The organism is Agromyces aerolatus (assembly GCF_031432255.1).
In the GTDB taxonomy this organism is placed as follows: Bacteria; Actinomycetota; Actinomycetes; order Actinomycetales; family Microbacteriaceae; genus Agromyces.
In genome coordinates this window covers 1-56,383 of the sequence record NZ_JAVKGQ010000008.1, presented here as the reverse complement: position 1 = coordinate 56,383, position 56,383 = coordinate 1, and the positions used below count along the sequence as shown (strand labels likewise).

General features: G+C 70.5%; 53 protein-coding genes (1 of these 53 cut by a window edge). 36 read left to right on the top strand and 17 right to left on the bottom strand.

The features are described from left to right. The 3 genes in view from RH864_RS11550 to manD are tightly spaced (at most 3 nt apart) and all read left to right on the top strand, a layout consistent with a single transcriptional unit that may run on beyond the window. On the top strand, nt 1–755 hold the 3' portion of the coding sequence (locus tag RH864_RS11550; RefSeq protein ID WP_310517708.1) for a carbohydrate ABC transporter permease. Its footprint begins 175 nt before the window's first position; only the last 755 of its 930 coding nucleotides appear in the window; its start codon lies off the left edge, out of view; its stop codon occupies nt 753–755. Then, nucleotides 748–1,596: a carbohydrate ABC transporter permease gene (locus RH864_RS11545; protein WP_310517707.1), complete on the top strand. Its 849-nt coding sequence runs from the start codon at nt 748–750 to the stop codon at nt 1,594–1,596. The genes RH864_RS11550 and RH864_RS11545 overlap by 8 nt, the downstream gene beginning before the upstream one ends. Before the next feature lie 3 nt (nt 1,597–1,599). Further along, a complete protein-coding gene (gene manD / locus RH864_RS11540; RefSeq protein WP_310517706.1) occupies nt 1,600–2,838 on the top strand; it encodes a D-mannonate dehydratase ManD in 1,239 nt (412 codons plus the stop codon). Between the two features lie 13 nt (nt 2,839–2,851). Here manD and RH864_RS11535 read toward each other — a convergent pair whose 3' ends face one another. Next, the gene (locus tag RH864_RS11535) at nt 2,852–4,492 is read right to left on the bottom strand and encodes a GMC family oxidoreductase N-terminal domain-containing protein (protein ID WP_310517705.1); all 1,641 of its coding nucleotides are present in this window, start codon (nt 4,490–4,492) and stop codon (nt 2,852–2,854) included. Beyond that, on the bottom strand, nt 4,489–5,139 hold the full coding sequence (gene mftR, locus RH864_RS11530; protein ID WP_310517704.1) for a mycofactocin system transcriptional regulator: 651 nt from the start codon (nt 5,137–5,139) through the stop codon (nt 4,489–4,491). Before mftR ends, RH864_RS11535 begins: the two co-directional genes overlap by 4 nt. Before the next feature lie 95 nt (nt 5,140–5,234). On the opposite strand from mftR, the gene mftA reads away from it, so the two are divergent. The 12 genes from mftA (at nt 5,235) to mftF (ending at nt 16,130) form a co-directional block, all read left to right on the top strand. After that, nucleotides 5,235–5,345 carry a mycofactocin precursor MftA gene (gene mftA, locus RH864_RS11525; protein WP_310517703.1) on the top strand — a complete coding sequence of 37 codons (111 nt, stop codon included), beginning with the start codon at nt 5,235–5,237 and terminating at the stop codon, nt 5,343–5,345. 14 nt (nt 5,346–5,359) lie between these two features. Beyond that, nucleotides 5,360–5,635, top strand: a complete 276-nt coding sequence (gene mftB / locus RH864_RS11520; protein WP_310517702.1) for a mycofactocin biosynthesis chaperone MftB — start codon at nt 5,360–5,362, stop codon at nt 5,633–5,635. Beyond that, on the top strand, nt 5,632–7,095 hold the full coding sequence (gene mftC, locus RH864_RS11515; RefSeq protein ID WP_310517701.1) for a mycofactocin radical SAM maturase: 1,464 nt from the start codon (nt 5,632–5,634) through the stop codon (nt 7,093–7,095). Before mftB ends, mftC begins: the two co-directional genes overlap by 4 nt. A gap of 99 nt (nt 7,096–7,194) precedes the next feature. Then, a complete protein-coding gene (locus RH864_RS11510) occupies nt 7,195–8,055 on the top strand; it encodes a mycofactocin-coupled SDR family oxidoreductase (protein WP_310517700.1) in 861 nt (286 codons plus the stop codon). Between the two features lie 45 nt (nt 8,056–8,100). Further along, entirely contained in the window at nt 8,101–8,916 is an 816-nt protein-coding gene (locus RH864_RS11505; RefSeq protein ID WP_310517699.1) for a mycofactocin-coupled SDR family oxidoreductase, read from the top strand. Nucleotides 8,917–8,955: 39 nt separating this feature from the next. After that, nucleotides 8,956–9,765 (top strand): mycofactocin-coupled SDR family oxidoreductase, encoded by an 810-nt coding sequence (locus tag RH864_RS11500; RefSeq protein WP_310517698.1) that lies wholly within the window; start codon nt 8,956–8,958, stop codon nt 9,763–9,765. Nucleotides 9,766–9,811: 46 nt separating this feature from the next. Then, nucleotides 9,812–10,642: a mycofactocin-coupled SDR family oxidoreductase gene (locus RH864_RS11495; RefSeq protein ID WP_310517697.1), complete on the top strand. Its 831-nt coding sequence runs from the start codon at nt 9,812–9,814 to the stop codon at nt 10,640–10,642. 10 nt (nt 10,643–10,652) lie between these two features. Continuing rightward, a complete protein-coding gene (locus RH864_RS11490; protein ID WP_310517696.1) occupies nt 10,653–11,588 on the top strand; it encodes an AAA family ATPase in 936 nt (311 codons plus the stop codon). A 6-nt stretch (nt 11,589–11,594) separates the two neighbouring features. Further along, a complete protein-coding gene (locus RH864_RS11485; RefSeq protein ID WP_310517695.1) occupies nt 11,595–12,575 on the top strand; it encodes a vWA domain-containing protein in 981 nt (326 codons plus the stop codon). Nucleotides 12,576–12,591: 16 nt separating this feature from the next. Further along, nucleotides 12,592–13,899: a pre-mycofactocin synthase MftD gene (gene mftD / locus RH864_RS11480; RefSeq protein WP_310517694.1), complete on the top strand. Its 1,308-nt coding sequence runs from the start codon at nt 12,592–12,594 to the stop codon at nt 13,897–13,899. A gap of 9 nt (nt 13,900–13,908) precedes the next feature. Beyond that, nucleotides 13,909–14,736 carry a mycofactocin biosynthesis peptidyl-dipeptidase MftE gene (gene mftE, locus RH864_RS11475; RefSeq protein ID WP_310517693.1) on the top strand — a complete coding sequence of 276 codons (828 nt, stop codon included), beginning with the start codon at nt 13,909–13,911 and terminating at the stop codon, nt 14,734–14,736. Then, nucleotides 14,643–16,130: a mycofactocin biosynthesis glycosyltransferase MftF gene (mftF, locus tag RH864_RS11470; RefSeq protein WP_310517692.1), complete on the top strand. Its 1,488-nt coding sequence runs from the start codon at nt 14,643–14,645 to the stop codon at nt 16,128–16,130. The genes mftE and mftF overlap by 94 nt, the downstream gene beginning before the upstream one ends. Nucleotides 16,131–16,132: 2 nt before the next feature. Here mftF and RH864_RS11465 read toward each other — a convergent pair whose 3' ends face one another. Beyond that, the gene (locus RH864_RS11465; RefSeq protein ID WP_310517691.1) at nt 16,133–17,929 is read right to left on the bottom strand and encodes a helix-turn-helix domain-containing protein; all 1,797 of its coding nucleotides are present in this window, start codon (nt 17,927–17,929) and stop codon (nt 16,133–16,135) included. A 122-nt stretch (nt 17,930–18,051) separates the two neighbouring features. Here RH864_RS11465 and RH864_RS11460 point away from each other — a divergent pair, with 122 nt between their 5' ends. The 6 genes from RH864_RS11460 to solA all read left to right on the top strand — a co-directional run bounded on the left by RH864_RS11460 (nt 18,052) and on the right by solA (nt 26,025). Beyond that, nucleotides 18,052–19,440: an FAD-binding oxidoreductase gene (locus RH864_RS11460; protein WP_310517690.1), complete on the top strand. Its 1,389-nt coding sequence runs from the start codon at nt 18,052–18,054 to the stop codon at nt 19,438–19,440. A gap of 120 nt (nt 19,441–19,560) precedes the next feature. Then, nucleotides 19,561–21,165, top strand: coding sequence for an ABC transporter substrate-binding protein (locus tag RH864_RS11455; protein ID WP_310517689.1), 1,605 nt, complete (start codon nt 19,561–19,563; stop codon nt 21,163–21,165). A 13-nt stretch (nt 21,166–21,178) separates the two neighbouring features. Next, nucleotides 21,179–22,174 carry an ABC transporter permease gene (locus RH864_RS11450; RefSeq protein WP_310517688.1) on the top strand — a complete coding sequence of 332 codons (996 nt, stop codon included), beginning with the start codon at nt 21,179–21,181 and terminating at the stop codon, nt 22,172–22,174. Between the two features lie 2 nt (nt 22,175–22,176). Next, the gene (locus RH864_RS11445; RefSeq protein ID WP_310517687.1) at nt 22,177–23,997 is read left to right on the top strand and encodes a dipeptide/oligopeptide/nickel ABC transporter permease/ATP-binding protein; all 1,821 of its coding nucleotides are present in this window, start codon (nt 22,177–22,179) and stop codon (nt 23,995–23,997) included. Next, a complete protein-coding gene (locus tag RH864_RS11440; protein WP_310517686.1) occupies nt 23,994–24,806 on the top strand; it encodes an ABC transporter ATP-binding protein in 813 nt (270 codons plus the stop codon). The genes RH864_RS11445 and RH864_RS11440 overlap by 4 nt, the downstream gene beginning before the upstream one ends. A 34-nt stretch (nt 24,807–24,840) precedes the next feature. Then, a complete protein-coding gene (gene solA, locus RH864_RS11435; protein WP_310517685.1) occupies nt 24,841–26,025 on the top strand; it encodes an N-methyl-L-tryptophan oxidase in 1,185 nt (394 codons plus the stop codon). On the opposite strand, the gene RH864_RS11430 is transcribed toward solA, so the two are convergent. Then, nucleotides 26,009–26,575 carry a TetR/AcrR family transcriptional regulator gene (locus tag RH864_RS11430; RefSeq protein WP_310517684.1) on the bottom strand — a complete coding sequence of 189 codons (567 nt, stop codon included), beginning with the start codon at nt 26,573–26,575 and terminating at the stop codon, nt 26,009–26,011. The two genes, solA and RH864_RS11430, sit on opposite strands and share 17 nt — an antisense overlap. Nucleotides 26,576–26,671: 96 nt before the next feature. Between RH864_RS11430 and RH864_RS11425 the strand changes: the two genes are divergently transcribed. Beyond that, nucleotides 26,672–27,898, top strand: a complete 1,227-nt coding sequence (locus RH864_RS11425; RefSeq protein ID WP_310517683.1) for a metal-dependent hydrolase family protein — start codon at nt 26,672–26,674, stop codon at nt 27,896–27,898. Then, nucleotides 27,895–28,764, top strand: a complete 870-nt coding sequence (locus tag RH864_RS11420) for an alpha/beta hydrolase (protein ID WP_310517682.1) — start codon at nt 27,895–27,897, stop codon at nt 28,762–28,764. Before RH864_RS11425 ends, RH864_RS11420 begins: the two co-directional genes overlap by 4 nt. A gap of 100 nt (nt 28,765–28,864) precedes the next feature. Here the strand turns inward: RH864_RS11420 and RH864_RS11415 are convergent, their stop codons facing one another. The 11 genes from RH864_RS11415 to RH864_RS11365 form a co-directional block, all read right to left on the bottom strand. Then, entirely contained in the window at nt 28,865–30,136 is a 1,272-nt protein-coding gene (locus tag RH864_RS11415; protein ID WP_310517681.1) for an RNA polymerase sigma factor, read from the bottom strand. Then, nucleotides 30,133–30,501, bottom strand: a complete 369-nt coding sequence (locus RH864_RS11410) for a YciI family protein (protein WP_310517680.1) — start codon at nt 30,499–30,501, stop codon at nt 30,133–30,135. Before RH864_RS11410 ends, RH864_RS11415 begins: the two co-directional genes overlap by 4 nt. A 128-nt stretch (nt 30,502–30,629) precedes the next feature. Further along, entirely contained in the window at nt 30,630–31,370 is a 741-nt protein-coding gene (locus RH864_RS11405; RefSeq protein ID WP_310517679.1) for an ABC transporter permease, read from the bottom strand. Between the two features lies 1 nt (nt 31,371). Further along, a complete protein-coding gene (locus tag RH864_RS11400; protein WP_310517678.1) occupies nt 31,372–32,283 on the bottom strand; it encodes an ABC transporter ATP-binding protein in 912 nt (303 codons plus the stop codon). Between the two features lie 100 nt (nt 32,284–32,383). Further along, nucleotides 32,384–33,244, bottom strand: a complete 861-nt coding sequence (locus RH864_RS11395; protein ID WP_310517677.1) for a carbohydrate ABC transporter permease — start codon at nt 33,242–33,244, stop codon at nt 32,384–32,386. Between the two features lie 12 nt (nt 33,245–33,256). Continuing rightward, a complete protein-coding gene (locus RH864_RS11390; protein ID WP_310517676.1) occupies nt 33,257–34,222 on the bottom strand; it encodes a carbohydrate ABC transporter permease in 966 nt (321 codons plus the stop codon). After that, nucleotides 34,219–35,163 carry a ribokinase gene (locus tag RH864_RS11385; protein ID WP_310517675.1) on the bottom strand — a complete coding sequence of 315 codons (945 nt, stop codon included), beginning with the start codon at nt 35,161–35,163 and terminating at the stop codon, nt 34,219–34,221. The genes RH864_RS11390 and RH864_RS11385 overlap by 4 nt, the downstream gene beginning before the upstream one ends. A gap of 37 nt (nt 35,164–35,200) precedes the next feature. Further along, entirely contained in the window at nt 35,201–36,433 is a 1,233-nt protein-coding gene (locus tag RH864_RS11380; protein WP_310517674.1) for an MFS transporter, read from the bottom strand. Nucleotides 36,434–36,507: 74 nt separating this feature from the next. Further along, a complete protein-coding gene (locus RH864_RS11375) occupies nt 36,508–37,839 on the bottom strand; it encodes an ABC transporter substrate-binding protein (RefSeq protein WP_310517673.1) in 1,332 nt (443 codons plus the stop codon). Nucleotides 37,840–37,897: 58 nt separating this feature from the next. Beyond that, nucleotides 37,898–38,851: a nucleoside hydrolase gene (locus RH864_RS11370; RefSeq protein ID WP_310517672.1), complete on the bottom strand. Its 954-nt coding sequence runs from the start codon at nt 38,849–38,851 to the stop codon at nt 37,898–37,900. Nucleotides 38,852–38,927: 76 nt separating this feature from the next. Continuing rightward, nucleotides 38,928–39,974 carry a LacI family DNA-binding transcriptional regulator gene (locus RH864_RS11365; protein WP_310517671.1) on the bottom strand — a complete coding sequence of 349 codons (1,047 nt, stop codon included), beginning with the start codon at nt 39,972–39,974 and terminating at the stop codon, nt 38,928–38,930. A 147-nt stretch (nt 39,975–40,121) separates the two neighbouring features. On the opposite strand from RH864_RS11365, the gene RH864_RS11360 reads away from it, so the two are divergent. The 4 genes from RH864_RS11360 (at nt 40,122) to RH864_RS11345 (ending at nt 43,962) form a co-directional block, all read left to right on the top strand. Then, entirely contained in the window at nt 40,122–41,081 is a 960-nt protein-coding gene (locus tag RH864_RS11360; RefSeq protein WP_310517670.1) for a nucleoside hydrolase, read from the top strand. Nucleotides 41,082–41,133: 52 nt separating this feature from the next. Then, entirely contained in the window at nt 41,134–41,835 is a 702-nt protein-coding gene (locus RH864_RS11355) for a response regulator transcription factor (protein ID WP_310517669.1), read from the top strand. Beyond that, a complete protein-coding gene (locus tag RH864_RS11350) occupies nt 41,828–43,279 on the top strand; it encodes a sensor histidine kinase (RefSeq protein ID WP_310517668.1) in 1,452 nt (483 codons plus the stop codon). Before RH864_RS11355 ends, RH864_RS11350 begins: the two co-directional genes overlap by 8 nt. Nucleotides 43,280–43,362: 83 nt before the next feature. Continuing rightward, nucleotides 43,363–43,962, top strand: coding sequence for a PepSY domain-containing protein (locus RH864_RS11345; RefSeq protein WP_310517667.1), 600 nt, complete (start codon nt 43,363–43,365; stop codon nt 43,960–43,962). Nucleotides 43,963–44,041: 79 nt separating this feature from the next. Here RH864_RS11345 and RH864_RS11340 read toward each other — a convergent pair whose 3' ends face one another. Then, nucleotides 44,042–44,515: an iron chaperone gene (locus RH864_RS11340; protein ID WP_310517666.1), complete on the bottom strand. Its 474-nt coding sequence runs from the start codon at nt 44,513–44,515 to the stop codon at nt 44,042–44,044. A 308-nt stretch (nt 44,516–44,823) separates the two neighbouring features. On the opposite strand from RH864_RS11340, the gene RH864_RS11335 reads away from it, so the two are divergent. The 9 genes from RH864_RS11335 (at nt 44,824) to RH864_RS11295 (ending at nt 55,681) form a co-directional block, all read left to right on the top strand. Further along, nucleotides 44,824–46,305 (top strand): APC family permease, encoded by a 1,482-nt coding sequence (locus tag RH864_RS11335; protein ID WP_310517665.1) that lies wholly within the window; start codon nt 44,824–44,826, stop codon nt 46,303–46,305. Next, complete coding sequence (locus RH864_RS11330) at nt 46,302–47,066, top strand: gamma-glutamyl-gamma-aminobutyrate hydrolase family protein (RefSeq protein WP_310517664.1); 765 nt, start codon at nt 46,302–46,304, stop codon at nt 47,064–47,066. Before RH864_RS11335 ends, RH864_RS11330 begins: the two co-directional genes overlap by 4 nt. Next, nucleotides 47,063–47,827, top strand: a complete 765-nt coding sequence (locus tag RH864_RS11325; RefSeq protein ID WP_310517663.1) for an SDR family NAD(P)-dependent oxidoreductase — start codon at nt 47,063–47,065, stop codon at nt 47,825–47,827. Before RH864_RS11330 ends, RH864_RS11325 begins: the two co-directional genes overlap by 4 nt. Next, nucleotides 47,824–49,197: a glutamine synthetase family protein gene (locus tag RH864_RS11320; protein WP_310517662.1), complete on the top strand. Its 1,374-nt coding sequence runs from the start codon at nt 47,824–47,826 to the stop codon at nt 49,195–49,197. The genes RH864_RS11325 and RH864_RS11320 overlap by 4 nt, the downstream gene beginning before the upstream one ends. 1 nt (nt 49,198) lies before the next feature. Further along, a complete protein-coding gene (locus RH864_RS11315) occupies nt 49,199–50,644 on the top strand; it encodes an aldehyde dehydrogenase family protein (protein WP_310517661.1) in 1,446 nt (481 codons plus the stop codon). Nucleotides 50,645–50,665: 21 nt separating this feature from the next. Beyond that, nucleotides 50,666–51,388, top strand: coding sequence for a FadR/GntR family transcriptional regulator (locus RH864_RS11310; RefSeq protein WP_310517660.1), 723 nt, complete (start codon nt 50,666–50,668; stop codon nt 51,386–51,388). Nucleotides 51,389–51,552: 164 nt separating this feature from the next. Next, nucleotides 51,553–52,890, top strand: a complete 1,338-nt coding sequence (locus RH864_RS11305) for a hemolysin family protein (protein WP_310517659.1) — start codon at nt 51,553–51,555, stop codon at nt 52,888–52,890. After that, nucleotides 52,880–53,929, top strand: a complete 1,050-nt coding sequence (locus tag RH864_RS11300) for a hemolysin family protein (RefSeq protein WP_310517658.1) — start codon at nt 52,880–52,882, stop codon at nt 53,927–53,929. The genes RH864_RS11305 and RH864_RS11300 overlap by 11 nt, the downstream gene beginning before the upstream one ends. Before the next feature lie 168 nt (nt 53,930–54,097). Continuing rightward, nucleotides 54,098–55,681 carry an MFS transporter gene (locus RH864_RS11295; protein WP_310517657.1) on the top strand — a complete coding sequence of 528 codons (1,584 nt, stop codon included), beginning with the start codon at nt 54,098–54,100 and terminating at the stop codon, nt 55,679–55,681. Nucleotides 55,682–55,942: 261 nt separating this feature from the next. Here RH864_RS11295 and RH864_RS11290 read toward each other — a convergent pair whose 3' ends face one another. Further along, on the bottom strand, nt 55,943–56,230 hold the full coding sequence (locus tag RH864_RS11290; RefSeq protein WP_310517656.1) for a hypothetical protein: 288 nt from the start codon (nt 56,228–56,230) through the stop codon (nt 55,943–55,945). Nucleotides 56,231–56,383: the final 153 nt, after the last annotated feature.

Genomic DNA, 56,383 nt, shown 5'->3' with positions numbered 1-56,383 from the left:
TCTTCGGCGGATCGACCTGGATCGGGCTCGAGAACTACGAGACTCTCCTCGGTGACCCCGCCGTCCTGCGCTCGATCCTCAACACCTTCGGCTTCACCGCGCTCGTCCTCTTGGGCGTGCCGATCGCCGTCGTGATGGCTAGCCTCATCAACCGTCCGGGACTGCGGTTCGCTCAGCTCTACCGCGTGCTCTTCTTCATGCCCTATGTGGCGATGCCGGTGGCAGTGGCCATCGTGTGGCGGCTGATGTTCAACGGCGACTTCGGCATCCTCAACGCGGCTCTGGCCGTCGTTGGGATCGATGGCCCCCACTGGACGTCCACTCCAGGTGTCGCCCTGGTCGCCCTCGGAATCGTGGGCCTCTGGGCCTCGATCGGCTTCAACATGATCATCCTGAGCGCGGGCCTCTCCGCGATCCCCCATGAGGTCTACGAGGCGGCCCAGATCGACGGGGCCAGCGGCATCCGCACGTTCTTCTCGATCACCGTGCCACTGCTCGCGCCGAGCATATTCTTCGTCGTGGTGATCACGACGATCAGCGGGTTCCAGGTCTTCGACCTGCTCTTCGCGCTCCTCGGAGCGAACAACCCCGCGATGTCGCAGACGCAGTCGCTCGTGTACCTGTTCTACTCGGAGGGCTTCCTCTCCAACGACAAGGGCTACGCCGCGGCGCTGGCCATGCTGATCCTCCTCATCATCGGTGCCGTGACCCTCGTCCAGTTCAGGATTCGAGGAAGGGTGGCGCGCGATGTCTGATCAGACCATCCGGAGACACCGAGGCTCAGCGGTCGGGTCGACGATCACGCACCTCGTGCTGGCCGTCGGCGGCCTCATCATGGTGTTCCCGTTCGTGTGGCAGATCCTCATGTCGCTCTCCACGAACGCCCAGGTGATGAGCGTTCCCCCATCGATCTGGCCGGGGGAGCTGCAGTTCGAGAACTATGCCGAGGTGTTCCGCAAGATCCCCTTCCTGGATCAGCTCACGATGTCGGTGGTGATCACGGTGCTCAGAACGGTCGGACAGCTCGTGCTCTGCACGCTGGCGGGGTACGCGTTCGCCCGGATGGCGTTCCGCGGGAAGAACCTCATCTTCGCCGTCATCCTGTCGCTGCTCATGGTGCCGCCGCAGATCTATCTGATCCCCCAATACCTGATCGTCCAGGGGGCGGGACTCTTGAACACTCCGCTCGGAGTGGCATTGCCGGGATTCTTCAGCGCGTTCGGCATCTACCTCATGCGTCAGGCATTCTCCGGGCTGCCCGACGAGCTGGAGGAAGCGGCACGTCTGGACGGCGCCAATCCGTTCCAGATCTTCTTCCGCATCATGCTCCCCCTGGTCGGCCCGAGCCTCAGCGCGCTCGTCATCATCACCGTGCTGTGGTCGTGGAACGACCTGTTGTGGCCGCTCGTGGTGACCACCCGAGCGCAGGACATGCCGCTCTCGGTCGGGCTCGCGACGCTGCAGGGTCAGTTCTCCACCGACTACTCCGTCATGATGGCGGCGAGTCTGCTCGCCATGCTCCCGGTTCTCATCCTGTTCCTGGTGCTGCAGCGTCGGGTGGTACGAGGCCTGGCCTTCTCCGGAATGAAGGGGTGACGGATGATCATCGATCAGGCTGAGGTCATCGTCACCAGCCCCGACCGCAACTTCGTCACGTTGAAGCTGACGACCGATGAGGGTCACACCGGTCTGGGGGACGCGACCCTCAATGGTCGTGAGCTCGCCGTGGTCAGCTATCTGCGCGATCATGTCGTTCAGCTTCTGCTGGGGCGGGACGCGGGACGGATCGAGGACACGTGGCAGTTCCTGTATCGCTCCGCGTACTGGCGTCGTGGGCCGGTGACGATGGCCGCGATCGCGGCGGTCGACACGGCGCTGTGGGACATCAAGGCCAAGGCCGCCGGGATGCCGGTGTATCAGCTGCTGGGCGGTGCCTCGCGCCGCGGGCTGCAGGCCTATGGGCATGCGTCGGGGAAGTCGCTTCCGGAGCTGTTCGACAGCGTCCGTGAGCACCTGGATGCCGGCTATCGTGCGATCCGCATCCAGACCGGTGTGCCGGGCTTGACGTCGATCTACGGCATCGCGTCGAACGCGACGTTCGAGGCGAACTCGGGTGTGCGGTATGACCACGAACCCGCCCAGCGGGGCGCGCTGCCCAATGAGGAGGACTGGGACACCCGCAGCTACCTGCGTCATGTGCCGACGGTGTTCGAGGCGGTGCGGAACGAGTTCGGGCCGGAAGTGCCGCTGCTGCACGACAGCCATCACCGCTTGACGCCGATCCAGGCGGCGCAGCTGGGCAAGTCCCTCGAGCCGTACGATCTGTTCTGGCTGGAGGACTGCACGCCTGCCGAGAACCCCGAAGCGCTGCGACTGGTTCGCCGGCACACCACGACCCCGTTGGCGATCGGGGAGATCTTCAACACCGTCTGGGACTATCAGCAGATCATCCGCGAGCAGCTCATCGACTACGTGCGCAGCGCCGTCACCCACACCGGGGGCATCACACACCTGAAGCGGGTGCTCGAGTACGCCGCGCAGTACCAGATCAAGTCCGGCATGCACGGTCCGACCGACATCTCCCCGGTGGGCATGGCTGCAGCGATGCACCTGGGGCTGTCCATCCACAACTTCGGAATCCAGGAGTACATGAAGCACGGCGCGCGCACCGACTCGGTGTTCGAGCAGTCCTTCAGCTGGCGAGACGGGATGCTGCACCCCGGAGACCTGCCCGGACTCGGGGTCGAGCTCAACCTGGACGAGGCGGGCAAGTATCCGTACGAGCAGGCCTATCTGCCGTTCAACCGGCTCGCCGACGGCACGATCCACGATTGGTGAGGTCGCCCGCTCCTCAGTCGCCGCGGCGCATGAAGCGCGCGACGAGCTCGCCGATGAGCACGGCCGTCGCGGCTGGCCCGCGCGAGGGGGCGTCGGGCAGCATGGAGGTGTCGGCGATGCGGAGGCCGGAGACACCGTGCACGCGCCCGAATCCATCGGCCACCGCGCCCGGGTCGGATGCCGGCCCCATGGGCGCGCTGCCGCAGAGATGGATGGCCGTGCCGAGGTGCGTGAGCATCCACGCGTCGAGCGCGGCATCGTCGTCGAGTGTCGCGTCGTCGAGCTCGGTGAGCCGCTCGAACAGCCCGGCGAACGCGCGCGACCGCAGCAGGGCGACGGCGGTCCGCACGCCGAGCCGCAGGCGTTCGCGGTCGTCGGCGGTCGAGAGGTAGTGGTAGTCGATGCGGGGCTGCACCGTCGGGTCGGCGGACTCGAGTGTGATCGACCCTCTCGCCGACTCGTGCTGCAGGCCCACGAGCAGCACCAGGTCGCGCCCGTGCGCGACCTGGTCGCGGACGCGACGCAGCGACGCGCCGCGCAGCGCGCGCAGGGTCGAGACCGGATGCCTCAGGGCGGCCTTCGCACCCCCGGCCACGGTGCTCGCGGAGCCGGTGAGCAGCCGCGCCGTCGTCGTGACGCACGCCATGACCTCGAGGTCGCCGGCGCCGGCGCCGCTCGCCGAGAAGTTGAGCGCGGTCGTGAACGTCTCGGGCGCGTGCGCGTCGACGACGTCGCGACTCGCGCGCCAGCCGATCGAGACCTCCGGGTGATCGGCGAACGCCCGGCCGACACCGGTCGCGTCGTGCACGACGTCGATGCCCAGGCTGCGAAGCTGCCCGGCCGGCCCGATGCCCGACGTGAGCAGCAGATGCGGCGTGCCGATGCCGCCCGCGCAGAGCACGATCTCGTCGCCGTACAGCTCTCGCCGTCCGCCCTGCGCGACCTCGACCTCGACCCCCACTGCGCGGGTGCCCTCGAAGCGCACCCGCAGCACGCGGCATCCGCCATGCACCTCGAGGTTCGGGCGATCGCGGGCCGGCGTCAGGTAGGCGAGCGCGGTGTTGATGCGCTGCCCGTCGATCACGTTCTGCGGCACGGGGCCGACACCGGGCAGCCCTGGCGCGTTCTTGTCGGGCTCCTCGGCGAAGCCGATCTCGTGCGCCGCCGCCGCGAACGCGCGCGCGACCGGGTTGCGTTGCGAGGCCCGCCGAACGGGCATGGGCCCGCGGTCGCCGTGTACCGGGCCTGCACCGAGGTCGAGGTCGCGTTCGAGCTCGCGCAGCACGGGAAGCACGCGGTCGAACGACCAATCGGGGCCGGCACGCTCGGACCAGCGGGCGAAGTCCTCGGACCGCGCGCGCATGAAGTACCCGCCGTTGATGGTCGACGAGCCGCCCGCGATGCGGCCCCGCGCGATCGTGTACGGCAGGTCGGGGGTGAGGTGGCCGAGGTACGACCAGTTCATCGGATGCCCTGGCATGGCACCCTCGACCGTCGACGCGTCGAGCATGCCCGGCGGGAACGCCTCGGCGGTCCGAGGCGTCGGGCCGGCCTCGACGAGGGTGACACTCCGCTCGGGGTCCTCACTCAGCCGGGCCGCGAGCACGGCGCCGGCCGTGCCGGCGCCGACCACGATCGTGCGGCGCGGGTTCACCCCGTGACGCCTCGGTGCGCGCGGAGCACCTCGGTGTCGATGCGCTCGTCGATGAGCCGGAACGCCTCGTCGAGCAGGTCGAGCAGGTCGCCGTCCTCCTCGAGCAGCCACTGCTCATACGCCGCGAGGCATACGCCGAGACAGGTCCATGCCATGGTCTGCGGGATGAGGTCGCTCTCGGGCAGGCCCAGCCGGCGCGCGACGTGCTCGGCGACGACCTGGCGCCACGACGCGTATCGGAGGGTCGAGTGTGCGAGGAGCGTCGGCACGTGCAGCAGCAGGGCCATGCGCCGCCGGTGATATTCCCGCTCCTCATCGGGCACCCGGTTGAACTCGACGATGGAGCGGCGCAGCTGTTCCATCATCGGCAGGTCGGCGGGCATGCCCGCGAGGTGCGCGCGCATACGGTCGAGGAGGTCGTCGAACTCGCCCCACGGCAGATCGTTCTTGGAGGAGAAGTATCGGAAGAACGTGCGGCGGCCGATACCCGCCTCGCGGGCGATGTCGTCGATCGTCGTGGCGTCGAACCCGCGGTCCATGAACAGGCGCAGCGCGGCGTGGCTGATCTCGGCGGGCGTCGTCGAGGGCGCCCGGCCCATGCGGGGTCGCTCGCCGGCCGGCTCAGCGGGCTCGTCGTCGACGGCCATCCCGCACCCCCTTCACAAACGGCACTCGGTGCCATTAGTATCGTCCGCATCACGACGCATCGCCAATGGGGGCGATCCGACATGAGGAGCATTCCATGAGTCGTAGTGAGCAGTCCGTCGCATCGCGGGTCGAGGCCGAGGACGTGATCGAGACCGATTCGCTCGTCGAAGAGGTGTCGATCGACGGGATGTGCGGCGTCTACTGACGCCGACACGGGCGATGTCCACCGTCGATCCCGGGTCCGCCTGGTCGCTGCACCCGCAGGTCTCCGTGCGTCCCGAGCCGTTCGGGGCGCTGCTGTACCACTTCGGCACGCGCAAGCTGTCGTTCCTGAAGGACCGCACGTTGCTCGCGGTCGTCGAACGGCTCGCCGACGCGCCGAGCGCGCACGACGCGTGCGCCGCCGCGGGCGTCGCCGCCGACCAGGAGCCGACCTACCTCCGGGCGCTCGGCACGCTCGCCGCGTCGCAGATGCTCGTGGAGCGTGCGGCATGACGCTCCTCGAAGCTGCGCCGCCGCCGCCCGCCCCGCCGCCCGCGCCGGCCCGTCTCGTCGACCACTTCGAGCTCGGCCTCGACGCGCCGATCTGCCTGACCTGGGAGCTCACCTACGCGTGCAACCTCTCGTGCGTGCACTGCCTGTCGAGCTCGGGTCGCCGCGACCCGCGCGAGCTCAGCACCGAGGAGTGCAAGGCGGTCATCGACGAGCTCGAGCGCATGCAGGTGTTCTACGTGAACATCGGCGGCGGCGAGCCCACGGTCCGCAGTGACTTCTGGGAGCTCGTCGACTACGCGACCGCCCACCACGTCGGCGTGAAGTTCTCGACGAACGGCGTGAAGATCACGCCCGAGGTCGCGACCCGCCTCGCCGCGAACGACTACGTCGACGTGCAGATCTCGCTCGACGGCGCGACGGCCGAGGTGAACGACGACATCCGTGGTCCGCGCTCCTACGAGACGGCCATGCGCGCGATGCAGCACCTCTCCGACGCGGGCATGAAGAACTTCAAGCTCTCGGTCGTGTGCACGCGGCAGAACATCCCGCAGCTCGACGAGTTCAAGTCCATCGCCGATCGGTACGGCGCGCAGCTGCGGCTCACCCGGCTGCGGCCGTCGGGCCGCGGCGCCGACGTGTGGGACGAGCTGCACCCGACACGCGAGCAGCAGCGCGAGCTCTACGACTGGCTCGTCGCGCACGGCGACGACGTGCTCACGGGTGACTCGTTCTTCCACCTCTCCGCGTACGGAGCCGCGCTGCCGGGCCTGAACCTGTGCGGCGCGGGCCGGGTCGTGTGCCTGATCGACCCGATCGGCGATGTGTACGCGTGCCCGTTCGCGATCCACGAGGAGTTCCTCGCCGGCAACATCCGCGGCGAGGGCGGGTTCCAGTCGGTCTGGCGCGAGTCCGAGCTGTTCACCCGGCTACGCTCGCCGCAGTCGGGCGGCGCGTGCAGCTCGTGTCAGTTCTTCGACACCTGCAAGGGCGGATGCATGGCCGCGAAGTTCTTCACGGGGCTCCCGCTCGACGGGCCGGACCCGGAGTGCGTGCAGGGGTACGGCGAGCAGCTGCTCGCCGAGCGCGCCGAAGACCGAAGCGTGCCGAAGCATCTCGGTGACCACTCGCACCGCACCTCGCCGCCGCGCCCGCGCGTCGGCGGCGCGCCCACGGGTCTCGGCGAGGTGCGCCGGACCGGGAAGCCGGGCAAGCCCGGCAAGGTGAGCCTCACGCTCACGCGCCGCGAGGACCTGCAGCGCCCACCCGTGAGCGCGTGCGCCGAAGACCCGCTCGCCGGGTTCACCGTGCCCGATGTGATCGCCAGTCCCGAGGCATCCGCCAGGCCCGAGGCATCCACTCCGCGCGAGGCATCCGCCTCACCCGATTCATCCGTCATCGCCACATCGAAGCCCGGCGCCGACCGGCGCCATCAAGGAGGCATCCGCCCCGACCCTGCGTGAGACCCGACGCGTCAGAGCGACCACGACGAGGTGGTCGCGTGCGACGCGCGCGCCTCGGCGGGCTCGCTGCGGCGTGCCCGGAACGAGAGGAACATCATCATGGGACTGCTCGACGGGAAGGTCGCGCTCATCACGGGAGGTTCGCGCGGCCAAGGTCGCGCGCACGCCGTGACCTGCGCGCGCGAGGGCGCCGACGTGATCATCATCGACACGCTCGACCAGATCGCGTCAGTGCAGTACCCGATGGCCCAGCAGGCCGACATCGACGAGACCGTGCGGCAGGTCGAGGCGCTCGACCGGCGCATCGTCGCCGTCGTCGGCGATGTCCGGAAGCAGGCCGACCTCGATGCCGCGGTCGAACGCGGCATCGCCGAGCTCGGCAAGATCGACATCCTCATCGCGAACGCGGGCATCTTCTCGCTCGCCCCCGCGCACGAGCTCACCGACGAGCAGTGGGACGACATGATCGCGGTGAACCTCACGGGCGTCTGGAAGTCGGCCAAGGCCGTGCTCCCGCACATGATGGAGCAGGGCGGCGGGTCGATCGTGATCACGTCGTCGATCAACGGCTTGGAGCCCGGCGCGAACTACGTGCACTACTGCGCCGCGAAGTTCGGTGTCGTCGGCGTCATGAAAACGCTCGCGCTCGAGTACGCCAGGTACGGCATCCGCGTGAACTCGGTGCACCCCGGCGCGATCCTCACGCCCATGACGAGCTGGCAGGGTGCCTGGGACATGATGAGCGGCAAGCCGGCCGGCGAGGGCACCGAAGAGGACATGCTCGATGCGGGCTACTCCTTCCACGCGCTCAAGGGCAACGGCTTCCTCTCGCCGCAGCGCATCGCGGACACCGCGCTCTACCTGAACTCCGACCTCGCGTCGTCGGTGACGGGCGTCACGATCCCGGTGGACGCCGGCCACCTGCTCATGCCCGGCTACAACGCCGACCCGGTGAAGTAGCGCACACGCTCCACCCCATCCACATCCCCGATCGAAGGAGCAACCATGGGAGCACTCGAAGGCAAGGTCGCCTTCATCACCGGAGCCGCGCGCGGGCAGGGCCGTTCGCACGCGATCCGGCTCGCCGAGGAGGGCGCCGACATCATCGCCGTCGATCTCTGCGCACAGATCGAGTCCGTCAAGTACCCGATGTCGACGCCCGACGACCTGGCAGAGACCGCACGCGCCGTCGAGGCGCTGGATCGCCGCATCGTCGCGCGCGAGGCCGACGTCCGCGATCGCGACGCGCTCCAGGCCGCGTTCGACGCGGGCGTCGCCGAGCTCGGGCAGGTCGACATCGTGCTCGGCAACGCGGGGATCGCCCCGATGTCGCTCACGCCGACGCCCGACGAATGGCAGGACGTCATCGACGTGAACCTCACCGGGGTGTACCACACGGTCGAGGTCGCGAAGCCGTCGCTCATCGAGGGCGGACGCGGCGGCGCGATCGTGCTCACGAGCTCGACCGCCGGCCTCGCGGGCATCGGCGGGGACACGCCCGGAGGGCTCGGCTACACGGCCGCCAAGCACGGCGTCGTCGGGCTCATGCGCAGCTACGCGAACCAGCTCGCCGAGCACTCGATCCGCGTGAACACCGTGCACCCGACCGGCGTGGACACGCCGATGGTCGTGAACGACGTCATGCAGGAGTTCCTGCAGGCCGACCCGGCGATGAGCAATGCGATGGCGAACGCGCTGCCGGTGCCGATGCTCGAGCCCGTCGACATCTCGAACGCCATCGTGTGGCTCGTCTCCGACGCGGCGCGCTACGTGACCGGCGTCACCCTGCCCGTGGACGCGGGCTTCCTCAACAAGCGCTGACGCGCGCGACTTCGGACCGAGAAGCAGACAGGAGCAATCATGGCTGGAAGAGTCGAGGGCAAGGTCGCCTTCGTCACCGGAGCGGCGCGCGGCCAGGGCCGGTCCCACGCGCTGCGGCTCGCCGAGGAGGGGGCCGACATCATCGCGGTCGACCTGTGCGGGCCTGTGCCGGGCCTGCAGTACTCGCACGCCACCGAGGCGGACCTCGACGAGACCGTTCGCCAGGTCGAGGCGCTCGACCGGCGCATCGTCGCGCGCAAGGCCGACGTGCGCGACCGGGACGCGATGAAGGCGGCCATCGACGAGGGCGTCGCCGAGCTCGGCCGGCTCGACATCGTCGTCGGCAACGCGGGCATCTGCATCCTCGCGCCGTGGGACGAGGTCACGCCGGAGATCTGGAACGAGACGATCTCCACGAACCTCACCGGGGTGTGGAACACCGTGCAGCTCACGGCCCCGCACCTCATCGAGGCCGGCGGCGGGTCGATCATCCTCACGAGCTCGGCCGCGGGACTCAAGGGGCTGCCGTTCCTCACGCCGTACGTGGCGTCGAAGTTCGGCGTGACCGGGCTCACGAAGGCGTTCGCGCACGAGCTCGCGAAGCACTCGATCCGCGTGAACTCGCTGCACCCGACCGGGGTCGAGACGGCCATGGGCGAGATGGGTGGCGAATACCCGCGCCTGCTCGCCGGCAACGAGCGCCTCGCGGGCATGCTCACCAACTCGCTGCCGATCGAGGTCACGCAGCCGCGCGACCAGTCGAACGCCGTGCTGTTCCTCGCGTCCGACGAGTCGCGCTACATCACCGCGATGGCCATGACGGTCGACGCGGGCAACACCCAGTATTGAGACGAGCGGATGCCCCGGGGCATCCGCCGACCGGAAGGAGCACGCGATGGGGCGTGTAGAAGGCAAGGTGGCATTCATCACGGGCGCGGCGCGCGGCCAGGGTCGCTCGCACGCGATCCGGCTCGCGCAGGAGGGCGCCGACATCATCGCGATCGACATCTGCGAGGCGGTGCCGACGAACGACATCCCGCCCGCGACCGAGGCGGACCTGCAGGAGACCGTGCGGCAGGTCGAGGCGCTCGACCGGCGCATCGTCGCGACCAAGGCCGACGTGCGCGACTACGACGCGCTCAAGGCCGCCGTCGACGCGGGGGTCGCCGAGCTCGGGCGGCTCGACATCGTCGCGGCGAACGCGGGCATCGCGGGCTCGCCGTCGTCCGCCGAGGACATCACCGAGGAGGGCTGGCGCACGATGGTCGACATCAACCTCTCGGGCGTCTGGCACACCGCGAAGGCGACGATCCCGCACCTGAAGGCCGCGGGCGGCGGGTCGCTCATCATCACGAGCTCCGACGCCGGGCTGTTCGGCTACCCGAACCTCGCGCACTACGTCTCGGCGAAGCACGGCGTCGTGGGCCTCATGCGCACGCTCGCGCTCGAGCTCGCGAACGACATGATCCGGGTGAACAGCATCCATCCGACGACGGTCGCGACCGACATGGTGCTGAACGACACGATCTACCGGCTGTTCCGCCCCGACCTCGAGAACCCGACGAAGCAGGACTTCGCCGACGCCGCGACCGCCATGAACGCGCTGCCGGTGCCATGGGTCGAGGCCGTGGACATCTCGAACGCCGTGCTCTGGCTGGCCTCCGACGAGGCGCGCTACGTGACCGGGGTCACGCTGCCCGTCGACGCGGGCGCGTTCGTGAAATGAGGGGGGACCCGTGACCGACACGACCCGCGCGGACACCGGAGCCGGTGAGCTCGCGGCCAACCGCGAGCGCATCTCCGCGCAGATCGTGGGCCGCGAGCGCGAGCTGGAGCTCACGCTCGCGGCCGTCGCGGCCGGGCGCGACATCCTGCTCGAGGGTCCGCCCGGGACGAGCAAGACGACCATGCTCACGGCCATCACGAAGGAGTGGGGCATCCCGCTGCTGTTCGTCGAGGGCAACGCCGACCTGACGCCGGCGAAGCTCGTCGGGCATCACAACCCGGCACGCGTCCTCAAAGAGGACTACAGCGCCGACAACTTCGTCGCGGGGCCGCTCGTGGAAGCCATGCGCGAGGGCGGGTTCCTCTACATCGAGGAGTTCAACCGTGCGCCCGAGGACACCCTGAACACGCTGCTCACCGCGATGGCCGACCGCTCGATCGCGGTGCCGCGCGTCGGGCGGATCGCCGCTCGGCCGACGTTCCGGGTCATCGCCTCGATGAACCCCTACGACAACGTCGGCACGACGCGGCTGTCCACGAGCGTGCACGACCGGCTCAACCGGCTCGCGGTCGACTACCAGGACGCGGGCGCCGAGGAGCAGATCGTGCGCCTGCGCACCGGGGCGACGGGCGCGCTCGCCGACCGACTGGTGCCCGACGCCGTCGCCGTGACGCGTGCGACGCGGACGCACCCCGATGTGCGGCAGGGCTCGAGTGTGCGCGGTGCGATCGACTGCACGCTCGTGGCGACGAAGCTCGCCGAGCTCCGCGACATCCGCTCACCCGAGCAGGAGGGATACGCGCCCCTCGTGCTCGACGCCATGATCGTCGCGCTCTCGGGCCGCATCCACCTCGACGAGGCGATCGAGACGACGCCCGAGCGCGTGCTGCGTGAGATCTGGGAGGACCGGTTCATCCTCGAACCGGCCGCGGCCGCTCCCGGATGAAGGGAGGTGCCGGCCGACTCGCCCCTGCGGCGTGACCGGCCGGAACGACGCACGGCGAACGGTGCGCCGCTCCGCCGCAAGCCCAAGCAGCTCGAGGAGGAGCCGACGGTGTACGACGCGACCAACGGGGCCGGCGGCGGCCCGGTGCTCCGCGCAACCGGGCGGAGCGGCCGGTCGGCGACGAGGCCCGCGCGCGGCAGCTCGGCCGCCGGGTTCACCGACGAGCGGGGATCCCTCGTGGTCGCCGAGCAGGACGCGGCCGTCGACCCGGTCGTGCGGGCGCGCGCCCGGCAGATCGCCGCGCGGCTCGCCGTGCGCCGACCTCGCCGTGACGCGACGAGCCGGCGCGGGATCGGCGAGCTCGGCAGCCTGCCGTACCGCGGAGGCTCCGATGAGATCGACCTCGACCGCACCATCGAGGTGCTGACCGAACGGCCCGTGCCGGAGGACGAGGACATCGTCGTGCGCGACCGGGTGCGCACGATGCGCTCGGTTGTGCTCGCGGTCGACGTCTCGGGATCGATGAAGGGCGAGCGGGTCGCCACCGCGGCCGCCACGGTCGGCGCGCTCGCGGGGGAGCTGCAGCACGACGAGCTCGCGGTCATCGCGTTCTGGTCCGACGCGGCCGTGCTGCTCAACCTCGGCGAGCCCGTGAAACCCATGGATCTGCTCGACACGATCCTGAGGATCCCGGCTCAGGGCCTCACCAACGTCGCGTTTCCGCTCGAGCTCGCCGCGCAGCAGCTCGCGCGTGCACCGGTGAAGGACGCCCGCGTCGTGCTGCTGTCGGACTGCGTGCACAACGCCGGACCCGATCCGCGCCCGGTCGCCGCCAGGTTGCCCCGGCTCGACGTGCTGCTGGACGCGTCAGGCGAGCGCGATGTCGAGCTCGGCAGGGACCTCGCCAGGGTCGGGCGAGGCACCCTGCATGTGGTGCAGGACTTCCGCGGGGTCGCACCCGCGGTGACCGAGATGTTCAGCAGATGACGGACGGAGACGAACGATGAGCAACGGATGGTTCGAGACGGTCGCCGTGGCGCAGCGCCGCGCCAAGCGCCGCCTGCCGAAGTCGGTGTACGGGGCGCTGGTCGCCGGCTCGGAACGCGGGCTCACCATCGAGGACAACCTGCGCGCCTTCGGCGAGCTGCAGTTCGCGCCGCACGTCGCCGGCCACCACGCGCAGCGCAAGCTCGACACCACGGTGATGGGCATCCCCGTGTCGTTGCCCGTGATCATCTCGCCCACCGGCGTCCAGGCCGTGCACCCCGAGGGCGAGGTGGCGGTCGCGCGTGCCGCCGCGAATCGCGGCACGATCATGGGGCTCAGCTCGTTCGCCTCGAAACCGGTCGAGGAGGTCGCGCGGGCGAATCCGAACACGTTCTTCCAGGTGTACTGGAGCGGCACCCGTGAGGCGATGGTGTACCGGCTCGACCGTGCGCGCGCCGCGGGTGCCAAGGGGCTCATCGCGACGCTCGACTGGTCGTTCTCCAACGGTCGCGACTGGGGGAGCCCCTGGATCCCCGAACGGCTCACGTTGAAGGCGGCCATGCGGTTCGCGCCGCAAGCGGTGCTCAAACCGTCGTGGCTCATCGAGTACTTGAAGACGTATCGCGTGCCCGACCTCACCACGCCGAACCTCGCACCGCCTGACGGCGGCGGCGCGCCGACCTTCTTCGGCGCCTACGGCGAGTGGATGTCGACGCCGCCGCCGACGTGGGACGACGTCGCCTGGCTCCGCGAGGAATGGGGCGGGCCCTTCATGCTCAAGGGCGTCTCCCGCATCGACGACGCGCGCCGGGCGGTCGACGCGGGCGTCACGGCCATCTCGGTCTCGAACCACGGCGGCAATAACCTGGACTCGACGCCCGCGTCGATCCGGATGCTCCCGGGCATCGCGGAGGCGGTCGGTGACCAGGTCGAGGTGCTGCTCGACGGCGGGATCCGCCGTGGCGGGGACGTCGCGAAGGCGCTCGCGCTCGGCGCGCGAGCGGTCATGATCGGGCGGGCGTACCTCTGGGGGCTGGCGGCGAATGGACAGGCGGGCGTCGAGAACGTGCTCGACATCCTGCGCGGTGGGCTCGACTCCGCCGTGCTCGGGTTGGGGCACTCCTCGATCGAGGAGCTCTCGCCCGCCGACTTCGCGATGCCGGCGACGTTCCGCCGCGACTTCGGCGGCGACGAGGTCGCCGAACCGGCCGCGGCGCCGCGGAGGACGCCCTCCGCCGGGCGGGCCAAGCCCGCGACGCCTCGTACGAAGCCCGAGCCGGCCGAGCCGCGTCCCGACGACCAGGTGGCGCTCGGCAACATCTGAGGGAGGCGCATGAACGGTGAGCCCACTGCTCCGGCGGAACTGGTCGACCGCTCGTGGCCGGACGTCGGGCGGCCCGTCGTGCTCGTGCCGGTGGGGTCGACCGAGCAGCACGGACCGCATCTGCCGCTCGACACCGACGCCCTCATCGCCTCGGCGGTCGCCGATGTGATCGTGAAACGTCTCCGCGAGGAGGGCGTCGACGCGGTCGTCGCGCCCGCGGTCGCGTACGGCGCGAGCGGCGAGCATCAGGCGTTCCCGGGCACGGCGTCGATCGGGGTGCAGGCGCTCACGTTCCTGCTGCTCGAGCTCGGACGGTCGGCGTCGGAGTGGGCCGAACGGGTCGTGTTCGTGAACGGGCACGGCGGCAACGTCGAGTCGCTCGCGACGTCCGTGCCGGTGCTCATCGACGAGGACCGGGCCGTGGCGTGGCTGCCGTGCGTGCCGGGCGCCGACCCGCTCGGACTGGGCGTTCCCGTCGATGCCCACGCCGGCCGGTCGGAGACGTCCATCCTGCTCGTGCTCGATCCCGACCGGGTGCGGCTCGACCGTGTCGAGCCCGGGGACCGTCGACCGATCTCGGAGTTGATGCCGTTGCTCCGCGAGCGGGGGGTGCGCGCGGTCGCGCCGAACGGCGTGCTCGGCGACCCGGTCGCGGCTTCGGCCGACGAGGGGTTCCGGCTGTTCGCCGCGATGGTCGAGGACGCCTGGGCACGGCTCCGGCACGGCCTGGTCGACGGCCGCGGATGCCTCGTCGCGAGCGGCGGCTCGGCGGCCGAGCCCTCGTGGGATGGCAGCCCGGCCGAGCCGCCCGACCCGACGACCGGCGCGATCTCGTGAGCGCTCGCCTGCCCGCCGGGTTCGTCGTGCGACTCAACCGGCACACGCGTGTCGTCGACGACGGCGCGGTGCTCGTCGGCGGCTCGCCGACGCGCATCTCGCGTCTGAAGCCCGCGGCGCTCGGGCGCATCCACGACGGCGAGCTGACGGTGACGGATGCCTCGTCGCGAGCGCTTGCGGAGCACCTGCTGGGCACAGGCATGGCCGATCCGGTCGTGCACCGGCTGCCGCCGGCCGGGCTCGCGCAGGCGACCGTGGTGATTCCCGTGCACAACCGCCCGCGGCAGCTCGACCGGCTGCTCGCGTCGCTCGGCGGCGCGCTGCCGGTGATCGTCGTCGACGACGCATCCATCGACGTGGATGCGGTCGCGACCGTCGCCGCCGCGCATGACGCGCGCCTCATCCGGCTCGCGCGGAACGTCGGGCCGGCGGGTGCGCGCAACGCCGGCCTCGCGGAGGTCACCACGCCGTTCGTGGTGTTCATCGACTCCGACGTGGTCGCCGAGCCCGCGGACATCGAGCTCATGCTGCGCCACTTCGCGGACCCCGAGCTGGCGATGGTGGCCCCGCGCGTGCTCGGCCTCGCACACGAGCGGCCGAACTGGATCACCCGGTACGAGGATGCGCGGTCGTCGCTCGACCTCGGCGAGGACTCGTCGAGCGTGCGGCCCCGCTCGCCCGTGACCTGGGTGTCGAGCACCTGCCTGGTCGCGCGGGTCGGGCTCCTGGGCGACGGGTTCGATGCGTCGATGCGGGTCGGCGAGGACGTGGATCTCGTGTGGCGGCTCGTCGACGCGGGGCGCCGGGTGCGGTTCGAGCCGGCCGCGCTCGTGCGGCACGAGCATCGCACGACCGCGCGCACGTGGCTCGGCCGCAAGTACTTCTACGGGACGGGCGCGCAGCCACTCGCCGAGCGGCATCCCGACGACATCGCGCCCGTCGTGCTCGCGCCCTGGGCCGCGGCGACCCTCGTCGCGCTCGGCGCACAGCGGAGGTGGTCGCTCCCCGTCGCGGGCGCGGTGGTCGCCATGACCGTGGTGCGGATCGCGCGGCGCGCGACCGCCGTGCGGCAGCCGTACCGGCTTGCGGCGCGGCTGACGGCGAACGGCCTCATCGCCGCGATCGCGCAGGGCTTCGCGCTGCTGCTGCGGCACTGGTGGCCGCTCACGGCGATCGGATGCCTCGCCTCGAGGCGTGTGCGCCGCGCCGTGCTCGTGGCGGCAGCCGCCGACACCGTGTGGGAGTTCGTCCGCACGAGACCGCGGCTCGACCCGCTGCGCTTCGGCCTCGCCCGCCGTCTCGACGACGTGGCCTACGGCGCCGGCGTCTGGTGGTCGGCGCTCCGCGCGCGCTCAGCGCGTGCGCTGCTCCCGGATCTGCGTCGGCGGCACTGACCTCAGTTCTGCTCGGGGGCGGAGCCGCGGAGCTCGACGATCGCGTTCATCAGGGTGATGAGCAGGTTCAGTTCGAGCGCCGCTGCGGGGGAGCGCCAGTCCGATCCGAGGATCCGATCGATGAGGGCGAGCCGTTGGTAGAGCGTGTTGACGTGGATCCCCAGGGCGTGGGCCGCAGCGCCCGGGCGTTGTCCGGTATCGAGATAGCGAGCCAGGGTCTCGAGCAGCGGGAGGCCGCGCTCCTCGCCCTCGGCGACGAGCTTCCCGAGCCGGAGCTCGAAGGCGCTTTCGATCCGCACGCGGCCGGCTTCCGCGAGGAGCACCTGGAACGGTCCCAGCTCGGACGCGGTTCGGATTCCACGCGCCGCGCCCACGGCGCGCAGCGTGCGGACGACGTTCAGCGCGTTGCGATACTCCTGCGAGAGGTCCGTGACGGATGCGACGGGTTCGCCGACACCCGCGAGCAGCTCGCGTTCGGGGTCCCAGATCTCGTGTACGCGCGCATGGTCGGTCTCCGGCGTGATCACGACGAGGCGGCCCTGGTGCTCGACGAGCTGCGCGCCCCGAGGCCAGTCCCAGCTCAGCACCAGCTCGCGTACGGCAGGGCCTGAGGCGTCGATGACGATCACGGTGTGGGTGTCCGACGGGTCCATTCCTGCGCGCTCCGCGATGCGGCGGCCGGTCGCATCGGTGACCGGGCCGTTGAGGAGCTCGATGAGGATCGCCTCGCGCGCATAGCGGCCGGCCTCGGCGACCGCGTCCTGTGCGAGGAACGCGAGGCCGAGAACCGGGGCGGCTTGTTCCAGCAGCATCCGATCCCGGGGGAGTGCGTCGACGGCGTCCAGGAGCAGTGCACCGAACATTCGGGTCGCCGCGACCACCGGACGAGCGAGGACCTGGTGATCATCGAGGCTGAGCTCGACCGTCTCCTCGGCGTTCAACGCGGACTCGACCTCCGAGGGAAGTCTCGACGCTCCCAGAAACCGAACCGGGACCGTGGCGACGGTCGCGATCTCCCCGAGCAGGTCCGTGACGTCGCCGCCCTGCAGCACCACGTGCGTCAGCCGCTTGCTCCAATCCACGGTCTGCTCGAGCTCGGTCGTGCGCGTCCTGAGCTCGGCCGTGGTCGCCGCGATGGCCGCCGTCGCGGCCGTGTTGTCGATCGCCACGGCCGCGTGCGCGGCCAGCGCGGTGAGCAGCACGACCTCGTGATCGGTGAAGCGACGCTCACTGCGCTTGCTCGCGAAGAGCGCGCCGATCACGCGGTCACGCACGATGAGCGGCACACCGAGCAGCCCCCGGATGCGTTCGGCCTCGATCGCCGACACCGCAGCGCCGTGGTGGTCGAAGGCGTCCGAGGACGCGTAGTCGCTGACCCAGGCAGGTCGTCGCGTCTCCAGGACCTGACCGGCGAGGGAGCGAGCGAGCGGGACACGCAGGTCGGTGAGGTGCCGGGTGAGCGCCCCGTCGGTGACCGCGATCCGCAGTGATGGCTCGGGATCGTCTTCGACGAGGCCGAGATACGCCAGGTCGACGTCCAGGAGTCGCCGTGCCTGCGCCACGACTTCAGGAAGCAGGTCTTCCGGGCGCTGAAGCGTCGCCAGCTGCACCGCGATGTCATTGAGCGCGGAGAGCTCGCGTGCTCTCCGCGTCCGTTCCTGCAGCTGGGCCTTGATCTCCAACGCCGTCGCGAGCAGCTGCGCGCTCTCCGCAGAGTCGTCGTTCGTGCCGAATGCGGCGAACTCGTCCACGCTCGCATCGCGCGCCAGAAGGTCGAGCCACCGCCGTTCGGGACGCATCCCGGGTCTCCCTTCATAGAGAAGACATCTATAAGTCTGTCTCCATAGTAGAGAAGCTGACCGTTGATGCCCGGGAGTCGCCTCTCCTAGATTCGTGTACCAATCAGCCCCTCAGGAGAGAAATGCTTCTCAACGAGATTCGCGCAGCCCTTCCCGAGGGATGTCTCATCGACGACCCGGACTCGATCGTCGCGTTCGTTCGTGACGATGCGGCGTGGAGCGAATACGGCACGCCGATCGCCGTCGTCCGTGCCGGCACCGCGCTGGATGTGCAGGCGGTGGTGCGTGCCTGCATCGCGTACGGCGTTCCAGTCGTTCCCCGCGGTGCCGGCACGGGTCTCTCGGGCGGTGCGAATGCGGTCGATGGATGCGTCGTCATCGCGCTGGACCGGATGGATGCGATCCGGGAGATCAACATGACCGAGCGTCTCGCGGTGGTGGAACCCGGCGTCGTCAACGATCGCCTGCGCGAGGCCTGCGCCGCGCATGGCCTGTGGTATCCGCCGGACCCCGCGAGCTCTGCGTGGTCGACGATCGGCGGCAACGTCGCGACGAACGCCGGCGGCATCTGCTGTGTGAAATACGGGGTGACCTCGGATTACGTGCTGGCGCTCGAAGTCGTCACCGGAACCGGCGAGATCGTCAGAGTCGGGCGGCGCACCGCCAAAGGCGTCGCCGGGTACGATCTCGCGCACCTGCTGGTCGGCTCCGAGGGAACGCTCGGCATCATCACCGAGATCACGGTGAAGCTGCGCCCGCTGCGTCCTGCGGAGCGCACGGTGGCTGGGCACTTCGCCTCGATCGTCGACGCGGGGCGGGCGGTTGCGGCGATCGGCGCTGCGGGAATCGTCCCATCGGCGCTCGAACTGATCGACCGGCACTGCTTGGCCGCCGTCGACGCCTGGAAGAACATGGGCTTGGCGGTCGACGCCAACGCCGTGCTCCTCGCCCGCTGCGATACCGCCGGCGCCTCCGGAGACGAGGAGGCCGACGCCATCCTCGCCTGCTTCCTCGAGGCAGGTGCCACCTGGGCCGACCGCTCCACCGACGAGATCGAGGCGGACGCACTGTTCGAGGCGAGGAGGCTCGCCTACCCGGCCCTCAAGCGCCTCGGATCGGTGCTGACCGAGGATGTGTGCGTGCCCAAGGGCGCGGTGCCGGAGATGCTCGCACGCATCGACTCGATCGCCGAAGCGCACGACATCATCATCGCCAACATCGCGCACGCCGGCGACGGCAACCTGCACCCCCTGCTGGTGATCCCTCCGGGCGATGACGAGGCGCGGATCCGCGCCCAGGCCGCGTTCGAGGAGATCCTCGACGGGGCCATCGCGCTCGGCGGCACCGTGACCGGTGAGCACGGGGTCGGCATGCTCAAGCTCGACGGATACACCCGCGAGGCGTCCCCCGATGTCCTCGCCATGAACCAGGCCGTCAAGGACGCACTCGATCCGCACGGCATCCTCAACCCCGGCAAGCTCCTTCCCCGCAGAACGTCCATGAGGAGGTGACCCGCGCTCGGCTCTCGATGAAGCGAGCGGAAGTGCTCAGCTGTGCGCACGCACCACGACGACGCGGCCCACGCGGCCTGACGGGTGCGCACGGCCCCTTACACGTAGGAGGCAAGACATATGAAGCGGAAACTGTTCGCACTCGGTGCGGCTGCTCTGACGATGACGATGCTCGCCGGCTGCGCCGGCGGGAACGACGGCACGGACGAGGGCGCGGCCGCCGAGCCCGAGTTCGCCGTCGACGGGCATCTGAACCTCGTGATCGGATCCGACGCGGGCGACTGGCACCCCCTGATCTCGTCCACGGCCGTGAGCCAGCGGGTGAACTACCTCACCAGCGACCGGCTGTTCTGGATCGAACCCACCGGTGAGCTGAGCCCCTGGATCGCCACGGAGTGGACCGAGGAGCCCGACTCGCTGACCTTCACCGTCAGGGACGGCGTGACCTGTTCTGACGGCACCCCGTTCACCGCCGAGACGGTGGCGCGGAACCTCGAGTTCGTCATCGACCCGGCCAACGCGTCCGCCTGGAACGAGACGCTGGTTCCGGCGAACGCCACGGTGTCGGTCGAAGGCGACACGGTCACGCTGCGCACCCCGGAGCCCCGGGGCTTCCTGGCCTTCAATCTCGGGATGCTGAATCTCGTCTGCGATGCCGCACTCGACGACCCGGACGCGTACCGGACCAAGAGCGCCGGAACCGGCATGTTCGTGCTCACCGACTACGCGCCGGGTGAGAGCCTCACCCTGGAGCGCCGGGACGACTACGCCTGGGCCCCGGACGACACCACGGCCCAGACGCCGGGAGTGCCGAAGACCCTCACGATCAGGATCGTCCCGGACCCGAGCACCCAGGCGAACCTGCTGCTCTCGGGCGACGTGAACGCCGGGCTGGTGGAGGGTCCCGATGAGGCGAGACTGCTGGCCGCCGGACTCGACTACCGGGAGAACGTCAACTCGCCCGAGGCGATCTTCTTCAATCAGGTCGAAGGCCTTCCCACCGCGGATCTCGCCGTGCGCGAGGCGTTCATCCAGGCCCTGGACCTCGACGTGCTCGCCCAGGTGATGCTCGAGGGCGAAGGCGTGCGAGCGACATCGAACATGACGGTCACCCCGCGCGCGTGCGAGTTCGACAGCGTGACCGGCAACCTTCCCGCCTTCGACGCCGACGCGGCAGCCAGCACGCTCGACCGGGGCGGCTGGAAGCTCGGCTCCGACGGCACTCGCCAGAAGGATGGGCAGCGTCTGCAGATCGATCTGCTCTACGTGAACTCGACCGATGCGATGAGCGCCGCAGCCGAGATGGTCGCTGCTGAGTGGCAGAAGCTCGGCGCCGAGGTGAACATGGCCGGCGGCGACTACACCTGGATCGTGGGCCAGGTGTGGACCCCCGACGACCTCAGCGGCTGGGGGGCGACCCTCGGCGTGCGGGCGAACTACAACACCCCGTCGGTGTCGGTTCCGTTGTTCAGCGGGTCGCCCCCGCCCGCCGGGATCAACTTCGCCTCGGTCTCGAACGACGCGTTCGCACAGAAGGCCGCCGAGGCCTACGCGATTCCCGGCGTCGACAGCTGCGCGGTCTGGCGGGAGGCCGAAGCGGCCCTGATCACGGACGTCGACTTCGTGCCGATCGCCTCGAGCCCGATCCGCTTGTACCTCAACGGAGCGAGCCAGACGATCGACGACAACGCGCTCCAGGGCTTCACGCTCCGCGCCCTCCAGTAACGGGGAAGCGGGCATGACACAACTCGTGGCTCCTGCCACCAGGCGGACGCGCAGCGCGAGCTCGGGATCGATCGCAGGGTTCCTGCTCCGGCGCACGGGGCGCCTCGCGGCGTCGTTCGTGATCCTCGTGACCGTGGCCTTCCTCATGCTGAGGATGATTCCCGGCGATCCGATCCGCCTGGCCCTGGGTCCGACGGCGCCACAAGAGCTCGTCGACGCCCGGCGCGCACAGCTGGGTCTCGATCTGCCGATCTGGGAGCAGTACCTGCACTTCTGGGGCGGGCTGCTCCGCGGCGATCTCGGCGATTCGTTCCAGATGGGGCTGCCGGTGTGGGAGATCATTCTCAGTCGGCTGCCCGCGACGCTGGAGCTGGCCGGGATCGCGGTGATCATCACGCTCGTGCTCTCGGTGCCGATCGGGATGACGGTCGCGGCCCTCACCCGGGGCGGACAGCGCCGCCGGCTCGAGCTGGGCTACACCGCCACGTCGGGCTTCTTCGCGGTGGTGCCCGAGTTCGTCCTCGGTGTGCTGCTGATCTTCGTGTTCGCCGTGCAGCTTCAGCTGGCTCCCGTGGCCGGCAGAAGCGGTCCGGAAAGCTACATCCTGCCCGTCATCGCCCTGTCGCTCGGAGGCATCGCGGCGCTCTCGAGGATCGTGCGGATCGAGGCGCTCTCGGTGCTCGACGAGGACTACCTGCGCACCGCACGAGCGAAACGCATGTCGCGCGCGAGGCTGTACTTCCGGCATGCGCTGCCCAACCTGCTGACCTCCGCACTCACGGTGGGCGGGCTCATCTTCGGCGGCCTGATCGCCGGGGCGGTCCTCGTGGAGACCGTCTTCGCGTGGCCGGGGCTGGGGCAGATGATCGTCCAGTCGATCCGTGAGAACGACTATCCGCTCGCGCAGGGCATCGTGATCGTCTACGGGAGCTTGGTCCTGCTCGTGACGCTGGCCATCGACCTCATCCTGATGGCCATCGATCGCCGATCGACGTTGAAGGAGCATTGATCTTGTCATCGAAGCGACACGGCGCAGCGCGTTGGCCGGTCCTGTTCCGACCCCTTGGCATCGCAGCGCTGGTCTCCGGCGCGCTGCTGCTGTTCCTCGTGGTCGCGGGACCGATGATCTGGGGCGAACAGGCGGCGACCACCGACACGGGTGCGCTCTCGTCGCCCCCGAGCGCCCAGCACTGGTTCGGCACGGACGCAGGAGGACGCGATGTGCTCGCCCGCACCCTGGCGGCGGCCCGGCTCTCCGTACTGCTCGCGTTGGCCAGCACGATCATCGCGGTCGTCATCGGCACGCTCCTCGGGGTGCTCCCGACCATCCTGCCGAGACGTGCCGCACGGTTCGTCGTGGGCTTCATCGGCTTCGCCATCGCCTTCCCCGCCCTGCTCCTGGCCATCGTGCTCTCCCTGACGATCGGCATCGGCGCGGTCGGTGCGGTGATCGCCATCGGCCTGGCCGGTGCTCCCGTGTTCGCCAGGCTGGTGTACACGCTCGGCTCGTCGGTGGCAGGCCGGGACTTCATCTCTGCGGCGCGCGTGCTCGGGGTGTCGCGACTGCGCATCCTCACCCGGCATGTGATCCCGAACATCCGCGAGCCGCTGCTGGTGAACGCGAGCATTCTCGCCGCAGGCGCACTCACGGCGATGACGGGGCTCTCCTATCTGGGCCTGGGGGTTCAAGCACCCGAGTACGACTGGGGTCGCCTGCTGAGCGAGGGGCTGAGCCGGATCTACACCAACCCGGCGATCGCGCTCGCCCCGGTGCTCGCGATCATCTTCGCCGGCATCACGTTCACCTTCATCGGCGAGACCCTCGCCAGGTTCTTCGGCGTCGAGCGGACCGGAGCGCGACTTCCGCGGAAGCGACCCACCGCACAAGCCAGCGCTCGCGGGATCGCTTCGGCGGACACCCGCGACGAGCAGCCGGTGCTGCGCGTGAGCGGACTGACCGTGGCCGTGCCGTCGGCGGACGGCTGGCGGTATCCGGTCCAGAACCTCTCGTTCTCGATCGGTCGCGGTGAGATCGTCGGTTTGGTCGGCGAGTCCGGTTCGGGCAAGTCGCTCACGTGCATGGCGGTCGGGGCCCTCCTGCAGCCACCCATCCGCGTGCTCGCAGAGCGCATCGAATTCGACGGCGTCCAGCTCCAGTCGTCAGGCGAGGTGCGTGCCGATCGGCTGCCGCGCGAGGTCGCGCACACCCTCGGCACCCGCATGCCGTTCGTCTTCCAGGACCCCTCGACCTCGCTCAATCCGGCGATCAAGGTCGGCGCACAGGTCGGCGAGCCCGCGGTGATCCACGACGGGATGAGGTCCGGCGCAGCCTTGGAACGCGCGATCGAGCAACTGCGTTCCGTGCGCATCAACGACCCGGAGCGCCGGGCAAGACAATATCCCCACGAGTTCTCGGGCGGGATGCGGCAGCGGGCGATGATCGCGATGGGGCTGATCGAGAACCCCGCACTGATCGTCGCCGACGAGCCCACCACCGCCCTCGACGTGACCGTGCAGCGGGAAGTGCTGCGCCTGATCCAGCAGATCAACGTCGAGAAGGGCACGTCGGTGCTGCTGGTCTCGCACGACCTCGCCGTCGTCACGGGCCTGTGCACGCGGGTCATGGTGATGCACCGTGGTGAGATCGTCGAGAACATCGCCACGACCGACCTGGTGGCGGGGAGGGCCTCGCACCCGTACACCCGTGCCCTGCTCGCCGTGGTGCCCGACGAGGCAGCGCCTCCCGGATCGCCATTCGCGACCATCGAGGACGGGACCGACTTCACCGTCGAAGGAGCTGCACGCTTCGCCATCGAGGGAGCTGCACGATGAGCACGCTCGAGTTCTCCGACCTGAAGGTCGTCTACGGTCACGGTCGCCAGGCCGTCGCCGCGGTGAACGAGGTCAGTTTCATCGTCACCGCGGGCGAGATCGTCGGCGTCGTCGGCGAATCGGGATCCGGGAAGTCGACCGTGGCACGAGCCGCGGTCGGCCTGGTCGAGGCGACCTCGGGCCGGATCCTGTACGACGGCGTCGACGTCGTCCGGGCACGGGGGGCCGCACGTCGACGTCGGCGTGGCATCCAGATGGTCTTCCAGGACCCGAACGCCTGCCTCGACCCGCGCATGACGGTCGGTGCGTCGATCGACGAGGCCATCGACGCGGCCATCGCGCGAGGGGTCCTCAGCAGGCGCACGTCAGAGCAGCGTCGAGAGCGCATCCGTGAACTCCTGGAGCTCGTCCACCTGGACCCTGCCCTCGCCGGGGCGTACCCGTCCTCCCTCTCCGGCGGACAGCGGCAGCGCGTGGCCCTGATCCGCGCCGTGGCCGCCGAGCCCGGCTTCCTGATCGCCGACGAGATCACCTCCGCCCTGGATGTCTCTGTACAGGGCTCGGTGCTCAACGCGCTCGTCGATCTTCAGCGGCGACTCGGCTTCTCCGTCTTGTTCATCTCGCACAACGTGCCCATCGTCCGGCGCATGTGCCCGCAGGTGGTCGTCATGCACGGTGGGAGCATCGTGGAAGCCGGGCCGAGCAGCGAGGTGCTGACGAATCCGGCGCAGCCCTACACGCGAGAACTGCTCGACGCCGTGCCCAGGGTCGGGCAGCCGATCTTCGCGACCGCGAGCGCCGGAGGCTGAGATGACCAGAACGAAATCACCGAAGGAGGCCGCCATGGCCCAGGGCTACTCACACATCGTCATCGGAGCAGGAGCGATCGGCGCGGCCACCGCGTACTGGCTGTCGGAACTCGGCGCGGAGCGCGTGCTCGTGGTGGAGCAGTACGACCTCGTCAACGCACTCGGCTCCTCGGGGGATCATTCGCGCATCATCCGTCACGCATACCACCGTGATGCCTACACCAAGCTGACCCACGCGATGTTCGACGCCTGGGCTCATGTCGAGCAGCGGTCCGGCCTGGCCCTCTACACCCGGACGGGAGGGCTCGATCTCGCGCCCGCCGACGGTCCCGGTCTCGCAGAGATCGAGGGGTACAAGACGGCGATGGATGCCGCGGGAGTCGAGTACGAGGACCTCACGGCCGAGGAGATCAGGGCACGCTACCCCCAGTGGCGGATCTCCGACGACACGGTCGGTCTGTATCAAGCAGCCGGCGGCATCCTCGACATCCGCAGGTCGGTGTCGGCGCACACGTCCCTCGCGATGAGCCAGGGGGTCGAGTTCCTGCCCCGCACGAAGGTGACGGGGATCCGGGTTCACGAGCACAGCGTCACGGTCACGACCAGCGACGGAACCTTCGACGCCGACCACCTCGTCGTCGCGGCCGCGTCATGGCTCGGCGAGCTCATGCCGGACCTCGGACTCGACTTCCGGCTCACCCTTTCGCAGGAGCAGGTCAGCTATTTCACGGCACCGAACCTGGCCGACTTCACCCCGGACCGGTTCCCCATCTGGATCCACCATGGACGCGAGGTCTACTACGGCTTCCCGGTGTACGGCGAGGCCGCCGTCAAGATCGCGCGAGACATGCGCGGGCACTTCACCACGAGCGATCAGCGCGTCTGGGAAGGCGACGGCGATGAGGAACGTCTGCTGCACCGTTTCCTCGCCGACTATCTGCCCGGAGCGGCAGGGGTCCCGCTGGTGAGCAAGACCTGTGTCTACGACATGCCCGCCGACCGCGATTTCGTCCTCGACACGATCCCCGGGCATCCGCACGTCGCCGTCTTCAACGGCGCAGGGCACGCAGGCAAGTTCGCGAGCCTCATCGGGCAGATCCTCGCCGACCTCACCACCACGGGGCGAACCGACCACGACATCGACGCGTTCAGTCTCACCCGGCCCGCGATCACCGATCCGGGGTTCACCGACGCGTTCCGCCTCATCCCGACCGCGTAGGAGCCAGTGACTCGAGGAAACGCTCGGCGACGACGTCGACCTGGGCGGCCGGGGTGAGCAGCTTCTGCAGCAGGAGGCCGCGCAGGCAGGCGGTCACGAGGATGCTCTGCTGCCTGGCGTCGGTCGCGCCGGCGCCGTCGCGAAGCGCGGCCGCCTCGAGCAGTGCCGCCAGGTCATCGATGTCGGCGACGAACTCCTCGAACGCGTCGCGCTCGTACACCACGAGTCCGACCACGTGGAAGAAGGCACGGATCCGATCCTCGTGTTCGGCGCTGGAATAGAAGTCCCAGATGAGCCTGCCGAGCGCGACGAACCCGAGCCCGTCGGCCGCCGCGGCGATGACGAGGTTGTCGCGTCGGCGGGCTTCCACCAGCACGGCGTGCAGCAGGCCCGGTCGAGATCCGAAGTGATAGGTCAGCAGCGTGTGGTGCACGCCGAGCCGTTCGGCCACCTGGCGCATCGACAGGTTCGGGCTGGGACCGATCTCGCCGAACTCGTCGAACAGCGCCTGCAAGAGACGCTCCTTGCCTTCTCCGACCGGCGATCTCATGGCGCCTCCCTTGACTCGTTCACCACTGTTGAGTACGTTAGTGCAACACCGAATTCACCACTGTTGAGGACAGAGTCGTCCTCGGAAGAAGGTTGCATGCCCGAGATCTGGTTTGCCGGGGGCGTCGTCGCGGATGGCTCGGGCGCCGAGCCGTTCAGGGCCGACGTGTGCGTGTCGGACGGCGTCATCACCGCGATCGGGCAGGCGCCGTCGAGCGCGCAGACCGTCGATCTCGACGGCATGCTGCTGACTCCGGGTCTGATCGACGCGCACGTGCATCTCGGGCTCTCCAGCCCGATCAGGGCGCAGTTCGGGTTCCAGCTGTCGGTGGCGGAGCTGGCGGCCGACATCTTCGCGAATGCGGGGCACGCACTGGACGCCGGCTTCACCACGGTGCGCGACACCGGTGGCATCGACGGCGGGGTCGTCGCCGCCATCGCGAACGGCAAGGTGCGAGGGCCGCACGTCATCTCGTGCGGCCCGGTGCAGTGCCAGACCGGCGGGCACGGCTACTACGGGGCGGCATGGGAGCCGACCGAGCTGTGGGAGAAGCATCACGTCCCGGGGCTCGGTGCGCTCTCGCTGATGTCGGCCAACGCCGATGAGCTGCGGCGCAACGTGCGCGAGTCGTTCCGTCGAGGCGCGACGTTCCTGAAGCTCTGCGTCACCGGTGGCGTGGTCGGCGGGAACGACCACCTCGGCGACACCCAGTTCACGATCGAGGAGATCGCCGTGGCGGTGGAGGAGGCCCGGGCGCGGGGCACCTACGTCACGGTGCACGCGCACAACAATGCGGGCATCCGCAACGCGGTACAGGCGGGCGTCCGCTGTGTCGAACACGGGACCGACATCGACGAGCCCACCGCCCGATTGATGCGGGAGCACGATGTGGCGCTGATCCCCACCTTCGCCGTGGTCGAACAGCTCGCAGACACCGACAGCCTGGACGTGGATCCGGCGACGCGGGACCGCATCGCCGGGGTCCGGGTGCGCATGGCCGCAGCGCTCCATGCCGCGCGAGCGGCGGGCGTGAGGGTCGGCCTGGGTTCGGATCTCATCGGGCCGAACCAGCAGCGCCGAGGCGAGGAGTTGCGCTTGCGCGCCGATCTCGAGTCGCCCATGCAGGCGCTCGTGTCGGCCACGAGCGTCAACGCCGACATCCTGGGTCTCGGCGAGACCGCCGGGATGATCCGCGTCGGCATGCGGGCCGACCTGGTCGCGTGGCGCGAAGACCCGCTCCGTGACGCCACCGTGTTCGCCGACCCGGAGATGGCCGCCCTGGTCGTGAAAGCCGGCCGAATCGTGAAGGGAGAGGCTCGATGAGTGAGATGTTGCACGGCTGCCTGGCAGACACGGAGTACTTCGAGGTCGACGCACGGTCGGGGCACCGGTACGGCGTCTGGGTGACCACACCTCCGGGGTATGCGGAGTCCACCGAGCCGCTGCCGCTGATCTACGTGATGGACGGCAACTGGACGGTCGGCTTGACCGCGCCACTGGTCGTCGTCCAGGCGGATCCGTATCTGACGATCGCGCCCTACATCCAGGTCACGGTCGGCTACGCGGGTGAGGAGGCCGCACGATGGGCGCAGCTCCGCAACCGTGACCTCGTCCCGCCGGGCGAGCCCGTGAGCGACGACATGGTGGCCACCCTCACCGCCGCCCGCGACTCGGGCGCGATGACCCAGGCACAGGTGGACACCTTCCTCGCGGAGGTGGCGGACACCCATGGTGACGTCTTCCTCGACTTCCTGACCACCGAGCTGCACCCCGAGCTGCGGTCCAGGTTCCGGGTCAGCGAGTCGGGCCATGGCCTCTTCGGCTACTCCTACGGCGGCCTGTTCGCGCTGTACGCCTGGCTGCGCGGGGCCTGCCCGTTCGCGACCTTCGGCGCGGGCAGCCCCGGCGTCGCGGGCACGAACAGCCAGATCTTCGAGCTGGTCGACGCCCTCCCGAACCGTGCCCCCGACGAAGCGGGTGCACAGCTTCACGTCACGTTCAACGAGGCCGAACTGCTCGGTTCCGTGCAGCTCTACCGCGCGATGGCACGCAACGTCCTCCTGGTCGTGGAGCAGTTGCAGGCCAAGGGCCGGTCGTCGGATGTGTCGACGGCGCTGATGCAGGGCACGCACCTCACCGGCCTGCAGGCCTCGTTCCTGAGCTATCTGAAGACGACCCACGGCCGCTAGGTGTCCTGGCGAGGCGTGAACTCGTGCCGGGGATGGACTGTTGGAAGCATCGGGTCGTGGACTGATCGCGGACCGAGGGGCTTGGCCGGTCGCCTGGCCGTCAGGCGGCCGGGCCGGGCCCGGCCGTGTCGATCCGACCGGCGAGCAAGCGCCGCTCGGCGTGGTTCGCCGTGAGCTCGCGGGCTCGCCGGTCGGCCTCGAGCGCGGCGGCGGGCTGTCCGTCGCGGCGCAGCAGCTCGGCGCGCACGGCGTGCCAGAGATGGGAGCCGGACAGGCGCGGCTCGAGCTCGTCGAGCGCGAGCAGCGCGGCCGGCGTGCCGGCGACCTCGGCGAGTGCGACCACGCGGTTCAACCGCACGAAGGGTGAGCGGTCGTAGATGAGCACGAGGTCGTAGAGCACGAGCACCTGCGGCCAGTCGGTGTCGGCTGCGGTCGGGGCATCCGCGTGGCAGGCCGCGATCGCGGCGTGGAGTTGCCAGCGTCCCCGGCGCCGCAGCGACGCGGCCCGCGAGAGCGCGGCCCGCGCGTCGGCGATCAGGTTCTGATCCCAGCGGCTCCGATCCTGCTCCGGGAGCGGCACGAGCTCGCCGCCGGCCGCGCGAGCACCCTCACGCGCGCGGTGGAACCGCAGGAGCGCCAGCAGGCCGTGCGCCTCGGCGTGCCGGGGGAGCTCCTCGACGACGACCTGCGCGAGCCAGAGGGCGTCCTCGGCGAGGTCCCGGTCGGCGGACGCGTCCGCCGCGGACCTGAGATGCGCGGCGTCGTACATGACGGAGATCATCGCGAGCACCCGGTCGAGCCGCGGTGCGAGCTCGTCGCCCGCGGGGACGCGGAGCGGGATCCCGGAGGCGACGATCTTGCGCTTCGCGCGGGAGATCCGCTGGGCGACCGTCGGGACCGGCTCGAGCGTCGCCCGCGCGATCTGGGCCGTGGTGAGCCCGAGCACCGCGCGAAGCGACAGCGCCAGCTGCGCCTCCGGCGCGAGTGCGGGGTGGCAGCAGCCGAACAGCAGCGGCAGGCGCTCGTCCGCCGGCGCGCCCCGAGCGTCCGGCGCGCCCGCTTCGGTCAGGTCCGGGAGCAGCGCGATCTTCTCGCGGAGCCGCCGCTCGCGCCGCACCCGGTCGAGGGCGTCGTGGCGGGCGGCGGTGCTGAGCCAGGCGGCCGGGTTCGGCGGGACGCCGCGTATCCGCCACTCGCGGAGCGCCGCCTCGACGGCTCCCGCGACGGCGTCCTCCGCGAGGTCGAGATCGCCGAACGCGCGTGCGAGCGCGGTGACGATGCGGGCCGCCTCCTCGCGCACCACGCGAGTGAGGACGAGATCGGATGCCTCGCCGGCAGCGGGCTCCGGCGTGGCATCCGACCCGTGGCTCACTGGCCGAACAGCTCTTCGTCGTCGTACATCGGCCGGATCTCGACCGAGTTCCCCGGGAGCTCCAGGGACGGCCACGTGCGCGCGAGAGCGATCGCGGCGTCCAGGTCCGCGACGTCGATGAGCGTGAACCCGCCGATGACCTCCTTCGCCTCGGAGAACGGGCCGTCCACGACGACGGGGGCCGGGTCTGCGGCGCGCACGGTCGTGGCCGTCGACGCGTCGTGCAGCGCGGCTCCGCCGTCGATGATGTGTGCGGCGTTGTCCTCGTGCCACTGGAAGATCCGCTGCAGATCGGCTTCGCCTCGTTCAGCGGGCACGGCCGCATCGAGCTCGGGATCCGACGTGAACATGAGTACGTACTTCACGGTGTGACTCTCCTCTTCGCGGGCGGCGGTCCTTCCGACCGTCCCATGCACTCAGCGAACGGGCAACCGCGATTTCGACACGCGCCGGCAGGATTCTCGTCCCGGCTGGCACCGTCCCGATGCGCGCGCTACTCCCACCGGAAGAAGCGCACCGCGGCGAAGCCGAAGATCGCGGTCCACGCGGTCAGGACGGTGACCTCCTGGAGCCCGGGCCAGCCGCCCGCGGCGGTCGCGTTCAGGGCGAGCGCGCCCGCGCCGAGCGGGGTGAGCGCGACGAGGTCGCCGAGCAGCCCGGGCATCGTCTGCACCGGCAGCCAGACCCCCGCCGTGAACATGAGCGGGAACAGCAGGATCGAACCCCACGCGGTCGCGATCTTCGCGGTGCGTGCGATGCCGCCGACCAGGCCGCCGAGCGCGAGGCAGGATGCGAGCATGAGCAGCGCGGTCGCGAGATATCCGACGCCGTTCTGCGGCAGCGCGACCTGATAGGCCAAGAATCCGAGCAGGATCGGGACCGCGCCGCCGACGATCGCGGCCGTGCCGTAGATGAGGTACTGGGCGAACAGCACGGTGCGCGGTCGCACGGGGGTCGTCGCGAACCGGCGCAGGATCCGTTGCTCCCGGTAGGTGGCGAGCACGACCGGCATCGCGAGCAGTGACGCCATCAGCATCGCGAGGATCACCGCGACCGGGACGTAGATCGTCAGGAAGCTGACGCCGAGGCCGTCGATCGGTTCGCGGAGCACCGGGACGAGCCCGAGCACGACGACCAGGACAGCCGGGAACCCGATGATCCAGAAGACATAGCCGGGCTCACGGGCGAACAGCCTGACCTCGGCCTGCACGACCGTGCGTGCTGACGACGCCATCTCAGTCCTCCCCGTCCGGGCCGGTGAGGTCGAGGAATGCGTCGTCGAGCGTCGCGTCCACGATGCGAAGGCGCTCCGGATGCATCCCGCGGGCGGCGAGCGCCTGCAGCACCGGGAGGACCGCCTCGTCGGTGAGGCTGAGCTCGAGCCGTCCGTCGTCGCGGCGACGCACGCCCGCGACACCGGGGACGTCCTCGAGAATCCCGACCTCCACGGGCGCTGCGATCGCGAAGCTCATGACGGTCGGCGCGCCGATGCCGCCGATCACGCCCTCGGGTGTGTCGAGTGCGGTCAGCCGGCCCTGGTCGATCACGGCGACCCGGTCGCACAGGTGACGCGCCTCTTCCATGAAGTGCGTGACGAGGATGACGGTCGTGCCCGCGTCGCGGGCCTCCTCCACGAGGCGCCACACCTCCCGACGCGACCGCGGGTCGAGACCGGTGCTGAGCTCGTCGAGCAGGGCGACGCGTGGCCGACCGACGAGCGCCAGCGCGATCGCCAGTCGTTGCTGCTGGCCGCCGGACAGGTCGGCGTAGCGGGTGTCGAGCTTCGAGCCGAGGCCGAGCCGTTCGACGAGCTCGAGGCCGTCGACGGGGTCGTCGTAGAACGACGCGTACAGCGTGACGGCCTCACGGACCGTCTGCTTCGCAGGGAGCCCGGCCTGCTGAAGCTGCACGCCGACGACCCGGGTCACGCGTGCGCGCTCGGCGTGCGGGTCGAGCCCGGTGACCTGGACGACACCGGCATCCGGCCGGCGCAGGCCGGCGATGCACTCGACCGTCGTCGTCTTGCCCGAGCCGTTCGGCCCGAGGATGCCGAAGATCTCACCGTCGTCGACGTCGAGGTCGAGGTCGTCGACCGCGACGGTCGGACCGTACGTCTTGCGGAGCCCGCGCACCTCGACGATCGCCATGGGCGTCAGCATGCCAGACGACCGCTCGCCGGTCGAGAAAAGGGGAGAGGCGGGACCCGGCACGCCGGGCCCCGCCTCCGCTCGCTTCAGACGGGTGCGCTCACTTCAGGCCGGTGCTGGCGAGGCCTCGGACGAAGTACCGCTGAAGGATGAGGAACAGGATGATGAGCGGGAGCGTCGCGACCGCGGCGCCCGCGAACGTCAGCCCCCAGTCGGCGAACTCACCCGGCGCGACCGACTGGGCGATGTTCACCTGGACCGGCTGGTTCTCGGGCGACTGCGTCACGACCAGCGGCCAGAGGAACGAGTTCCAGGAGAACAGGAACATCACCAGGCACAGCGTTGCGAGCGCGGTGCGCACGTTCGGCAGGATGATGCTCCAGAAGATCCGGAAATGGCCGGCGCCGTCCAGCCGGGCGGCCTCATCGAGCGCGACGGGGATCTCCTCGAAGTGCTGGCGGAGCAGGAAGAGCCCGAACACGTTCGCGACCCACGGGATGGCGACCGCGAGGAGCGTGTCCTGCAGGTTCAGCCCCGAGATGACCGAGTACATCGGGACCACCAGGGCCTCGGTCGGCAGCATGAACGTGAGCAGGATCAGCGCGAACACGACGTTGCGGCCCTTGAACGGGATCCGCGTGAGAGCGTACGCCGCGAGCGAGCACACCACGAGCGCACCGCCGACCTGGATCGCAGCGATCAGGAACGAGTTGACGAGCGCCCGGCCGATGCCCTTCGACTCGAACAGCGCGACGAAGTTCTCGAACGTCCCCTTGACCGGCAGGAACGCCTCCCAGCTCAACGGGTTGATGTCGCTGAAGATGTCGAACTGGCTCTTGAACCCGGAGGACACCATCCAGAGGTACGGCATCACGAAGACGACGACGATCCCGAGGAGGATCAGCGAGGCCCACGCCACGCGGGCGGCGCGCGCGGGCGCGGAAGCACGTGAGGTCTGCATCATGGGCTCCTTCTAGTAGTTCCAGCGGGTGCGCAGCAGCCGCATCTGGATGAGGCTGATGGCGAGGGCGAACAGGAGCACGATGATCGAGATCGCGGACGCGAGCCCCGGCTGCTGCAGGTTGAACGCGGTTCGGTAGATGTGGAAGATGATCAGGTTCGTCGACCCGACGGGACCGCCGCCCGTCATCAGCATCGCCGGGGCGAACGCCTGGAGCGCGAACACGGTCATGACGATCACGACCAGGAGCGTCGTCCGCGAGACGAGCGGGATCGTGATGCTCACCAGGCGGCGGACCGGGCCTGCGCCGTCGACGACCGAAGCCTCCTGCACCTCCTCGGGGATGCCCTGCAGGCCGCCCAGGAACAGCACCGCCGCGAGACCGACCTGCTGCCACACGGACATCAGGATGATCGCCGGGAGGGCGAACGCCGGGTCGGTGAGGAACGGGATGGGCCCGAGCCCGATGCTCTGCAGCGCGCCGTTGACCAGTCCCTGCTGCGCGAGCATGAACAGGAACAGCGTGGCGACGACGACGGACGAGGTGACCACCGGGAGGAAGATCATCGTGCGGATCAGCGCGCGGGCCGGCAGCCGGCCGTTGAGGTAGACCGCGAGCAGGAACGAGGTCGGCACGACGACGACGACCATGCCGACGACGAAGATCAGCGTGACCAGCATCGATTGGACCGTCGTGGGGTCGGTGAACGCGGTGACGAAGTTGTCGAAGCCGACGAACACCCGGGCGTCGGGGTTGAACAGCGAGTACTGGTAGACGCTGTCGCGCGCGAGCACGAACAGCGGGACGTACTGGAAGACGAGCAGGAGCAGCACGAACGGAGTGAGGAACGCGCCCGCGGCGGCGAGGTTGCGCCGTGCGGCCCGGCTGTGCCGGGGTCGCCCGGTCGACGCGCGCGCCGGAGCCGGCCGACGGGTGCGGTCCGTCTTCTCCGACGTCGGGGTCACCAGATCGGTCATGAGTTCTGCATCCTTCCTTCAGCCGCCGGCATCAGTGCGGCGATCTCAGCGTTCGTCGGGCTTGCGGCGATGGTGCCCTCGCGGGTCACGGCGAGCCCACCGGCGATGACGCCGCGTTGGACCGCGTCCGCGAGCGAAAGCCCCTGGGCGAGCCCGGTGACGAGCACTCCCGTGAAGATGTCGCCCGCGCCGGTCGTGTCGACGACCTTGTCGATCGGCAGCGCCGGCACGTGCCACGAGCTGACGCCGTCGCTCGCCGCGGCGCCGTGTGCGCCGATCGTCACGACCGCACTGCTCGCGACGTCGGCCGCGAGCTTCGCCGCCGCCGCCTTGGCCTCCTCGGGGCCGCGGATGCCGTCCGGGGCGTCGGCTCCCAGAATGGCGATCGACTCCGGCTCGTTCACGATGAGCGGGTCGGCCGACGCCAGGGTCTCCGCGCTCAGCGGATGGAACGGGGCGAGGTTGAGGATGAATCGTGCGCCGACCGATCGCGCCGCCCGGGCGCCGGCCTCGATCGCCTCGACCGGCAGCTCGCCCTGGCTGAGGACCAGCTGCGGGCGGATGCGCTCGATCAGCTCGGAGACCCGATCGGCGGTGACCTCGTCATTGGCTCCGCGCGTGACGACGATGCAGTTCTCGCCGTGCGAGTCGACCATGATGAACGCCGAGCCCGTGGCCGAGTCCGAACGGAGCACCGCCGAGACATCCACGCCGCCCTCGACGAGGGTCTCCAGTGCGCGGTCCCCGTCGTCGTCGGCGCCCACGGCGCCGACGAAGCGCACGTCGGCGCCGCTGCGCGCCGCGGCGAACGCCTGGTTCGCGCCCTTCCCGCCGAGCCCCTGCGCGGTCCGCTCGGCGATGACCGTCTCCCCGGGGGCGGGCAGGCTGGTCAGGTACGCGAACCGGTCGAGGTGGATGGATCCGAGCACGACCATGGTCATCGGATCCGGTGTCGCCGGCGCTTCCCTCTCGAGACGGTCAGTCGACATTGATGGCCTTTCTATAGGTGGCGGCGAAGATGATCGCCACGAGGATTGAGAGCCCGCCGACCGTGACGCTCATGGCCCCCGGGTCGACGGTGAGTGCGAGTCCCATGACGAGTGGGAGGACGAGGCTCGCGAGCCGGCTGACCATGGAGCCGGCGGCGTAGCCGTAGGGGCGCGTCCGTGCGGACGTGCCGTCGAAGATCAGGACGTTGCCCGTCACGATGCCCGAGCTGATCGCGGCGCCGTGGAGGGCGAACACGACCACCAGCACGACGTCGTCGACGGGCAGCGCGGTCGCGGCGAAGCCCAGCGCGCCGATCGCGAGCGCGACCAGCCAGAGTCGGGCGAGGCGCCGGCGATCGACGACCCGCGCGAGCAGCAGCACGAACACGATCGCGACGATCTCGCGAGCGACCAGCGCAGGTGCCACGAGATGGGCGCGGTCGGTCGCGAGCAGGTACAGCGGGAAGAACGACGAGCCGGCGATCACCAGGAGCGGCGTCGCGGCCGAGACGATCAGACCCAGCCGGAGCTTCGGCGACTCCCGGATGAGGTGCGCGAGCCGGCTGCGGGGTTGCCGGCCACCCGGGGCCGCAGGCCCATCCGCGGTCACGATCGCCGTCGCGGCCAGTGCCTCGGCTTCCGCCGCGCGCACGGTCTCGTCGTCGAGGCTCGGCGCCCTCGCGATCGCGATCGTGACGACGAGACCGGCGACGAGCACGACGGTCGCGACGAAGACCGGCAGGGAGCTCGAGGGCGAGGCGACGTTCACGAGGAACAGCGCGGCGATGAGTGCGCCGCCCCGCTGCCAGGCCGAGTTCACCGTCTGCGCCCAGACCTGGTTCGGCCCGGCGTGCGACGCGAGCCCCGAGAGGATCGGGGTGAAGAGCAGGGAGAAGGCGCACCCGAGGACCACCGCGGCGACGCACGAGCCGGCGTACCCGGTGTCGGCGAAGAGCACCGCCGCGCCCACGGCCATGGTCGCCGCACCAGCGAACATCACCGGCCGTGGCCCGAGACGGCCGACCAGGCGCCCGGTCGCGGTGTCGGTGATCAGGGCGGAGACCGCGAGCAGCGACACCAGCAGCGAGGCGGCCGCGGCATCGGCGCCCTGCCGCGTCGCCCAGCTCGGCACGACGGTCAGCAGCAGTGCGTACAGCGCGAAGTACGCTCCCGCGAGCACGAGATGGATGTGCAGCTGCGCTCGTGGGCGGTGCTTGAACATGCGGTCACTCCTCGGGCGGTGCCGTCTGGAACCGAAAGGACGGAACCAGACGGCACCGGGATGCCCTGGTCGGGTCAGCGCAGGACGGGCGTGATCTGCTGGGCGGCGCGGTCCAGCATCTCGGCGGGGTCGCTGCCGTAGGCGATGTCGCGGAGGCCGTCGGTGACGAACTGCGCGTACTGCGTGAACGCGGGCGTCAGCGGGCGCGGCTGGCCCCACTCCTGGATCTCGTCGACCAGGACGCGGTAGGGCGCCTCGCTCAGCGCGGGGATCTCGGCGATCGACGAGGTCAGGACCGGGATGCGGCGGTTCTCCGTGGCCATCTTGGTCAGGAGCTCGCCGGTGCTCATCGCGACGACGGCCTCGGCCGCGACCTCGGGGTTCGGAGCCGTCGCGCCCACGCCGAGCGTGACCGCGCCGGTGTGCACGATGGGCGTGTTGAAGTACGGCATCGGGGCGACCGCCCACTCGAAGTCGACCTCGGCGTCCTCGAGCATCGTGATCATGCTCGCGACCTCGAGGTCGAAGCAGGCCTTGCCGTCGATCAGCGCGTTCGGGATCGGGTCCTTCGAGGTGACCTGGTTCTCGCCCTGGAACAGGTTCTGGTAGAACGTGGTGGCCTCGACGGCCTCAGGGGTGTTCAGCCACCCGTCCACTTCCTTGCCGTCCGGGGACAGCGCCCAGAAGGTCTTGTACTCGTCCGAGTCCTCCGGGGCATCCGGGTCGCCCATGCTGCGCTGGAACAGCAGGTCGCGGTAGATGGCGCCGGGCGTGCCGTTGCCCAGTCGCGAGGGTGCGAGGCCGAACACCGTGATGTCGGTGCCCGAACCCTGCTGGCACGCCTGGAAGGCCTCGAGCGCCTCGGGCCAGGTCCACGCGTCCTCGATGGTGTCCGGGACCGTGATGCCCGCGGCATCCGTCATCGTCTTGTTGTAGTAGAGCGCGAGCGCGTCCTGCTGCAGCCCGGGGGAGTAGACCTTGCCGTCCCAGCTGTTCTCGGTGAGCGTCGCGGGGATGACATCGTCGTGCCACCCCTCGGGCAGGTACTCGTCCAGCGGGAGCAGCAGGCCCTGCGACGCGTAGGCCTGCGTGTTGGGGCCGTCGTAGCCGACGATGTCCGGCATCGACTTCGCCGATGCGAGCACGCTGATCTTGTCGGCGAGCTGACCGAACGGGACCTCGGTGACGTCGAACTCCACGCACTCGTTGGTCGCCTGGTAGTCCTCCAGCTGCGAGTCCAGCGGGAAGGTGTTCTGTGCGCGCAGCACGGTGAGCGTCGTGACGCCGTCGGGGCACTCGGCGGTCGCCGGCCCCTTGCCCGCTCCTCCGTCGGAGGCCGCGCAGCCCGCGAGCGTCAGCCCGGCCACGGCGGCCATGGCGAACGTGCCTACGATCCGGTTCTTCATTGATGTGCTCCTTTGCAGTGGTGGTGGATCTCTCGGTGGGTCTTCGGGGGATGAACCGTCACGCGGCCGGCTTCATGCTGTCGCGCATCAGTTCGAAGAAGCGCTGCCGATCGGCGCTCGTCGCGACGAAGGCGTTCGGCGCCTCCGCGCCCCGTCGGCGGACGTCGACCACGGTGCGGCCGAACGTGCGCTGGCCCGTGGTCTCGATCCCGACGTGGAGGTGTTCGAGGTCGAGCACCTCGGGGTCGAGCAGGTAGGCGATGCACAGCGCGTCGTGCACCGCGGCGCTGTGCGGGATCGGCTGCGGCTGGCTCTCGTCGTGCACCGCGATGCGGTGCGAGATGAACCTGCTCGCCGCCTCCGCGGCGGGTGTGCCCAGCGCGGCCAGCTCGTCGGCCTGGGCCTGGTCGATCAGGGCCTGGTGGGTGGCGTCGAGCGGCACGAGGACGAGCCGCTCGAAGCCGGCCTGGAAGACCACGTCGGCCGCGTACGGGTCGTGCCAGATGTTCGCCTCGGCGGCCGGGGTCACGTTGCCGAAGGCGTGCGCCCCGCCCATGATGACGACCTCGGCGACCGCGTCGACGATCTTCGGGTCGCACGTGACCGCCGCGGCGATGTTGGTCAGCGGTGCCACCGGGACGAGGGTGATCTGCTCGGTCGTGCTGCGCAGCGTCTCGACGAGGAACTCCACGGCGGTGGCCGACTGCTCGCGGCTCGTCGGCGCGTCGAGGCCGAGGGAGACCGGATGCATCCGCTGCGTCCCGGTGACGCCCCGCGTCGACAGCGCCGGGGTGTGCAGCGGCGTGAATGCGCGGTCCAGCCCGCGGTAGACCGGGATGCCGGTAGCGCCGATGTGGTCGAGCACCGCAAGGGTGTTACCGGTCGTCTCCTCGACGGGGAGGTTGCCGCGCACGGTCGTGCAGGCGATCAGGTCGAGGCTCGGGTTGAGCGCGGCCATCATGATCGCGACCGCGTCATCGGTCCCGGTGTCGACGTCGAGGATGAGCTTCATCAGGGGTGTCCCTCCATTGGGTCGTGTGGTGTGCTGGGTCTTGGCGGCGTGCGCGATCAGCGCCGCGCGGCGCCGGTCACGCCTCGGTGCCCGCGGGAGCCTCGACGTCGCATCCGCAGCTCTCGCGGATGGCGAGCGAGAAGTCGCACACGACGTGCACGCCGGGCGCGGTCGCGCGGTCGAGCAGCAGGTCGACGGCGGTGTTCGCCAGGTCGCCGAACGGCTGGACGACGGTCGAGAGGGGCGGCACCGAGAACTGCGACTCGGCCGTGCCGTCGAAGGAGAAGAGTGCGAGATCCGACGGGACGTGGATCTTCAGCTTGTGTGCGGCGAGCAGCACGCCGATCGCCTGCTGCTCGCTGCTCACGAAGAGCGCTTCCGGTGCGTCGTCCGACCCGAGGATCTCGAGGCCGGCACGGAATCCGTCGGCTTTGGTGAACGGGCCGCGCGCGCGCCAGCCGTCCTGGACCGTGAGCCCCGCCTCCTGCATCGCTCGTTCCCACCCGAGGACGCGGTCCTGTGCCGTGGAGATCCCGGCGGGTCCCTCGACGATCCCGATGCGCCGGTAGCCGTGGCCGATGAGGTGACGGGTCGCCTCGAAGGCGCCTCCGACATTGTCGACGAGTGCGGATGAGGCGTGGCTGTCGCTCGTCTTCCGGTCGAGCACCACCAGCGGGACGCCGGCCGCCATCGCCTTGCTCGCGTGCGACCGGTCGTGCACGCCGATGTAGATCAGTCCGTCGACCTGCCGGTCGAGGAACGCGTCGATGAGCTCGCTCTCGCGGGCCATGCTCTCGGCCGCGTCGCCCAGGAGGAGCACCTTGCCGCGCGCCGTGACCGCGTCCTCGAGCGCGTGCGCCATGGTCGCGAAGAAGCTGTTCGAGATGTCGGGGACGAGCAGTGCGAGTGCGCCGCTCGAGCCGGATGCGAGCGACTTGGCGACGCTGTTGGGCCGGTACCCGAGCTCGTCGATCGCGCGCTCCACGCGCGCTCGGGTCTCGGCGGCGACGGGCCGCGGACCGCCGTTCGTAACGTAGCTGACGACCGCGACGGAGGTGCCGGCGAGTGCCGCGACGTCTTCGCGGGTGGCTTTCCGCCCACGGGTGCGCGTGTCGTGCGGCATGTTCGTCTCGTCCTCTTCGACTCGATCTGCGGGGCGGTCTACCCGAGTTGTCTACGCGGGTTGTCTACCCGCGTAGATTGGACGATAGCAAGACGCCAAATGCGAGTCAACCTTGCAGATCATCGGACCGAAGGAGCCCCGAAGACCATGACGAAGAAGCTCATCATCGACTGCGATCCCGGGCACGACGACGCGATCGCGCTGTTCCTCGCGTTCGGCGACCCGGCGGTCGAGGTCGCCGCGGTCACGACCGTCCGGGGCAACCAGAGCATCGAGCACGTGGCGAACAACGCGCTCATCCTGTGCGACATCGCCGAGCAGCACGCGATCCCGGTCGCGGCCGGAGCGCATCGCCCGCTGGTCCACGATCCGCTGCCCGACCTGGGCATCCACGGGCGCACCGGACTCGACGGCCCCGACCTGCCCGAGCCGTCGCGAGCGCTCGACCCGCGCCACGCCGTCCAGCTCATGATCGACACGATCATGGCCGCGCCGGCCGGCGAGATCACCCTGGTCGCGCTCGGCCCGCTCACCAATCTCGCGCTGGCCGTGCGCCTGGAGCCCCGGATCGTCGAGCGGGTCGCCGGCGTCGTCACCATGGGCGGCGGATTCCACGTGGGCAATCGCACGCCGGTCGCCGAGTTCAACGTGCTCTCCGACCCCGAGGCGGCGCACATCGTCTACGAGGCGGGCTGGCCGGTGACGATCATCGGGCTGGACGTGACGAACACCACCACGGCGTCGCCGGACGTGCTCGGCAGGATCGAGGCGATCGACACGCCGGTCGCACGGTTCGTCGTCGAGCTCCTGGCGTTCTACGCGAAGTCCTACGAGGGGTACGAGGGGATGGCGGGTGCCTTCACCGCACCGCCGGTGCACGATGCGTGCGCCGTCGCCTACGCGATCGCGCCCGAGCTGTTCGACGTCGTCCCGGCGCCGGTGACGGTTGAGCTGACCGGATCGCGGACGCGCGGCATGACGGTCGCCGACCTGCGCGCACCCGCGCCAGAGGGCTGCCGGACGCGCATCGCCCGGTCCACCGACGCGCGTGGCGTCTGGGGTCTGATCGAGCGCGCGCTCGCGTCGGGCGGGGCGTCGGCCCCGTGAGGCGACGCGCCGCTTCAGCCCCGTTTCAGTCGCGATCGGCCACGATGGGGTCATGCGTCTGCTCGTGGTCGATGACGAGGTCCGACTCGCCGAGGGGTTGAAGCGCGGTCTCGAGGCCGAGGGGTTCGCGGTCGACGTCGCCCACGACGGTGCCGAGGGGCTCTGGTATGCGCGCGAGCACGAGTACGCGGCCATCCTGCTCGACATCATGCTGCCGCGCATGAACGGCTATGTCGTCTGCCGCACCCTGCGCGACGAGCAGATCTGGACGCCCGTGCTCATGCTCACCGCGAAGGACGGCGAATGGGACGAGGTCGAGGGCCTCGACACGGGCGCCGACGACTACCTCACGAAGCCGTTCTCGTTCGCGGTGCTGGTCGCGCGCGTGCGCGCGCTCATCCGGCGCGGAGGCAGCGCCCGGCCGGCGACGCTCGAGGTCGGCGACCTGACGCTCGACCCGGCCGCCCGCACCGTCGCCCGGGCCGGCGCACCGATCGAGCTCACCACGCGCGAGTTCGCCGTGCTCGAGTTCCTCATGCGCCGCGCGGGTGATGTCGTGCCCAAGCCGGACATCCTCAACGGCGTGTGGGACTTCGGGTTCGACGGCGACCCGAACATCGTCGAGGTCTACATCAGGCACCTGCGGAACAAGGTCGACCGCCCCTTCGGCGTCGAGAGCATCGAGACCATGCGCGGCGCGGGCTACCGGATCGCCGCGACCCGCTCCGGCCGGACGGGCGCGGCCGGTGGCTGAGCGCCGCCGCCGCGCGGGTGTCGTCCGGCGCGTGACGACCGCGGCGACGCTCGTCGTCGCCGTCGCGCTGGTCGTCGGCGCGCTCGTCTTCTGGGCGACGCTTCGCGCGTCGCTCACCGCCCAGCTCGACGCGGCGGCCCAACAGGATGCCTCGACCCTCGCGCAGCAGCTCGACGCGCTCGACCTCGACGAGGACGACGGCGACGACGGCGACGGCGACCACGGTGATGGCGACGACCGGGACGATGGCGGCTCCGCCGGCGAGGCATCCGACGAGGCATCCGCCGCCGATCGCGACGCGATCGAAGCGATGCTGCCGGACCTCGACGACGACCGGTTCGTGCAGGTCATCGACCGCGACACCGGCGCGGTCGTGGCGGCCAGCGGGGCCGCCGAGGACGCGCCAGCCCTCTCGGATCGCGACGGTTCGGCACCTGGCACGGTGCAGTTTCCCGGAGAAGACGACGCGTATGCGTCCGCCGCCGAGCGTGACGGCGACTGGGTGGTGGTCGCGGGCCGCAGCACCGCGCAGGCCGAGTCGACCCTCGCGACCGTGGGCGTCATGCTCGCGATCGCGGTGCCGCTGCTCGTCGCGCTGGTCGCCGTCACCGCGTGGCTCACGGCCCGGCGCGCCCTCGCGCCCGTCGAGCGGATGCGACGAGAGGTCGACGCGGTCAGCGGCAGCGACCTCTCGCGCCGGGTGCCCGAACCCGAGACGAGCGACGAGATCGGCCGCCTCGCGCACACCATGAACGGCATGCTGGCGCGCCTCGAGGCCTCGGCGGCGACCCAGCGACGCTTCATCTCGGACGCCTCGCACGAGCTGAAGTCCCCGCTCGCGTCGCTCCGGCAGTTCGCCGAGGTCGCGCTGCGACACCCCGACCGGATCAGCCAGGCCGAGCTCGGCGAGGCCGTGCTCGACGAGGGCGCGCGGCTCGAACGGCTCGTGCAGGGCATGCTCGTGCTCGCGCGCGCCGACGAACGCGCGCTCGCCCTCGCCGTCACCGATGTCGACCTCGACGACCTCGCGTTCGCCGAGGCGCGCCGGCTCGGCGCCGCTGCGACGGTGGCGACGGATGCCTCGCAGGTGTCGCCGGCTCGCGTGCGCGGCGATCTCGGGCTGCTGCAACAGCTCGTGCGCAACCTCGCCGACAATGCGGCCCGGCACGCGCACGGCCGGGTCGCGTTCACGGTGGCGACGGATGCCTCGGGCGCGACGCTGCTCGTCGACGACGACGGCGCCGGCATCCCGACCGCGGACCGTGAGCGGGTGTTCGAACGGTTCGTGCGCCTCGACGACGCGCGTGCGCGCGACACGGGCGGCAACGGGCTCGGACTCGCGATCGTGCGAGAGATCGCGGTCGCGCACGGCGGATCGGTCACGATCGGGGACTCGCCGCTCGGCGGCGCGCGCGTCACGGTGCGGCTGCCGAACGCCGCCTGAAGACGGCTTCAGCGCACTTCAGGCTGGCTTCAGCGGCCGGACGGGAGGGTGGGATCCGAACCAGTCGAACGGGGAGGAACCTCATGAAGAAGCGCACCATCTGGATCACGTCGGCCGCCGCGGCGGGAGTGCTCGCGATCGGGGCGACCGCTACCGCGTTCGCGGTCGGATCGGACGACTCCGACGGTCGCGACGACCGCACGGCGGCGCCGGCCGCTCCGGGGGTCCCGGCTGTTCCGGCCGCTCCGTCCGGGTCTGCGGACGGCCAGTCCGGCCAGTCGGGCCAGCTCGAGGCCGCGGTGGCCGCCGCGCTCGCCGAGGTGGGCCCCGGCACGGTCACCGACGCGGACGCGGATGACGACTCGAGCCACGCGTACGAGATCGATGTCCGGCTCGACGCGGGCGGCTCGGTCGAGGTCAAGCTCGACCGCGACCTCAACGTCGTGTCGGTGCAGAACGACGACGATGACGACGACGACCGGGGCGGCGACCGGGCGATCGATCCCGCCGACCGTCAGCGCGCGATCGACGCCGCGCTCGCGCACGCGGGCGGCGGCACCGTGACCGACGTCGAGCTGAGCGACGACGACGACCACCTCTGGGAGGTCGAGATCGACCTCGCGAACGGCGACGACCTCGACGTCGAGCTGGCGGCCGACTTCACGGTCGTCAAGGCCGACTGACCGCTCAGCCTCCCGCGAAGCGCCGCCGGACCCACGGGTCCGGCGGCGCTTCCGCGTGGGTGGGCCGCATGGGTGGCGGTCAGCCGGCGGCGCGCTTCACGAGGTCGGTGATGCGGGCCTCGTCGGCGGGCGTGAGCGAGGTGATCGCGAAGGCGGTCGGCCACATGGTGCCGTCGTCGAGGTTCGCTTCCTCGTTGAAGCCCAGGGTCGCGTATCGGGTCTTGAACTTGGATGCGGCCTGGAAGAAGACGACGACCTTGCCTTGCCTCGCGTAGGCGGGCTGCCCGTACCAGGTCTTCGGCTCGAGGTCGGGCGCCGCCGAGGTGACGATCGCGTGGATGCGCTCCCCGATCGCGCGATCCGCGTCGGACATCTCGGCGAGCGCGGCGAGCACCGCCTGTTCCCCCGAGACCTTGCCGGCCTTCGGCCCCTTGCCCTTCGCGGCCTTCAGCTCCTGTGCGCGCTCCTTCATCGCGGCGCGCTCCTCGGCGCTGAACCCGTCGGCGTTCGCGGCGTCGGTCTTCGTGGTCCTGGCGGTCTGCTTCTCGGCCATGGTGAGGTCTGCCCTTTCATCGTTCCTGCGGATGCCCTCATCGTAGGAACGCGACCCCGGGCGCCGCTTCTCGAAAACTGATCGATGCGCGCCGCCCCCGTGGCCCGTAGAGATCGACGACGCAATTGCGTGCAAATTGACGACTGAATCGCGTGCAAATTGACGACTGAACGTCGTCGCGCTCGGCTCGCTCGCGCCGTGACGGCAGCCGCCGGAGGCATCCGTCACTGAATTCTCTCTTGCGCGCGTTGGACTATTGGGCTAAAAAATAGACCAATGATCCATTCGTGCGTTCGAAGGAGAGCATGATGAGCGCGAATGCCGTAACCCCCGCACCACCGGAGGCCCCCGGCCGGTCCCTCAAGGGCAGCCTCGGCGCGATCTCGGTCACCTTCATGGTGATCGCGGCTGCCGCACCGCTGACCGTCGTGGGCGGCATCGTGCCGATCGGCTTCCTCCTCGGCAACGGTATCGGCTTCCCGGTGATGTTCCTCGCGGCCACCGTGATCCTGCTGCTGTTCTCCGTCGGGCTCACCACGATGAGCCGGTACGTGCCTCGGGCGGGCTCGTTCTTCACGTTCGTCACGCACGGCCTCGGGCGGACCCCCGGACTCGCGACCGCGTATCTCGCGCTCGTCTGTTACACGACGGTGCAGATCGCGGTGTTCTCGTACCTCGGCGGCACGCTGAGCTCGAGCATCGTGCTGCTCGGCGGGCCCGAGATCGCCTGGTGGCTGTTCACGCTCGTGAGCATGGCGATTGTCGGCGTGCTCGGGTACCGCCGGATCGAGCTCAGCTCGCGGGTCCTCGTCGTCGTGCTGATCGCCGAGATGGGCATCGTGCTCCTGCTGGGCCTCGTCATCCTCGTGACCGGCGGCGCCGACGGCGTGACCACCGGCTCGTTCCTGCTCGAGAACATCCTCTCCGGCTCGCCCGCGCTCGGCCTGATGTTCGCGATCGCGAGCTTCATCGGCTTCGAGTCGACCGTCGTGTACCGCGACGAGGTGCGCGACCCCGACCGCACCATCCCGCGCGCCACGTACGCGTCAGCGATCGTCATCGGCCTCTTCTACGCGTTCGCCGCCTGGACCATCGTCGTCGGGCTCGGCGAGGGCGGCGTCATCGACGAGGCCGCCGCCGACCCCGCGACCCTCGTCGCCCGGGTGACCGAGCAGTACCTCGGGCCGGTCGGCGCCATCGCGGTCGCGGTGCTCTTCCTCGGCAGCATGTTCGCCGCGGTGCTCTCGCTGCACAACGTGCTCACGCGCTACCACCACTCGATGGCCAACGCGCGCGTGCTGCCCGACCGGCTGGGCGTCGTGCACGGCCGGCACGGCTCGCCGCACCTCGCGTCCGTCGTGCAGGTCAGCACGGTCGCGGTGCTGCTCGTGCTGCTCACCGTCATCGGCTTCACGCCCGAGAACATCTTCGCCTGGTTCGCGGGCATCGGCACGCTCGCGATCGTCATCCTCATGGCGTTCACGTGCCTCGCCGTCATCGTCTACTTCGCACGCACCCGGGTGCTGCGCAGCCCCTGGCACACCCTCATCGCGCCCGGACTCGGGTTCGTGGGCCTCGCGGTCGCCGCGGCGCTCATCGCCGCGAACTTCCCGCTCCTCGTGAGCGACGTCGACGCGGACGGCAACCCGGCGTGGGGCGCGATCAGCATCACGCTCGTCGCGATCGTGGTGCTCGCGCCCATCGTCGGCCTCGTCCAGGCGCTCATCATGCGATCGCGCAAGCCCGAGGCCTACGCCCAGATCACCCGACGATTCGACGAGGCGGAATGACGAACGTGACCGACATCGTGACGGCCCAGCCGAGCCCGCTCGTGGGCATCAGCGGGCGCCGCAAGACGGCCGCCATCATGGGCGCCCCCGCGGGCTTCGCCGACGCCCCGCTCGAGCTGTACCTGAGCGAGTACGCGACCTCGGTGCTCGCCGCGGGCGGGCTGCCCGTGCACCTGCCGCTCGATGCACCGCCGGCCGAGCTCGTCGCTCGCATGGACGCGGTGGTCGTCGTGGGCGGCGACGACGTCGACCCGCGCCGCTACGGCGAGGCGCCCGGCCCGTTCACGACCTACGTCGATCCCGAGCGCGACGAGTTCGAGTCGGCGCTCATCGAGGCGGCGATCGACCGGGGCGTCCCGCTGCTCGGGGTGTGCCGGGGCGCGCAGCTGCTCAACGTGGTGCTCGGCGGCGCGCTCATCCAGCACCTGCCGACGGGGGAGGGCGAGTCGCACGGCTCCTACGCCTATCCGCGCGCGCACCGGTCGCACCCGGTCAGCACCCTGCCCGGCAGCCTCGCGGCGAAGCTCTACGGCGCGACCGCCCGGGTCAACTCGTTCCACCACCAGGCGGTCGGCCGCCTCGGCGACGGACTCGTGGCGACCGCGACCGCGCCCGACGGCATCGTCGAGGCGATCGAGCTGACCGACGCCGACGTCGTCGGCGTCCAGTGGCATCCGGAGACGTTCGGGGGCGATCCGGTCTTCGGATGGCTCGTCGAGACCGCGGCGCAGCGCGCCCAGAAGATCGGAAAGGCAGCATGAGGCACCAGGGAAAGCACGCGTTCATCACCGGAGGCGGGTCGGGCATCGGTCGCGAGACCGCGCTGCGCCTCGCGCGCGAAGGCGCCCGGGTGCTGGTGACCGACCTCTCCGAGGAGGCGGCCGCCGAGACCGTGCGCCTCATCGAGGAGGCGGGCGGATCGGGGCTCAGCGCGCGCGTGGACGTCCGCGACCGCGCGCAGATCCGGGCCGCCGTGGCCCTCGCCGAGCAGTCGTGGGGTGCACTCCACCTGCTCGTGAACAACGCGGGTGTGGTGACCAACCACTCGTTCGCCGACCTCACCGAGGAGGCGTGGGACTTCGTCTTCGACATCAACGTCAAGGGCCAGTTCCTGGTGGCGCAGGAGGCCGCCGACCTGATCGCGCGTTCGGGCGGCGGGGCGATCGTGAACCTGTCGACGGTCGAGGCGCTCGTGGTCGTCACCAGCACGGGCACCGCGCAGCCGCACTACAACGCCTCCAAGGGCGGCGTGCCGATGCTGACCAAGGCGCTCGCGGTCGAGCTCGCGTCGAAGAACATCAGGGTGAACTGCGTGGCACCCGGCCCGGTCGCCACCGACTTCTTCGACCTGGAGGGGGTGACGAGTCCCGAGGCGATGGAGTTCATGCGTCAGCGGCTGCTCGTGCCGCGCGTGGGGCAGCCCGCCGACATCGCGTCGGCGGTGTCGTGGCTGTTGAGCGACGAGGCGGCCTGGGTGGACGGCATCCAGCTTCCCGTCGACGGCGGATGGCTCACCCGATGATCGACGACGTGCGCCTCGCCCCTGACGAGCTCGAGGCCGCAGGCATCCGCACGGTCGTCGTCGCGACCCCCGACCTGCAGGGCCGGCTCGTCGGCCGGCGGATCCCGGTCGAGGGGTTCGGGCGGGTCGTGGCGAACGGTGTGGACATCTGCACGTGCGCCTGGGCGTGGGACATCGAACAGGGCCTCGGGCTCATCGAGGGCAACCACTTCGCGCTGTGCGGCATGCAGAACGGGGTGCCCGACGTGACGCTCGTGCCCGACCTGGACACGCTCCGCCCGGCCGCGTGGCTCGACGGCGTCGCGATCTGCCTCGCCGACCCGGTGGACGTGAAGACCCACGAGCCCATGGCGCTCTCGCCGCGCGTCATCCTGAAGCAGGAGCTCGCTCGCCTCCGCGGGCTCGGCCTCACACCGCTCGCGGGGACCGAGCTCGAGTTCTACCTCTTCAAGAACGAGCCGCGACAGCTCCGGCAGTCGGGCTTCCGCGACCTCGACCCGACGACGCTCATCCCGAGCGACTTCATGATCCACGAGGGCAACGTCTACGAGCCGTTCTTCCAGAAGCTGCGGAGCGACCTGCGTGCGAGCGGCATCCTCGTCGAGGCCGCGCAGAGCGAGTGGGGCACCGGGCAGTGGGAGATGACGTTCGAGTACGGCGACCCGCTCGAGATGGCCGACCGGCATGCGCTGTACAAGCTCGCGGTGCGCGACAGCGCGGCCCGCGCCGGCATGTCGGCGACGTTCATGGCGCGACCGCTGAACGGCCAGCCCGGTTCGTCGTGCCACGTGCACGTCTCGTTCATCGACGAGGCCGGCACCCCCGTCTTCTGGGACGAGCAGGCGCCCGAGCACATGAGCGACACCATGCGCTCGGCCGTGGCCGGCGCGCTCGAGCACGCCCCCGGCCTCATGGGCTGGTACGCGCCGACGATCAACTCGTACCGCCGGAACAACTCCGACGAGGTCGCCGGCAACGGCCGCACGTGGGGGTTCGACAACCGGACCACGTCGGTCCGCGTCGTCGGGCACAGCGCCGGCGCGCTGCGGTTCGAGTTCCGCCTCCCGGGCGCCGACACGAACCCGTACTTCACGCTCACGGGCGTGCTCGCCTCGGCGCGCGACGGCATCGAGAAGTCGACACCGGCACCCGAGCCGGTTCGCGGAAGCGCGTACGACCTCCCCGCGGACGAGGCCATGCCCCGTCACCTCGGTGAGGCGGCCGCCGCGTTCGCGAGCAGCGAGCTCGTGGCGAGCATCCTCGACGAGGAGTCGATCCGCCACCAGCGCATCCTGCTCGACCACGAGTGGAACACGTTCCTCGCCGCCGTGAGCGACTGGGACCTCGCGCGCTACTTCGATCGGATCTGACATGGACTACCCCGCGCTCAGCACCTGGGTCGACGGCGAGGAGCAGACGAGCCCGATCGCCGACGGCGGCCGGCTGGTCGACCCGAACACGGGGGAGGCGCTCGCCGACTCCCGTTCGAGCTCGCCCGATCAGCTCGACCGGGCGATCGCCGCGGCCGATACCGCGCACCGCGACGCGCGCTGGCGCGGGCTCGGGCCCGAGCGGCGCGCCGAGCTGCTCGTCGCGCTCGCGGACTGGATCGACGCGCGCGCGGAAGAGATCGCCGTCCTCGACGCGCTCAACAGCGGCGTCCCGATCTCCGTGACGAGGCTGTTCGCCGGCTCCAACGGCGACACCCTGCGCGGAGCCGCAGCGCGCGCGGTCGCCGTCGGCGACTCCGAGGTGCTGCCGGCCGAGCACGGCGAGGTGCGCCTGCACCGCGTGCCCTGGGGCGCGACCGCGCTCATCCTGCCGTGGAACGCGCCGTCCGCCATGGCGGTCAAGAAGCTCGCCTTCGCGCTCGCCGCGGGCGCGACGACGGTCATGAAGCCGTCGTCGTTCTCGCCGTGGAGCGCCCAGCTGGTCGTGCGCGGCGCGCACGAGGTGGGGATCCCGGCCGGCGTGGTCAACCTCGTCCAGGGCGGCGGCGGGCTCGGCCGCGGCCTGGTCGCCGACCCGCGCATCGCGGCGATCGCGATGACCGGTTCGACGCCGACCGGCCGGGCGATCGCGGCCGAGGCGGCGCCGCGCTTCGCGCGCCTCAGGCTCGAGCTCGGCTCGAACAACCCGGCCATCGTGCGGCAGGACGCGGACCTCGAGCTCGCAGCGCGCAGCCTCACCGACGGCGTGCTCAAGCTGTCGGGCCAGTGGTGCGAGGCCCCGCGACGCGTGCTCGCCCCGCGCGCGCTCGTCGCGGACCTCGTCGAGCGCCTGCACGCGGAGTTCGCGACCCGGCGCATGGGCTCGAGTGTCGACCCCGGCACCGAGGTCGGCCCGGTCGCCTTCGAGGCTCGCCGTGCCGAGCTCGACGGGCAGCTCGACCGGCTGTCGCAGCAGGGTGCCCGCATCGTGCGCGCCGGCACGGCGCCCGATCTCGGCGGCTGGTTCTTCGACCCGGCGATCGCGGTGGTCGACGGGCCGGGGCTCGACGACGAGGTGTTCGGGCCGTTGCTGATCGTCGGCGGCTACGACGACGAGACGGAGGCGCTCCGGCTCGCCAACACGGGCCAGGTCGGTCTCGCCGGGTACGTCTACGGGGCGGATGTCCCGGCCGCAGCCGCGCTCGGCACACGGCTGATCGCGGGTGAGGTGAAGGTCAACGGGTCGAGCGTGCTGGACATGGCGCCCGCGTCGGCGCAGAGCTTCTTCGGCGACAGCGGACTCGGCGGACACGGCGATGCGGATGTGCTTGACTTCTTCGTGGGCAAGCAGGTGGTCGGCACCGATCCGGCGGGGCTGCCGCTCTGACCGCACCGTACGGGAGTCCTCATGGCTGATGAACGCAGGGTCCGCACGGATTTCTCGGCGGCGGTGCTGCGCCCGGTTCCCGGGTACCAGGCGGTCGTCGACTACCTGCGTCGCGAGATGAGCCTCGGCCGCATCCAACCGGGCGACCGGCTTCCGTCGGAGCGCAAGCTCGCCGAGCAGCTCGGCGTCGCCCGGGAGACGCTCCGTCAGGCGCTGCGCATCCTCGAGGGCAGCGGCCAGATCGTCGTCGCGCGCGGCGCATCGGGCGGTCCCATCGTGCAGGAGGCGGTGCTCGACCCGAACGTGATCCGTCAGGACGTGGCGTCGCGCGCGGAGCAGATCCTCGAGCTCACCGAGTTCCGCGCGGTCGTCGAGGCCGCCGCGTGCACGCTCGCCGCCGACCGGTGCGAGGATCGCGACCTCGCCGAGCTGGAGCGTGCGCAGCGGGAGCTCGCTGCGGCGTCGAGCAAGGCCGAGTCGCGTGCGGCCGACACGCGGTTCCACCTCGCGATCGCGGAGGCCGCGGGCAACACGTACCTGCGCGAGTCGATCGAGGAGGCCCGGGTGCGCATGTTCGACCCGGTCGACCTCGTGAGCTTCGACTTCATCAAGGACTCGAGCCATGCCGCGCACGAGCGCATCCTCGAGGCGATCCGCAGCGGAGACGGCGCGGCCGCGGCCGAGGCGATGCGCGCGCACCTCTCGACGACCCGCGAGGAGTTCTCGCGCGTCCTCCAGTCCTGAGACGCCGGGGCGTCGGGGACCGCGGGCCGTCGGAAGGCCGGCGGGCCGCCGGTCACATCAGGTGTTTCCCCAGCTGAAATGTCATAGATTAATCCGCATGGATGACCCTCCGAGTTGTACGTATCCGGATCTTCATCGAACGAGCGCCCCGTCGGGGGTGACCCTTGCCTGAGTGGGCGCTCATCCTCATCGGCCTGACCCTGACGGTCGGCACCGGCTTCTTCGTCGCCAGCGAGTTCGCGCTCGTGAACCTCGATCGCAATGAGCTCGAGGCCCGCCGCAATCGCGGCGAGAAGCGCCTCGGCCCCACCATCGGGGCACTCAAGATCACCTCGACGCACCTGTCCGGCGCGCAGCTCGGCATCACGCTGACCACGCTACTCACGGGCTACACGTTCGAGCCGGCGATCAGTCGCCTGCTCGAAGGGCCGCTCGGCGCCATCGGCGTTCCGGCCGGCGTCGTGCCCGCGGTCGGCGCGGTCTCGGGCATCCTGCTCGCGACGCTGCTCTCGATGATCGTCGGCGAGCTCGTGCCGAAGAACTTCGCGCTCGCGCTGCCGCGGCAGACCGCGAAGGTCGTCGTGCCGTTCCAGGTGTTCTTCACGACCGTGTTCAAGCCCGTGATCGCGCTCTGCAACGGCACCGCGAACGCGCTCATCCGGCGCATGGGCATCGAGCCCAAAGAAGAGCTGAGCGGCGCGCGCAGCGCGGAGGAGCTCGGGTTCCTCGTGCGGCGATCGGCGACGCAGGGCACGCTCGACGCCGATCACGCGACGCTGCTCGACCGCACGCTCAGGTTCGCCGAGCGCGACGCGGCCGACGTCATCACGCCGCGCGTGCGCATGGTCACGGTCGACGCCGACGACACGGCCGACGACGTCATCGCGACGTCCCTCGCGTCGGGTCACTCGCGCTTCCCCGTCACCGGTGAGGACCGCGACGACATCGTCGGCCTCGTGCACGTGAAGCAGGCGTTCCGGCTGACCCCCGAGGAGCGTGCCGGCGTGCGCGCGGCCGACCTCGCGTCGACGCCGCTGTTCGTGCCGGAGACCGCGGGCGTCGAGGGGCTGCTCACGTCGCTCCGCAGCGACGGCCAGCAGGTCGCGATCGTGCTCGACGAGCACGGTGGGACCGCGGGCCTCGTCACCATCGAGGACCTGGTCGAGGAGATCGTGGGCGAGCTCCGCGACGAGCACGACCGCGTGCACGCCGAGATCGTGCCCACCGACGACGGGTTCCTCTTCGACCCGGGCCTGCGGCCCGATGAGCTCAGGCAGCGCATCGGAGCATCCATTCCCGCCGACGACGACTACGAGACCGTCGGCGGCTACGTGCTCGACCGGCTCGAGCGCATCCCCGAGGTGGGCGAGGAGATCGACGTGCCCGACGGCACGATCCGCGTCGAGCGCCTCGACGGCGTGCGACTCACGAGGCTGAGGTGGGTGCCGAGCGAGACCCCTGAGCTCGCGCTGACCGGGGAGGAGGCATCCGATGGCCGCTGAGTATGTTCCCGGACTCGTCTGGCTGTTCGTCCTGCTCGCGCTCAACGCGTTCTTCGTCGGCGCCGAGTTCGCCGTGATCTCGGCGCGCCGCTCGCAGATCGAGCCGCGCGCCGCGCAGGGCGGCCGCGCGGCGAAGACCACGCTGTGGGCCATGGAGCACGCGACGCTCATGCTCGCGACGAGCCAGCTCGGCATCACCGTGTGCTCGCTCGTGATCCTGAACGTGTCCGAGCCGGCGATCCACCACCTGCTGGAGATCCCGCTCGGCTTCACGACGCTCTCGGCCGAGGCGATCGGCATCATCGCGTTCATCATCGCGCTCGTGCTGGTGACCTTCCTGCACGTCGTGTTCGGCGAGATGATCCCGAAGAACCTCGCGTTCTCGGTGCCGACGCGCGCCGCGCTGATCCTCGCGCCGCCGCTCGTGGTGGTGTCGAAGATCTTCTACCCGGTGATCGCCGGGCTGAACTGGGTCGCCAACGGCATCCTGCGGCTGTTCCGCGTCGAGCCGAAGGACGAGGCCACGAGCACGTACACGCTCGACGAGGTCGCGGGCATCGTCGAGCTCTCGACCCGCGAGGGGCTGCTCGACGACGCATCCGGCACGCTGAGTGCGGCGTTCGAGTTCACGACCAAGCGCGTGCGCGACGTCGAGGTGCCCACCGCGACGATGCACACGCTGCCCGACGGCGTGACCGTCGAGCAGGTGCGCGAGGCGGTCGCCGAGAGCGGCTGGTCGCGGTATGTGGTGACGGATGCCTCGGGCACCCCCACCGGCTACCTCCACCTGAAGGACGTGCTCGACCTCGCCGACCGCGGCGATCAGCCCGTGCCCGCGAAGCGGGTGCGCCGGCTCATCACGGTGCCGCGCGACGCCGAGCTCGAGGACGCCCTCGCCACCATGCGCCGCCAGGGCGTGCATGTGGCCCGCACGGCGTCCGACGACGGCACCATCCACGGCGCGGTGTTCCTCGAGGACATCATCGAGGAGCTCGTCGGCGAGATCGCCGACGCCTCGCACGAGGTGCCCACCGCCTGACCGCCCTCGCTGGAAGGGGTCGCTGCCGATGCTCGGCAGCGGCCCTTTCGCGTTGGAAGCCCGAAAGTGGGTCGGAAGGCCTGCCGGGGCGGCTTCCAACCCACCAGCGGGTCGCGGTCCCACATTTCGGGACTATGCGGCGAGGGCCGCGTGTGGTTCAGTGTGCACATGAATGGGCGCGACGAGGCGCCGGGGCGCTTCAACGGGCGGCTCGCCATCCTCCTGGCGATGGCCATGTTCGTGCTGGTCGTCGACACGTCGCTCATGAACGTGTCGATCTCGGCGGTGGTCCGCGACCTCGACACGACGGTGAGCGGCGTGCAGGGGGCGATCGCGCTCGAGGCGCTGGTCTCGGCCGCGTTCATCCTCATCGGCGGCAAGACCGGTGACCTGATCGGGCGCAAGCTCGCGTACATCCTGGGCCTGCTCGGCTACGCCGTGGGCGCGATCGCGATGACGCTCGCGCGCGACCTGACCGCGATCATCGTGTTCTGGGCGATCATCGGCGGCATCGGGGCCTCCCTGTTGCTGCCGGCCATGCAATCGCTCATCCACGGGAACTTCGAGGGCGCCCACCAGAAGCGCGTGTACGCGCTGGTGGGCGCGAGCGCGGCGATCGCGGCCGCGGTCGGGCCGCTCCTGGGCGGGTTCATCACGACGTTCCTGTCCTGGCGCGTCGGGTTCCTGCTGGAGGCGGTCATCATCGCGGTCGTCCTGCTCGGCATCGGGCTGGTGAAGGATGTCCCGTACACCGGGGCGCGCACGATCGACCTGTTCGGGGCCGCGCTGTCGGTCGTCGGCATGGGCGGCGTCGTGTTCGGGATCCTCATCTGGCAGGAGGGCGGGGAGTGGGTCGGGCTCACCATCGCCGTCGGCGCGGTCGCGCTCGTCGGGCTCGTGGTCTGGCTCCGGGCGCGGAAGCGCCGCGGCAGGCCGACCCTGCTCGATCCGGATCTGTTCGCACAGAAGCCGTTCCTGACCGGGGCGAGCGGACAGCTCCTGCAGCAGGTCGCGCTCGGCGGCACCATGATCGCACTGCCGATCTACCTGCAGATGGTGCTCGAGTACAACGCCCTGCTCGCGGGCCTGTCGATCGCGCCGCTCTCCCTCAGCATGTTCGTCGTGGCCCTCATCGCGGGCCGGCGGGCCAAGGGGCGGCCGGCGAACCTGATCCTCTGGGGATTCGTGTTCGTCTTCGCGGGCGTGCTCATCCTCATCCCGCTCGTGCCGCTGGCCGATTCGGGGTGGTGGCTCACCGGCCCGCTCATCGTCTCGGGGGTCGGGCTCGGGCTGCTCGTGTCGCAGCTCAACAACTTCACCCTGTCGCCCATCTCCGACGAGCGCGTCAGCGAGGCCGCCGGCGTGAACTCGGCGGCCGGATCGTTCGGGCTCTCGTTCGGCCTCGCGTTCGCGGGCGCCATCATGCTCGCGACCCTCGCGTTCACGTTCACGGCACGCGCCGACTCGAGCACGGTGCTCTCGCCGGAGGAGCAGCAGCAGGTCTCGGCCGTGCTCGAAGAGGACGCGCAGGTCATGTCCAACACGGGCCTCGTCGAGCTGCTCGCCGACGAGCCGCCCGAGGTGCAGGCCGAGATCGTGCGGATCAACACCGAGTCGCGTCCGCTCGCCCTGCAGGTCGCGCTGCTGGTGCCGCTGCTCGCCGCCGGGCTCGGTGTGCTGACCGCGTTCCGCATGCGCCGGCTGCCCGACCCCAAGCCGTCGTCCGCCGAGGGCGGCCTCGTGCTCGACTGACGCCGGCGCGCGACATCCGTCGATCGAGTTGCGAAGCGTATCGAGATCTCGCGACCCAGTGTCGAGGGCGGCTCACCGCGGTCTCGATACGCTCGCCGGCGCTCACTACTCGACCAACGGGCGGCACCCGCTGGCGCTCGCTACTCGACCAACGGGTGGCACGCGCTGGTCGAGTAGCGAAGCGTATCGAGACCCACCAGGGCTCGGATGGGGCTCGCCACTCGACCAACGGGCGGCGCGAATCGAGATCGCCCGCGTCGCTCAGTCCTCGCGGAACGGCAGGTTGAGCTCGTCGGGGTCGACGTCGACGTCGCCCGCGTCGTCCGGCCCGCCGGTCCCCGGCACGGCGTTCACCTGCGAGGTGTCGACGTCCTCCTCGACGAGGTCGGGTACCGGGTCGGACTGCTTCGCGGCCGTCTCGGTCTCACTCGCGGGGCTGTAGGCGGTGTCTTTCCGCAGCAGCTCGTCGTCCTCGAGCGCGCCGGGCCGCTCCCACTCGCCCTCGCGCCGGTCGGGGTTCGTGCCTTCCGCGTTCTCGTCTCGTCCCATGCGGGCAGGCTACGTCGCGAGACATCCGCCCGACCACCCCTTGACCCGCCCGCCCCCCCCCGCCTCCCGCCTCCCGCCCCGCCAACGGCGCCGCCCGGGGGGGGGAAGGTGAAAAGGGGGGTGGAAAGCACGCAAGGGCGACCTCCAACCCAC

What these genes read in the sequence shown, in the direction of transcription:
- RH864_RS11545 (WP_310517707.1), top strand. Translation starts at nt 748, where the DNA reads ATGTCTGATCAGACCATCCGGAGACACCGAGGCTCAGCGGTCGGGTCG.
- manD (WP_310517706.1), top strand. Translation starts at nt 1,600, where the DNA reads ATGATCATCGATCAGGCTGAGGTCATCGTCACCAGCCCCGACCGCAAC.
- mftR (WP_310517704.1), bottom strand. Translation starts at nt 5,139, where the DNA reads ATGGCCGTCGACGACGAGCCCGCTGAGCCGGCCGGCGAGCGACCCCGC.
- mftA (WP_310517703.1), top strand. Translation starts at nt 5,235, where the DNA reads ATGAGTCGTAGTGAGCAGTCCGTCGCATCGCGGGTCGAGGCCGAGGAC.
- mftB (WP_310517702.1), top strand. Translation starts at nt 5,360, where the DNA reads ATGTCCACCGTCGATCCCGGGTCCGCCTGGTCGCTGCACCCGCAGGTC.
- mftC (WP_310517701.1), top strand. Translation starts at nt 5,632, where the DNA reads ATGACGCTCCTCGAAGCTGCGCCGCCGCCGCCCGCCCCGCCGCCCGCG.
- RH864_RS11510 (WP_310517700.1), top strand. Translation starts at nt 7,195, where the DNA reads ATGGGACTGCTCGACGGGAAGGTCGCGCTCATCACGGGAGGTTCGCGC.
- RH864_RS11505 (WP_310517699.1), top strand. Translation starts at nt 8,101, where the DNA reads ATGGGAGCACTCGAAGGCAAGGTCGCCTTCATCACCGGAGCCGCGCGC.
- RH864_RS11500 (WP_310517698.1), top strand. Translation starts at nt 8,956, where the DNA reads ATGGCTGGAAGAGTCGAGGGCAAGGTCGCCTTCGTCACCGGAGCGGCG.
- RH864_RS11495 (WP_310517697.1), top strand. Translation starts at nt 9,812, where the DNA reads ATGGGGCGTGTAGAAGGCAAGGTGGCATTCATCACGGGCGCGGCGCGC.
- mftD (WP_310517694.1), top strand. Translation starts at nt 12,592, where the DNA reads ATGAGCAACGGATGGTTCGAGACGGTCGCCGTGGCGCAGCGCCGCGCC.
- mftE (WP_310517693.1), top strand. Translation starts at nt 13,909, where the DNA reads ATGAACGGTGAGCCCACTGCTCCGGCGGAACTGGTCGACCGCTCGTGG.
- mftF (WP_310517692.1), top strand. Translation starts at nt 14,643, where the DNA reads ATGCCTCGTCGCGAGCGGCGGCTCGGCGGCCGAGCCCTCGTGGGATGG.
- RH864_RS11465 (WP_310517691.1), bottom strand. Translation starts at nt 17,929, where the DNA reads ATGCGTCCCGAACGGCGGTGGCTCGACCTTCTGGCGCGCGATGCGAGC.
- RH864_RS11460 (WP_310517690.1), top strand. Translation starts at nt 18,052, where the DNA reads ATGCTTCTCAACGAGATTCGCGCAGCCCTTCCCGAGGGATGTCTCATC.
- RH864_RS11455 (WP_310517689.1), top strand. Translation starts at nt 19,561, where the DNA reads ATGAAGCGGAAACTGTTCGCACTCGGTGCGGCTGCTCTGACGATGACG.
- RH864_RS11450 (WP_310517688.1), top strand. Translation starts at nt 21,179, where the DNA reads ATGACACAACTCGTGGCTCCTGCCACCAGGCGGACGCGCAGCGCGAGC.
- RH864_RS11440 (WP_310517686.1), top strand. Translation starts at nt 23,994, where the DNA reads ATGAGCACGCTCGAGTTCTCCGACCTGAAGGTCGTCTACGGTCACGGT.
- solA (WP_310517685.1), top strand. Translation starts at nt 24,841, where the DNA reads ATGGCCCAGGGCTACTCACACATCGTCATCGGAGCAGGAGCGATCGGC.
- RH864_RS11430 (WP_310517684.1), bottom strand. Translation starts at nt 26,575, where the DNA reads ATGAGATCGCCGGTCGGAGAAGGCAAGGAGCGTCTCTTGCAGGCGCTG.
- RH864_RS11425 (WP_310517683.1), top strand. Translation starts at nt 26,672, where the DNA reads ATGCCCGAGATCTGGTTTGCCGGGGGCGTCGTCGCGGATGGCTCGGGC.
- RH864_RS11420 (WP_310517682.1), top strand. Translation starts at nt 27,895, where the DNA reads ATGAGTGAGATGTTGCACGGCTGCCTGGCAGACACGGAGTACTTCGAG.
- RH864_RS11405 (WP_310517679.1), bottom strand. Translation starts at nt 31,370, where the DNA reads ATGGCGTCGTCAGCACGCACGGTCGTGCAGGCCGAGGTCAGGCTGTTC.
- RH864_RS11400 (WP_310517678.1), bottom strand. Translation starts at nt 32,283, where the DNA reads ATGGCGATCGTCGAGGTGCGCGGGCTCCGCAAGACGTACGGTCCGACC.
- RH864_RS11395 (WP_310517677.1), bottom strand. Translation starts at nt 33,244, where the DNA reads ATGCAGACCTCACGTGCTTCCGCGCCCGCGCGCGCCGCCCGCGTGGCG.
- RH864_RS11390 (WP_310517676.1), bottom strand. Translation starts at nt 34,222, where the DNA reads ATGACCGATCTGGTGACCCCGACGTCGGAGAAGACGGACCGCACCCGT.
- RH864_RS11385 (WP_310517675.1), bottom strand. Translation starts at nt 35,163, where the DNA reads ATGACCATGGTCGTGCTCGGATCCATCCACCTCGACCGGTTCGCGTAC.
- RH864_RS11380 (WP_310517674.1), bottom strand. Translation starts at nt 36,433, where the DNA reads ATGTTCAAGCACCGCCCACGAGCGCAGCTGCACATCCATCTCGTGCTC.
- RH864_RS11375 (WP_310517673.1), bottom strand. Translation starts at nt 37,839, where the DNA reads ATGAAGAACCGGATCGTAGGCACGTTCGCCATGGCCGCCGTGGCCGGG.
- RH864_RS11370 (WP_310517672.1), bottom strand. Translation starts at nt 38,851, where the DNA reads ATGAAGCTCATCCTCGACGTCGACACCGGGACCGATGACGCGGTCGCG.
- RH864_RS11365 (WP_310517671.1), bottom strand. Translation starts at nt 39,974, where the DNA reads ATGCCGCACGACACGCGCACCCGTGGGCGGAAAGCCACCCGCGAAGAC.
- RH864_RS11360 (WP_310517670.1), top strand. Translation starts at nt 40,122, where the DNA reads ATGACGAAGAAGCTCATCATCGACTGCGATCCCGGGCACGACGACGCG.
- RH864_RS11355 (WP_310517669.1), top strand. Translation starts at nt 41,134, where the DNA reads ATGCGTCTGCTCGTGGTCGATGACGAGGTCCGACTCGCCGAGGGGTTG.
- RH864_RS11345 (WP_310517667.1), top strand. Translation starts at nt 43,363, where the DNA reads ATGAAGAAGCGCACCATCTGGATCACGTCGGCCGCCGCGGCGGGAGTG.
- RH864_RS11340 (WP_310517666.1), bottom strand. Translation starts at nt 44,515, where the DNA reads ATGGCCGAGAAGCAGACCGCCAGGACCACGAAGACCGACGCCGCGAAC.
- RH864_RS11335 (WP_310517665.1), top strand. Translation starts at nt 44,824, where the DNA reads ATGAGCGCGAATGCCGTAACCCCCGCACCACCGGAGGCCCCCGGCCGG.
- RH864_RS11330 (WP_310517664.1), top strand. Translation starts at nt 46,302, where the DNA reads ATGACGAACGTGACCGACATCGTGACGGCCCAGCCGAGCCCGCTCGTG.
- RH864_RS11325 (WP_310517663.1), top strand. Translation starts at nt 47,063, where the DNA reads ATGAGGCACCAGGGAAAGCACGCGTTCATCACCGGAGGCGGGTCGGGC.
- RH864_RS11320 (WP_310517662.1), top strand. Translation starts at nt 47,824, where the DNA reads ATGATCGACGACGTGCGCCTCGCCCCTGACGAGCTCGAGGCCGCAGGC.
- RH864_RS11315 (WP_310517661.1), top strand. Translation starts at nt 49,199, where the DNA reads ATGGACTACCCCGCGCTCAGCACCTGGGTCGACGGCGAGGAGCAGACG.
- RH864_RS11310 (WP_310517660.1), top strand. Translation starts at nt 50,666, where the DNA reads ATGGCTGATGAACGCAGGGTCCGCACGGATTTCTCGGCGGCGGTGCTG.
- RH864_RS11300 (WP_310517658.1), top strand. Translation starts at nt 52,880, where the DNA reads ATGGCCGCTGAGTATGTTCCCGGACTCGTCTGGCTGTTCGTCCTGCTC.
- RH864_RS11295 (WP_310517657.1), top strand. Translation starts at nt 54,098, where the DNA reads ATGAATGGGCGCGACGAGGCGCCGGGGCGCTTCAACGGGCGGCTCGCC.
- RH864_RS11290 (WP_310517656.1), bottom strand. Translation starts at nt 56,230, where the DNA reads ATGGGACGAGACGAGAACGCGGAAGGCACGAACCCCGACCGGCGCGAG.